Annotated in this window: 35 protein-coding genes and 1 pseudogene; 20 read left to right on the forward strand and 16 right to left on the reverse strand. The window is 60.6% G+C overall.

Annotated elements, in window-relative coordinates:
- The first annotated feature begins 244 nt into the window (after positions 1-244).
- From oscA to QMX88_RS19360, 5 genes are all read left to right on the forward strand, one after another.
- Positions 245-427, forward strand: a complete 183-nt coding sequence (gene oscA / locus QMX88_RS19340; RefSeq protein WP_065990977.1) for a sulfur starvation response protein OscA — start codon at positions 245-247, stop codon at positions 425-427.
- A gap of 81 nt (positions 428-508) precedes the next feature.
- On the forward strand, positions 509-1519 hold the full coding sequence (locus QMX88_RS19345; RefSeq protein ID WP_282371867.1) for a sulfate ABC transporter substrate-binding protein: 1011 nt from the start codon (positions 509-511) through the stop codon (positions 1517-1519).
- A gap of 68 nt (positions 1520-1587) precedes the next feature.
- Entirely contained in the window at positions 1588-2409 is an 822-nt protein-coding gene (gene cysT, locus QMX88_RS19350; protein ID WP_282371868.1) for a sulfate ABC transporter permease subunit CysT, read from the forward strand.
- Positions 2410-2421: 12 nt separating this feature from the next.
- On the forward strand, positions 2422-3294 hold the full coding sequence (gene cysW, locus QMX88_RS19355) for a sulfate ABC transporter permease subunit CysW (protein ID WP_282371869.1): 873 nt from the start codon (positions 2422-2424) through the stop codon (positions 3292-3294).
- A 3-nt stretch (positions 3295-3297) separates the two neighbouring features.
- The gene (locus QMX88_RS19360) at positions 3298-4287 is read left to right on the forward strand and encodes a sulfate/molybdate ABC transporter ATP-binding protein (RefSeq protein WP_172610084.1); all 990 of its coding nucleotides are present in this window, start codon (positions 3298-3300) and stop codon (positions 4285-4287) included.
- Positions 4288-4550: 263 nt separating this feature from the next.
- Here the strand turns inward: QMX88_RS19360 and QMX88_RS19365 are convergent, their stop codons facing one another.
- The gene (locus QMX88_RS19365; RefSeq protein ID WP_282371870.1) at positions 4551-5087 is read right to left on the reverse strand and encodes an Mpo1 family 2-hydroxy fatty acid dioxygenase; all 537 of its coding nucleotides are present in this window, start codon (positions 5085-5087) and stop codon (positions 4551-4553) included.
- 106 nt (positions 5088-5193) lie between these two features.
- On the opposite strand from QMX88_RS19365, the gene QMX88_RS19370 reads away from it, so the two are divergent.
- The gene (locus QMX88_RS19370) at positions 5194-5904 is read left to right on the forward strand and encodes a Crp/Fnr family transcriptional regulator (protein WP_282371871.1); all 711 of its coding nucleotides are present in this window, start codon (positions 5194-5196) and stop codon (positions 5902-5904) included.
- A gap of 12 nt (positions 5905-5916) precedes the next feature.
- Here the strand turns inward: QMX88_RS19370 and QMX88_RS19375 are convergent, their stop codons facing one another.
- Positions 5917-6924, reverse strand: a complete 1008-nt coding sequence (locus QMX88_RS19375; RefSeq protein ID WP_282371872.1) for an AraC family transcriptional regulator — start codon at positions 6922-6924, stop codon at positions 5917-5919.
- A 110-nt stretch (positions 6925-7034) separates the two neighbouring features.
- Between QMX88_RS19375 and QMX88_RS19380 the strand changes: the two genes are divergently transcribed.
- From QMX88_RS19380 to QMX88_RS19430, 11 genes and pseudogenes are all read left to right on the forward strand, one after another.
- Complete coding sequence (locus QMX88_RS19380; protein WP_282371873.1) at positions 7035-8105, forward strand: fatty acid desaturase; 1071 nt, start codon at positions 7035-7037, stop codon at positions 8103-8105.
- 294 nt (positions 8106-8399) lie between these two features.
- A complete protein-coding gene (locus tag QMX88_RS19385; protein ID WP_133775665.1) occupies positions 8400-8981 on the forward strand; it encodes an alpha/beta hydrolase in 582 nt (193 codons plus the stop codon).
- 135 nt (positions 8982-9116) lie between these two features.
- Positions 9117-9932 (forward strand): annotated as a pseudogene (locus QMX88_RS19390) (sigma 54-interacting transcriptional regulator); the annotation flags it as partial.
- Between the two features lie 217 nt (positions 9933-10149).
- Positions 10150-10938, forward strand: coding sequence for a MetQ/NlpA family ABC transporter substrate-binding protein (locus QMX88_RS19395; RefSeq protein WP_192173035.1), 789 nt, complete (start codon positions 10150-10152; stop codon positions 10936-10938).
- Between the two features lie 303 nt (positions 10939-11241).
- Positions 11242-12135 carry a TauD/TfdA dioxygenase family protein gene (locus tag QMX88_RS19400; protein WP_282371874.1) on the forward strand — a complete coding sequence of 298 codons (894 nt, stop codon included), beginning with the start codon at positions 11242-11244 and terminating at the stop codon, positions 12133-12135.
- A gap of 14 nt (positions 12136-12149) precedes the next feature.
- Positions 12150-13031, forward strand: coding sequence for an ABC transporter ATP-binding protein (locus QMX88_RS19405; protein ID WP_442969476.1), 882 nt, complete (start codon positions 12150-12152; stop codon positions 13029-13031).
- Between the two features lie 39 nt (positions 13032-13070).
- Complete coding sequence (locus QMX88_RS19410; RefSeq protein ID WP_282371875.1) at positions 13071-13937, forward strand: ABC transporter permease; 867 nt, start codon at positions 13071-13073, stop codon at positions 13935-13937.
- A gap of 87 nt (positions 13938-14024) precedes the next feature.
- A complete protein-coding gene (locus tag QMX88_RS19415; RefSeq protein ID WP_282371876.1) occupies positions 14025-15059 on the forward strand; it encodes an ABC transporter substrate-binding protein in 1035 nt (344 codons plus the stop codon).
- A gap of 553 nt (positions 15060-15612) precedes the next feature.
- On the forward strand, positions 15613-16752 hold the full coding sequence (locus QMX88_RS19420; RefSeq protein ID WP_282371877.1) for an efflux RND transporter periplasmic adaptor subunit: 1140 nt from the start codon (positions 15613-15615) through the stop codon (positions 16750-16752).
- Positions 16749-17819, forward strand: a complete 1071-nt coding sequence (locus QMX88_RS19425) for an efflux RND transporter periplasmic adaptor subunit (protein WP_282371878.1) — start codon at positions 16749-16751, stop codon at positions 17817-17819. The genes QMX88_RS19420 and QMX88_RS19425 overlap by 4 nt, the downstream gene beginning before the upstream one ends.
- Positions 17816-20956 (forward strand): efflux RND transporter permease subunit, encoded by a 3141-nt coding sequence (locus QMX88_RS19430; protein WP_192173030.1) that lies wholly within the window; start codon positions 17816-17818, stop codon positions 20954-20956. The genes QMX88_RS19425 and QMX88_RS19430 overlap by 4 nt, the downstream gene beginning before the upstream one ends.
- A gap of 71 nt (positions 20957-21027) precedes the next feature.
- Here QMX88_RS19430 and QMX88_RS19435 read toward each other — a convergent pair whose 3' ends face one another.
- Positions 21028-21474, reverse strand: a complete 447-nt coding sequence (locus QMX88_RS19435) for a hypothetical protein (RefSeq protein WP_282371879.1) — start codon at positions 21472-21474, stop codon at positions 21028-21030.
- A gap of 259 nt (positions 21475-21733) precedes the next feature.
- On the opposite strand from QMX88_RS19435, the gene QMX88_RS19440 reads away from it, so the two are divergent.
- Positions 21734-23986 (forward strand): glycoside hydrolase, encoded by a 2253-nt coding sequence (locus QMX88_RS19440; RefSeq protein ID WP_442969477.1) that lies wholly within the window; start codon positions 21734-21736, stop codon positions 23984-23986.
- Between the two features lie 43 nt (positions 23987-24029).
- Here the strand turns inward: QMX88_RS19440 and QMX88_RS19445 are convergent, their stop codons facing one another.
- The 13 genes from QMX88_RS19445 to QMX88_RS19505 form a co-directional block, all read right to left on the reverse strand.
- Positions 24030-24656: a class I SAM-dependent methyltransferase gene (locus tag QMX88_RS19445; RefSeq protein ID WP_192173027.1), complete on the reverse strand. Its 627-nt coding sequence runs from the start codon at positions 24654-24656 to the stop codon at positions 24030-24032.
- Positions 24657-25007: 351 nt separating this feature from the next.
- The gene (locus tag QMX88_RS19450; RefSeq protein WP_122536756.1) at positions 25008-25652 is read right to left on the reverse strand and encodes a methionine ABC transporter permease; all 645 of its coding nucleotides are present in this window, start codon (positions 25650-25652) and stop codon (positions 25008-25010) included.
- On the reverse strand, positions 25642-26772 hold the full coding sequence (locus tag QMX88_RS19455; protein ID WP_282371880.1) for a methionine ABC transporter ATP-binding protein: 1131 nt from the start codon (positions 26770-26772) through the stop codon (positions 25642-25644). Before QMX88_RS19455 ends, QMX88_RS19450 begins: the two co-directional genes overlap by 11 nt.
- A 2-nt stretch (positions 26773-26774) precedes the next feature.
- Positions 26775-27569: a MetQ/NlpA family ABC transporter substrate-binding protein gene (locus tag QMX88_RS19460; protein WP_282371881.1), complete on the reverse strand. Its 795-nt coding sequence runs from the start codon at positions 27567-27569 to the stop codon at positions 26775-26777.
- 75 nt (positions 27570-27644) lie between these two features.
- Positions 27645-29012 carry an LLM class flavin-dependent oxidoreductase gene (locus QMX88_RS19465; RefSeq protein WP_282371882.1) on the reverse strand — a complete coding sequence of 456 codons (1368 nt, stop codon included), beginning with the start codon at positions 29010-29012 and terminating at the stop codon, positions 27645-27647.
- Positions 29012-30217: an SfnB family sulfur acquisition oxidoreductase gene (locus QMX88_RS19470; RefSeq protein WP_282371889.1), complete on the reverse strand. Its 1206-nt coding sequence runs from the start codon at positions 30215-30217 to the stop codon at positions 29012-29014. The genes QMX88_RS19465 and QMX88_RS19470 overlap by 1 nt, the downstream gene beginning before the upstream one ends.
- Before the next feature lie 37 nt (positions 30218-30254).
- Positions 30255-31496, reverse strand: coding sequence for an SfnB family sulfur acquisition oxidoreductase (locus tag QMX88_RS19475; RefSeq protein WP_282371883.1), 1242 nt, complete (start codon positions 31494-31496; stop codon positions 30255-30257).
- Positions 31497-31633: 137 nt separating this feature from the next.
- A complete protein-coding gene (locus QMX88_RS19480) occupies positions 31634-31774 on the reverse strand; it encodes a hypothetical protein (RefSeq protein ID WP_192173021.1) in 141 nt (46 codons plus the stop codon).
- Between the two features lie 210 nt (positions 31775-31984).
- Positions 31985-32719 (reverse strand): hypothetical protein, encoded by a 735-nt coding sequence (locus QMX88_RS19485; protein ID WP_282371884.1) that lies wholly within the window; start codon positions 32717-32719, stop codon positions 31985-31987.
- A gap of 572 nt (positions 32720-33291) precedes the next feature.
- Positions 33292-34035 (reverse strand): L-cystine ABC transporter ATP-binding protein TcyN, encoded by a 744-nt coding sequence (gene tcyN, locus QMX88_RS19490; RefSeq protein ID WP_282371885.1) that lies wholly within the window; start codon positions 34033-34035, stop codon positions 33292-33294.
- A gap of 3 nt (positions 34036-34038) precedes the next feature.
- On the reverse strand, positions 34039-34707 hold the full coding sequence (gene tcyL, locus QMX88_RS19495) for a cystine ABC transporter permease (RefSeq protein WP_133775647.1): 669 nt from the start codon (positions 34705-34707) through the stop codon (positions 34039-34041).
- Positions 34704-35501: a cystine ABC transporter substrate-binding protein gene (tcyJ, locus tag QMX88_RS19500; RefSeq protein ID WP_192173018.1), complete on the reverse strand. Its 798-nt coding sequence runs from the start codon at positions 35499-35501 to the stop codon at positions 34704-34706. The genes tcyL and tcyJ overlap by 4 nt, the downstream gene beginning before the upstream one ends.
- Before the next feature lie 230 nt (positions 35502-35731).
- A complete protein-coding gene (locus QMX88_RS19505; RefSeq protein ID WP_282371886.1) occupies positions 35732-36733 on the reverse strand; it encodes a D-cysteine desulfhydrase in 1002 nt (333 codons plus the stop codon).
- 215 nt (positions 36734-36948) lie between these two features.
- On the opposite strand from QMX88_RS19505, the gene epsC reads away from it, so the two are divergent.
- Both epsC and betT read left to right on the forward strand, forming a co-directional pair.
- Positions 36949-37893: a serine O-acetyltransferase EpsC gene (gene epsC / locus QMX88_RS19510; RefSeq protein WP_197983925.1), complete on the forward strand. Its 945-nt coding sequence runs from the start codon at positions 36949-36951 to the stop codon at positions 37891-37893.
- 460 nt (positions 37894-38353) lie between these two features.
- Positions 38354-40348, forward strand: coding sequence for a choline transporter BetT (gene betT, locus QMX88_RS19515; protein ID WP_192173016.1), 1995 nt, complete (start codon positions 38354-38356; stop codon positions 40346-40348).
- Positions 40349-40476 lie beyond the last annotated feature (128 nt).

The raw sequence follows: 40476 nt of genomic DNA on the forward strand, positions 1-40476 counted from the left end.
CAACAGATCAACTGGCAGCATGGGCCGGTGTTTGTCTCTGCCTGACACAGCCGTGGGGCGCGCGCCACACGTTCAGAACCGCTTTCTCGGTCGTTCCCGGCCAGCCTCAGGCGCAAATGCCTTTTGGTTATATCTGCATTCTTAAATAGTATTTTTAAGAATATCTCTGCCTCTCTACTATCGCGCTCACGCCACAAGCAGCGTTTGCCCCCACGCTGCGGCAAATCTTTCAAGGAGCACGAACATGAGCGCATCTCTACGTAGCGTTGACGGCCAGGACGAAGCAAGCATTTTGCGTGAAATTCAAAGCGCGCTGCGTGACCTGCGTTTTGGCGCGGTTGAAATCACGGTGCACAACGCGCAGGTGGTGCAGATCGAGCGCAAGGAGAAATTCCGTCTGCAAAACCCGAGCAACAAGCAGGGCTAAGGCACGCTCCCGCATAACGAACACCGCATGACCTAAAACTAGAAAAAGCCAACAACACACATTTGTCCAGGAGCCTGATTCATGTCCATTCGTCGTTATGCGCTGGCCGCGCTCGCCAGTGCGGTGTTTGCCGGTTCTGCTGTCGCCAAGGATTTCACCCTGCTGAACGTCTCGTACGACCCGACGCGCGAGCTGTATCAGGACTACAACGCCGAATTCATCAACTTCTGGAAAAAATCCCATCCGGGCGACACCGTGAAGATCAACCAGTCCCACGGTGGCTCGGGCAAGCAGGGCCGCTCGGTGATCGACGGCTCGCCTGCCGACGTGGTGACCCTGGCGCTCGCCGGCGACATCGACGAAATCGCCAAGCTGGGCAAGACCATTCCTGAGAACTGGCAGACCAAGTTGCCGGACGCCAGCACCCCGTACACCTCGACCATCGTGTTCCTGGTGCGCAAGGGCAACCCGAAAGGCATCCATGACTGGGGCGACCTGATCAAGGACGGTGTATCGGTGATCACGCCCAACCCGAAAACCTCGGGCGGCGCGCGCTGGAATTTCCTGGCGGCTTACGGCTATGGCTTGAAATCCAATGGCGGCGACGAAACCAAGGCCAAGGATTACATCGGCAAACTGTTCAAGCACGTTCCGGTGCTGGACACCGGCGCACGCGGTTCGACCATCACTTTCGTCAACAACGGTCAGGGTGACGTGTTGCTGGCGTGGGAAAACGAAGCGTTCCTGGCGCTGAAAGAAGACGGCGGCGCGGACAAGTTCGACATCGTCGTACCTTCGCTGTCGATTCTGGCCGAGCCTCCAGTGGCCGTCGTCGAGAAGAACGCCGAGAAGCACGGCACCACCGAAATCGCCACCGAATACCTCAAGCACCTGTACAGCAAGGAAGGTCAGGAAATCGCGGCGAAAAACTTCTATCGTCCTCGTGACGCGGAAGTGGCCGCCAAGTACGAGAAGCAATTTCCTAAACTCAATCTGCTGACCATCGACAAAGACTTCGGTGGCTGGAAATCGGCTCAGCCCAAGTTCTTCGATGACGGCGGTGTGTTCGATCAGATCTACATCCCCCAGTAACCGCAGCGCCCCACGGAATAAATGGACCCGGACTTGTTCCGGGTAACGTGTGTAAACCAAGGACTTTTATGTCTCGACGCATATCCCCCGTCATACCCGGCTTCGGGCTGACGCTGGGCTACACATTGGTGTACCTCAGTCTGATTGTGCTGATACCGCTTGCGGTCATGTTCATCCACGCCTCCCAACTGAGCGCCGTGCAGTTCTGGAACGTCGTCACGGCGCCCCGTGTGCTTGCAGCACTCAAGCTGAGCTTCGGCACGGCGTTCTTCGCGGCGATCATCAACGGCATCATCGGCACCCTGCTGGCCTGGGTGCTGGTGCGTTACACCTTCCCCGGTCGCCAGATCATCGACGCGATGATCGATCTGCCCTTCGCATTGCCCACCGCCGTTGCCGGTATCGCGCTGACCGCGCTGTACACGCCGACGGGCTTCATCGGCCAGTTTGCGGCCGACCTGGGCATCAAAATCGCCTACACCTCTTTCGGTATCACCCTGGCGTTGACCTTCGTCACCATGCCCTTTGTGGTGCGCACGGTTCAGCCGGTGCTGGCGGACATTCCGCGTGAAGTCGAAGAAGCCGCGGCGTGCCTTGGCGCCAAACCTCTTCAGGTGTTCCGTCACATCCTCGTCCCGGCCTTGTTGCCTGCCTGGCTGACCGGCTTCGCGCTGGCCTTCGCCCGGGGCGTGGGTGAATACGGCTCGGTGATTTTCATCGCCGGCAACATGCCGATGAAGACCGAGATCCTGCCGCTACTGATCATGGTCAAGCTCGACCAGTACGACTACACCGGCGCCACGGCGATTGGCGTGATGATGCTGCTGGTGTCGTTCGTGCTGTTGCTGCTGATCAATCTCTTGCAGCGACGCATCGAAACCCCTAACTGAGGAGGCGCACGTATGTCTGGTTCATCGCTCATTGCTGCGTCCTCCGCCAATGCTGCCCGTCGTGGCAGCGCGGTGTCGCGGCGCATTCTGATCGGCCTTGGCTGGCTGGTCTTCGCGTTCTTCCTGCTACTGCCGCTGGTGGTGGTGATCGGCCAGGGCTTGAGTAACGGCCTCGGCGGATTCTTCGCGGCCATTCTGGAGCCCGATGCGCTGTCGGCCCTCAAACTTACGGTGTTTGCGGTGCTGATTTCGGTGCCGCTCAACGTCGTCTTCGGCGTCGCAGCGGCCTGGTGCGTGAGTAAATACTCGTTCCGCGGCAAGGCGATTCTGGTCACCCTGATCGACCTGCCGTTCTCGGTCTCGCCGGTGATCGCGGGTCTGATTTACGTGCTGATGTTCGGCTCCCGTGGCGTGTTCGGCCCCTGGCTGCAGGAGCACGACATCCAGATCGTCTTCGCCCTGCCGGGCATCGTGTTGGCGACCATCTTCGTGACCGTGCCGTTCGTGGCCCGCGAGCTGATCCCGCTGATGCAGGAGCAGGGCACCCAGGAAGAAGAAGCCGCGCGCCTGCTCGGTGCCAATGGCTGGCAAATGTTCTGGCATGTGACCGTCCCCAACATCAAATGGGGCCTGATCTACGGCGTGGTGCTGTGTACCGCACGGGCCATGGGTGAGTTCGGTGCGGTGTCGGTGGTCTCGGGCCACATTCGCGGCGTGACCAACACCCTGCCGTTGCATGTCGAGATTCTCTACAACGAGTACAACCACGTGGCTGCATTTGCCGTGGCGAGCCTGTTATTGATCCTTGCGCTGTTCATCCTGCTGCTCAAGCAGTGGAGCGAAGCGCGCATTAGCCGTCTGCGCAAAAACGCGGCGGAGGAATAACTCATGTCGATCGAAGTCCGTAACGTCAGCAAGAATTTCAACGCCTTCAAGGCCCTCGACGGCATCAGTCTGGATATCCAGAGTGGCGAGCTCGTGGCGCTGTTGGGCCCGTCCGGCTGTGGCAAGACCACGCTGCTGCGCATCATTGCCGGGCTGGAAACGCCGGACAAAGGCAGCATCGTGTTCCACGGCGAGGATGTCTCCGGCCACGACGTGCGCGATCGCAACGTGGGGTTCGTCTTCCAGCATTACGCGCTGTTTCGCCACATGACGGTGTTCGACAACGTCGCCTTCGGCCTGCGCATGAAGCCGAAGAACCAGCGCCCGAACGAAAGCCAGATCGCGGTCAAAGTGCATGAGCTGCTGAACATGGTGCAGCTGGACTGGCTGTCGGATCGCTATCCGGAGCAATTGTCGGGCGGTCAGCGTCAGCGGATTGCCTTGGCCCGCGCCTTGGCGGTGGAGCCTAAAGTATTGCTGCTTGACGAACCGTTTGGCGCGCTGGACGCCAAGGTACGCAAGGAGCTGCGTCGCTGGCTGGCGCGGCTGCACGAAGACATCAACCTGACTTCTGTATTCGTGACCCACGACCAGGAAGAGGCGATGGAAGTCGCGGACCGCATCGTGGTGATGAACAAGGGCGTGATCGAGCAGATCGGTTCGCCCGGCGATGTTTATGAGAACCCGGCCAGCGATTTCGTGTATCACTTTCTGGGTGACTCGAACCGCCTGCATCTGGGTGAGGACAACCACGTGTTGTTCCGCCCCCACGAGGTGTCGTTGTCACGGCATGAAGTGGAAGGCCACCACGCGGCGGAAGTGCGGGACATTCGTCCGTTGGGCGCCACGACGCGGGTGACGCTGAAGGTCGAAGGCCAACCCGAGCTGATCGAAGCGGAAGTGGTAAAAGACCACGACAGCCTGACAGGGCTGGCGCGGGGAGAAACGCTGTTCTTCAAGCCGAAGGTCTGGCAGAAGAGGGAGAGTATTTAGGGCGCTCTCTGATCAAGAGTATTTAAGCGCTCTCTAATCAAATGGACAGCTCGGCCACCGCGCTGTCTGGGGATAAATACACATCTTGTGGGAGCGAGCTTGCTCGCGAAGAGGCCATTACATCCGCTAGATTTTCAGCGGCTGGAATCCAGCCTTCGTGAGCAAGGTGGAGCGCCACCCCGGTCACTCCCACATTCCTTCATCCGCAGGGAAATCAGCGATGTCCTTCGACGATCGATCTGATTGGTTGTTAAAACACAGTTCTAGACCGCAGCCTTCTTCAAATCCCGCCGGTGCGTCTTGCCCACCCGCGCCTCGATGGCGTGTTGCAACTTCTTTCTCATTCCCAGCAAAAAAGCCGCTTCGGCAACGACAAACAGCGGGCCGATGATCAGGCCTGTGAGGTCGTCGACAAACGCCGGCTTGCGGCCCTCGTAATAATGGCCCACAAACTGAATCGCCCAACCGAGCACGAACAACCCGACGCCGGCGCTGAGCCAGACCATGGTGGTCTGTTGCGCCAGGCTTGCGCCGAGCCACAGGCACAGCGCGAGCAGAACGCCCATCAGCACGCCGAAGAAGGCGTCCAGCCGCAGGTAGAAAAACGTCGCCGCCAGACTCACCAGCAAGGCCGGCGACACCCAAAGCCCGCCGAGGGACCAACTGGTCCAGCCGGGGCGTGACAACAGTACGGCCACGGCGATCACGATCAGGGGAATGCCGACGAAGTGGGTAACGATGTTACGGGTGTCGCGGTGGTAGGCCGCGTACTGGCTGAGGTGATCGACGAGGTTTTTCATTGTTATTCCTCTCTGGATACATGGATCATGCCGCTGATTTTTTTTGGCTGAGGCCGCTGCACGGCTCAGCCTGCAACAAAACGCCGGCTATCAAAAGGAGATTCACATGACGAATGGAACCCAATGGCGCTCATGGTTTATCAACGACCGATGGTTCCGCGATCTGCCTGCGCTGTTGCAGGATAGCTTGCTGATCGGCATGCGGCAGCGCCGGGTGACGCCCGGCAAATCGATCTTCCAGCGCGGCGATCCGGCGCCCGGCCTGTATGCGTTGCTCACCGGTTCGTTACGCATTAATCCTCTCAAGCCGCAGCAAACAGACATCCCCCCGGCAGAAGGCTATCGGCCCTTCTGGTTTGGCGAAGCCTCGCTGTTCGACAGCCTGCCCGCGACCCACGATGTCTTCGCTCAAGGCGCGGTCATTCTCCTGCACATGCCCCATGCGCCACTCAAGCAACTGCTGGCTGAACACCCGGCCTTGTGGCGGCATTTCCGTGATTTGCTGGGGCGCAAGCTCGGGCTCGCCGTCCCCGCCCTTGAAGACATCACCCTGATGCCCACCGAGGAACGCGTGGCGTTTCGGCTGCTGATGCTGGCCGAAGCCTACGGCGAGATGGATCGTTCGGTGCGCAGCGTGCCTCTGTCCGACATGGCCTCCAATCGCTGCCTCGGGCTGAGCGCTGAGGTGGTCGAACGGGTACTTGGGGCGTTCGCCGAACGGCAAATCGTGCGCCGCGATCACGAACTGATCTACGTGCTGGACACCGAATGGCTGCGCGAGACGGCGCTTCATCGCCTGACCGGCGCAGGCGCGTGATGGCGTCACCGGTCAGCGGTTCAGCCCTTCGCGATACTGGCTGGGCGTCATGCCGGTCCAGCGCTTGAACGCGCGGCTGAAACTGCTGGTGTCAGCGAAGCCGAGCAGATAGGCCACTTCACTTAGCGAGCAGCCGGGGTCGCGCATGTGTTGCAGCGCCAGATTCTGCCGGCACTGATTGAGCAGCAGATCGTAGCGGCAACCCTCGTCGGCCAAGTGGCGCTGAAGGCTGCGCAAGCTCAGGTGCAGCGTGTGGGCGATGTGCTCGGCGGACGGCTCGCCTTCGGGCAATTGAGTTTCGATGGCGCCGCGCACCTTGCGCTCCCAGGTCAGTGCGCTGAGTTGCTCGAGGGTGCGGTTGAGCACGGCCTCGTTATGCTCGGCCAACTCGGGATTGGCGTCGTCCAGATGGCTGTCGAAATCCTCACAGGAGAAGAGCAGCAGATTCTCCGCCGCACCAAAGAACAGCGGCGCACGGAAGACGGTATGCCAGGGCTGCGGATCTTCCGGTTGCGGCCGCATCAGGTGAACGGCCAGCGGCGCGTAATGACGGCCCAGGCGGTTGCGGCAGGTGCGCACGTAGATTGCGGCGAAGGCGTCCATCGCCTCATTGGCCGGCATCGGGCTGCCGTCGGGCACGCGGAAACGAAACTCGTAATGCTCGTCCACGCGTTCAAAACTCATGACCAGCGCGTCGCTCACCACCGGGTGATAACGCACGATGCGCTCGAACACCTCACGCAACGACCCGCTGGCAACCAGCGCATAACCGAGCGCATGAAAGGTCGTCGGGCTGACGAACCGTGACACTCGCAAGCCCAGCGCCGGATCGCCGCTGGCCTGCACGGCCAGTTCCCAAAAACGGGTGGTGACCGTCACCGGGTATCGCGCGTTGGGGTCATCCATCAGCTGCGGATCCAGGCCCGCAGCCCGGCTCAGTGCGAGGCTGTCGAGGCCGAGGGCATCGAGTTGCTTGCGCAGGGCGCGGGTCCAGCTGGCGAGGATGCTCGGCTCAGACATACAAGTTGGCGCTTCCGGTCTACAGATTGGCGTTCACGGTCAGGCAGCATCCGGGCTTAAGCGGCAAAGTGGTGCCACGTTTTTTCATCCTGAAACCGGAGAATGGAAGCATGCACGACACTTCTGCAAGTGCTGCCGGACTGAATGCACAACAACGATCAGCGCATATTCGTGCGGTGGTTTCCGCCCATGGTGCCGCGCTGCGAGAGCGCTATCCGCTGCTGCGGCACCAGGATGCCATCGGCGCCGGCATCCTGTGCTTCGCACTCGCCGGCATGATTGGCAGCGCGACGCTCTATATCGGGGGTTACCTGGCCTGGTGGGCGTGCCTGCTGCTGAATGCGTTCTTTGCGTCGCTGACCCATGAGCTTGAACACGACCTGATCCACAGCATGTATTTCCGCAAGCAGCGGGTGCCCCACAACCTGATGCTGGCGCTGGTCTGGATGGCGCGGCCGAGCACGATCAATCCCTGGATTCGTCGGCACTTGCACCTCAATCATCACAAGGTCTCCGGCACCGAGGCAGATATGGAAGAGCGCGCCATTACCAATGGCGAGCCGTGGGGCCTGGCGCGGTTGCTGATGGTCGGCGATAACGTGATGTCGTCGCTGATCCGCATGCTGCGGGCGAAAACCTGGGCGCATAAATTCAGCATTCTCAAGCGCACCCTGCGTGTCTATGCGCCGCTGGCGCTGCTGAATTGGGGCGCGTGGTACGTGTTTCTTGGCTTCCATGCCGCCAACGGCATTGCCGGCCTGATGGGCAGCCCGATTGACTGGTCGGCGAACACACTGGCGGTCATGCACGTCATCGACGTCGCTGTCGTGGTCCTCGTCGGTCCGAACGTGCTGCGTACCTTCTGTCTGCATTTCGTCAGTTCCAACATGCATTACTACGGCGACGTCGAACTGGGCAATGTCATGCAGCAGACCCAAGTGCTCAATCCGTGGTGGATGTGGCCGATGCAGGCGTTCTGCTTCAACTTCGGCAGCACCCATGGCATTCATCACTTCGTGGTGAAGGAGCCGTTCTATATCCGCCAGATGACGGCACCCGTTGCGCACAAAGTGATGGCTGAAATGGGGGTGCGGTTCAATGATTTCGGCACCTTCGGGCGGGCCAACCGCTTTGAACGAACGACTGAAAACGACGCGGTCCTCAAGCCTGCACGCGGTTGATACCTGGCGGCCCATTGCGCCAGTCTCGCCGGCTTGTGGGAAATTTCTCCGGATAAAGATTTCTGTAACAACCGCCCCTTAATCTCTGCTCATCCCCGGCGAGCTGGGGGCAGACAGCGTGATTCTCAGGGTCACCCCTTTAAGGCAGGGGGTGGCCCTCTTTTTTTTGCGCCTTTCCCTGAGGCTGCGGCATATATTTTCGAGCTATTAATAAATAGCTTCTTATTCTTTTTCGAATATATGTCCGATCCCTATACTCGCCCCCATGAACGCAACATGCAGGAGGCGAAGGCCATGCATAACGAATCGATCCGTTACCTGATCGTGCCAGGCTGGCAAGGATCTGCCGACGACCATTGGCAAACCCATTGGCAGAACAGTCTGCCCAATAGCGTGCGTGTGGAGCAGGCCGACTGGCTCAAGCCGCGCCGAGAAGATTGGGTGGGTGAGCTGCAACGCGCTATCGCCTCTGACAGCACCCCGGTGATTCTCATCGCCCACAGCCTGGGTTGCGTGACCGTTGCCCATTGGGCGCAGCTGGCGCCACTGGCGAGTTTGCGTCAGGTGCGCGGGGCCCTGCTGGTGGCGCCCGCTGACGTCGAGCGCCCCAATTGCCCGCCGGCGATCCGCAATTTCGCGCCGATTCCCGAGCACCTGCTGCCGTTCCCGACCCAAGTGGTCAGCTCCGATAACGATTCAGCCGTCAGCGCATTGCGCGCGATGGAAATGGCCCGCAACTGGGGCGCCGAAATCGGCATTCTCAGCGGCGCGGGTCATATCAACGTGAAGTCCGGGCATCAGCGCTGGGAACAGGGTTTCGCTTATCTGTACCGGCTGCAAGGGCGCATCGAGCATTTCAACCGCCGCCGCGCATGACCATCGCAGTTGCAACGGTCGTTGCGCCTGAGACCTCTTTTCTCACGATCACTTTCGCCGCAGTGAACCGACAGGCGCTGCGGCCTTTTTTTTAAAAACGCTTCGGTCAATGGATGGCCGGGGCGGGAGCCTGCCATGAGCCTTTCCGACCTATCGAGCAACCCGCTGTTGACCTTCCCTGATGCTGAAAAAAGCCCGCTGAGCATCCGCGCCAAGGCCTTGGTGTTCATCGATCCACGATCGCGGCAATTGCGCGAAGAGATGGAACTGCTGGCGCCGCTGGACTTGCCCGTGTTGATCCGCGGCGAATCCGGCACGGGCAAGGAATTGCTGGCGCGTCATATTCATCGAGGTAGCGACCGGGCCGGGTTGTTCGTGTCGGTTAACTGCGGCGCCATCAGCTCGACCTACGCCGACGCCGAGCTGTTCGGTTACGCTGCCGGCGCCTACAGCGGGTCCGCCAGCAGTCGGGCAGGCTGGTTCGGCTCGGCCACGGGCGGCACGTTGTACCTGGATGAGATCGCCGACCTGCCGATGGCGATCCAGATCAAGTTGCTGGCAGCGCTGGAAAACCACGAAGTCACCCGCGTCGGCGCCACGCAGCCCAGCCAGGTCGACGTCAGACTGGTCGCCGCGACCAGCATCGATCTGCGCCTGTCAGTCGCCGCTGGCAAATTCCACGAGCGGCTTTATCGCTACCTGAACGAAGGGCGCCTCGACCTGCCGGCGTTGCGCGAACAGCCCGGCAACATCCTGCCGTTGGCCGAGTACTTCCTGGGCATCTACAGCCAGCGCTTCGATTTTGAGATGCCGCTGATCAGCGAAGACGCGCAAAGAGTGCTCGAAGCCCATTACTGGCCGGGCAACACACGAGAGCTGGAGAACGTCATTCACTTCGCGCTGCTGGTCAGCAGCGGCGCGGAGATCCTGCCTGAGCACCTGAATCTGCCGGTCCGGTAATGGCTCTTGAGCTCACTGAGCAGGTAGCCGGGTGGCAAAATGCCCGCTGATAGCGAAAAGGCATAACCATCCGACTAAAAAGTATTGTCTCGGAATAAAAAATCTCGGTACTGTCCGCATCAGCCGCTCCCCTGCCAAGGGTCGATCCCGCGGCAGACCGAAAACAAAGTCGCCCACGAGGCGACCCGATTTCTATTAAGGACATCGCATGAAGAAGACGTTTTTGTTCACCGCACTGGCGGCTGCTCTCTCTCTGGGCATCAGCGCTGCACAAGCTGCCGAGAAGCTCGTCGTGGGCGCCACCGCTGTTCCGCACGCCGAGATCCTCGAGCTGATCAAGCCTGAACTGGCCAAAGAAGGCGTGGACCTGCAAATCAAGGTCTTCACCGACTACGTGCAGCCGAACGTGCAACTGAACGAGAAGCGTCTGGACGCCAACTACTTCCAGACCAAGCCTTACCTGGACGGCTTCAACAAAGGCAAGGGCGCTACCCTGGTGACCGGCGTCGGCGTACACGTCGAACCGTTCGGCGGCTACTCGAAGAAGTGGAAGTCCATTGACCAGTTGCCAGAAGGCGCAACCGTTGCCATTCCGAACGAAGGCAGCAACGCCGGTCGCGCTCTGCTGCTGTTGCAGAAGAACGGCCTGATCACCCTGAAAGACCCGACCAACGCCTTGTCGACGCCGAAAGACATCGCCACCAACCCGAAAAAACTGAAATTCCGCGAACTGGAATCTGCTCTGCTGCCGCGCGCGCTGGATCAGGTCGACCTGGATCTGATCAACACCAACTACGCGCTGGAAGCCAAGCTCAGCCCTAAAAAGGATGCGCTGATTCTGGAAGGCTCCGACTCGCCGTACGTGAACTACCTGGTCACCCGCACCGACAACGCTCACACCGACGCGATCGAGAAGCTGTCCAAGGCGCTGACCAGCCAGCAGGTCAAAGACTTCATCAACAAGAAGTACGACGGCGCAGTTATCCCGGCGTTCTGATGAAGGCTTGAATGCGCGATTGCAGCGCATTCATGTACAAACGCGCTTGCCCGCCGTTGCTCCCGCTCCGCTGACGCATTGTCATCGGGTGCATGGAAGTGACGGTGGGCAAGCGCGTTTTTGCGTTTCGAGCGTAGCGCCTGTGCATGAATCGGCTTTTAGCCGCCTCGCTCATCAGTAATGGCCAACGGCCGTCGCTAGGTCGTTCGGCGCTATGCATATGCTCTAACGATATTTAAACTTCGCTTCTTATAGCTTTAAAGTCCTCCCTCCTCAGCCACACCTTTTGGAGTCGGAGTTCTCATGCCAGCAGCCTCCCACGCTTCGTCCGCGCAAGCGCCCGGTCAGCAGTTCGATGTGCGTCCATTCGCCGAAAAGGTGGGCGCGGAAATCGTCGGTCTGGATCTGTCCCGTCCGCTCAACGACGCCGATTTTGCCCGTGTGCATCAAGCGCATCTCGATTACCACGTGGTTGTTTTCCGCGATCAGCACATCACCCCGCAGCAGCAGATCGATTTCAGCCGCCGTTTTGGCGTCCTGCAGATTCATGTGCTCAAGCAATTCCTGCTCGCCAATCATCCCGAGATTTTGATCGTCTCCAATATCGTCGAAAACGGCCAGCCGGTCGGGCTGGGCGATGCCGGCAAATACTGGCACTCGGACCTGTCATACAAAGAACTGCCGAGCCTTGGCTCGATGCTCTACGCCCAGGAGCTGCCAAGCGAAGGCGGTGACACCCTGTTCGCTGACATGCATTTGGCCTGGGACACGCTGCCCGAGCATCTGCGCAAAGCCGTCGAAGGTCGCCATGCGGTGCACAGCTATACCTCCCGTTACAGCCATGGGCATAACGCTGATAACTGGCGCCCGACCCTGAGCGCTGAACAGTTGGCCCAAGTCGCAGTGGTCAGCCATCCGATCGTGCGCACCCACCCGGAGAACGGGCGCAAGGCGCTGTTTGTCAGCGAAGGCTTCACCACCCACATCGTCGGCCTGCCGGAAGACGAGAGTCAGGCAATTCTCACAGAGCTGTACGCCCACAGCGTTCGCCCGGAAGGCGTTTACCGCCACAAGTGGCAGGAGAACGACATGGTGTTCTGGGACAACCGCTCGCTGATTCATCTAGCCGGCGGCACGCCCGATCACCTGCGCCGTCGCTTGCACCGCACCACCATTCAGGGCGATGCGCCGTTCTGATCCAGGAGAGCTCCATGAATGCTGTTCTGCAAAGCCACACGGCTAGCGATCGCTTGAACGCGCACCAGGCCAATCAGCCCACCGCTGAAGCGCTGCTGCAAGTACAAGGCGTCAGCCTTGAATACCGCACGCCGGAACGCGTGGTGCGGGCCACCCATCAAGTCAGTTTTGAAATCGATCCTGCCGACCGTTTTGTCCTGCTCGGCCCGTCGGGCTGTGGCAAGTCAACGCTGCTCAAGGCCGTGGCCGGGTTCATCCAGCCCAGCGAAGGGCAGATTCGTCTGGCCGGCCAGGAAGTAAAGGAGCCGGGGCCCGACCGCATCGTGGTGTTTCAGGAATTCGACCAGTTGCCGCCCTGGAAGACGGTGATCCAGAACGTCATGTTTCCGCTGCTGGCCTCGCGCACCCTCAAGCGTCGTGAGGCCGAGGAGCGTGCGGGGTATTACCTGGAGAAAGTCGGCCTGAGCGCTTTCGCTGACGCTTACCCGCACACCTTGTCCGGCGGCATGAAGGCGCGCGTGGCAATTGCACGGGCGCTGGCGATGCAGCCAAAGATCCTGTTGATGGACGAGCCCTTCGCCGCGCTCGACGCGTTGACCCGCCGCAAGATGCAGGAAGAGCTGCTGGAGCTGTGGGAAGAAGTGCGCTTCACGCTGCTGTTCGTGACCCACTCCATCGAGGAAGCGCTGGTGGTCGGCAACCGGATTCTGCTGTTGTCGCCCCATCCGGGCCGCGTGCGCGCCGAGATCAACAGCCATCAGTACAACCTGAAGAGCCTTGGCGGCGTCGAGTTCCAGGCGTCTGCCCAGCGGATTCACCGGCTGCTGTTCGACGAGGGCGAAGCGCCTGCGGTCGAGCCGGATCTGCGGTTTCAGGATGTTCGTATTGCCTACTGATCGCGGTTCGCCGAGCTGCCCCCTCAAGAGATTGCACCCATGAGCCTTTCACCCCCTCTGCGGGAAGAATACGAAGTCGTGCTGGAGCCTTTCACTCAGGAAGATCTGGCCCGCGACATTCCCCTCGCGCAACGCATCTGGCAGGTGAGCTGGGTGCGCAAGGCCGTCATCCTCGTCGCCCTGGCGATCATCTGGGAAATCGCCGCGCGCATTCAGGGCAACGACCTGCTGCTGCCGAGCTTTCTGCAAACCGCTTCGGCGTTTATCGACGGCATCGCCAGTGGCGAATTGCTGACCAAGGTCTGGATCTCCCTGACGGTCCTGGTCAAGGGTTACCTGATCGGCATCGTCCTGGCGTTTGGTCTGACCACGCTGGCGGTGTCGACCCAACTGGGTCGCGACCTGCTCGGCACGCTGACGGCGATGTTCAACCCGTTGCCGGCCATCGCGCTGCTGCCGCTGTCGCTGCTGTGGTTTGGCCTCGGTGAAAACAGCCTGATTTTCGTGCTGGTGCATTCGGTGCTCTGGGCGTTGGCATTGAACACGTACGCGGGGTTTCTCGGTGTTTCGGAAACCCAGCGCATGGCCGGGCGCAATTACGGCCTCAAGGGCCTGCGGTTCGTCTGGTACATCCTGATTCCGGCGGGGCTGCCTTCGATTCTCGCGGGCCTGAAAATCGGCTGGGCCTTTGCGTGGCGAACCCTCATTGCCGCAGAACTGGTGTTCGGCGCGTCCTCGGGCAAGGGCGGTCTGGGCTGGTACATCTTCCAGAACCGCAACGAGCTGTACACCGACAAGGTATTCGCGGGTCTGGCGGCGGTGATCATCATTGGTCTGCTGGTGGAAAACCTGCTGTTCAGTAACGTCGAGCGCCTGACCGTGAAGCGGTGGGGCATGCAGCGCTGATCTGCTTTATCAAACGAACGCTCCGCCTTGTGGCCGCTGAATGGGCCATGAGTCCGTCACCCCTTTCGCCTTCATCGTGAGAAATGTATGGAATTTCTGAAAACAGCTGCACCTTTCAAGCGCCCGACACTGACCGCGCTCGCCGCCGCCCTGGGTCTGGCTGGCGCTTTGTTGAGCAGCGGCGCGCACGCTGAAGGCAAGATCAGCATCGCCCAGCAGTTCGGCATCGGTTATCTGATTCTGGACGTCGTTCAGCAGCAGAAGCTGATCGAGAAGCACGGCAAGGAGCAGGGCCTGGACATCAAGGTCGACTGGAACAGCATCTCCGGCGCCACCGCGATGAATGAAGCCCTGCTGGCTGGCGCGCTGGACGTGGTGTCGGCGGGCGTACCGCCGATGCTGACCATCTGGGACCGGACCAAGGGCAAGCAGAACGTCAAGGCCATCGCCTCGCTGGGCTCGATGCCCAACTACCTGCTCAGCAACAACCCCAACGTGAAGACCCTCAACGACTTCACTGAAAAGGACCGCATCGCGGTGCCGGCGGCGGGCGTGGGGTTCCAGTCGCGCACCTTGCAGATCGAAACCGCCAAGCTGTTCGGGAACGACAATTTCAAGAAATTTGACAACATCTCCGTCAGCCTGCCGCACCCGGACGCCACGTCGGCGCTGATTGCCGGCGGGTCGGAGATCAGCGCGCACTTCTCCAGTCCTCCTTTTCAGTACCAGGAGCTGGAAAATCCCAACGTGCATAAAGTGCTGAGTTCTTACGATGTGCTGGGCGGTCAGGCGACGTTCAACGTCCTCTACACCACACAGAAATTCCACGACGAAAATCCGAAGACCTACAAAGCGTTTTACGACGCACTGGCGGAGGCCGAAAAAATCATCAAGGCCGACAAACCTGCGGCGGCGAAGACATACATCGACGTCGAGAAATCGAAACTGCCGTTGCCGCTGGTGGAGAAAATCGTCTCCGACCCGGAAATCGACTTCACCGTCGTGCCCCAGCGCACGTTCATCTACGCCGAAAAGCTCCACGAGCTGGGTGTGCTGAAAAACAAGGCTGACAGCTGGAAGGACTTCTTCTTCGAAGAAGCCCACGGTGGTGCCGGAAGTTGATCCTCAACGTTGGTCGGTCTGTTTAGACCGGCCTGATGTGGGGCGGTGTGTCAGCCACACCGCCTTCGCGACCGTCGTAACCTCCGATTGCTCCTACAGTGGATTTGCGTGCGACCCAGATATTTGGCGCGCCGCGAACCTGTGGCATATCCCGTCGTCCAGACGACGCGCTGTCTGGCATCAAACACACCCCCTGTGGGAGCGAGCTATGCTCGCGAAGGCGGCGATTCAGGCGCTAAAGATGCAGCGGGGTGTCTCGACCCCTTCGCGAGCAAGCTCGCTCCCACAATTTTTGTGTCCACAGGTAGAACTGCGGCGTTGTCATGTTCATGAGAGTGAGCTTGCTCACGAAGGCAGTGTGTCTGCCAACATCGATGTCACAGACCACCCCCCATCGCGAACAGGCGTGCTCTAGCGTAGATTGGCGTGCGCTGTAGATGCCGGCAGAGTTCGGTGCCTCAAGGAACCCTGATGTAAGCTCACAGTCGCATGATCACATCGCATTGGCGTCCGGCGGCGCGGTGTCGCAACGGCATTGGCACAAGGAGCTTGCATGCCCGCCCAACCCTTCTTTTTTCATGGTCGTCTGACCGTTCTTTCCCTCGGTCTGTGCCTGGCCGTGCTTGCTGGCTGCGGGAAGGAAAAGCCCCAGGAACCGGTGCGCGCACGCGTGCAGGCCCAAGAGGTCAAGACGGCCGATTTCGCTGCGGACGTCGCGCTGACCGGCGATGTCCAGGCGCGGGTGCAGACCCAGCTTTCATTCCGGGTGGGCGGCAAGATCATTCAGCGCACGGTCGACGTGGGCGATCGGGTGTCGGCCAAACAAGTGCTGGCCAAACTCGACCCCAAAGACCTGCAGACCAATGTCGATTCCGCCCTCGCTGCCGTTGCCGCCGAGCAGGCGCGCGTGAAACAGACTTCCGCCGCCTTCGTGCGTCAGGAAAAGCTCTTGCCCAAGGGCTACACCAGCCGCAGTGAATACGATTCCGCCCAAGCCCAGCTTCGTGGCAGTCAGAGCGCGCTCAAAGCCGCCCAGGCGCAACTGGCCAACGCCCGCGAGCAACTGGGCTACACCGCATTGATCGCCGATGCGCCGGGCATCATTACCGCGCGGCAGGCCGAAGTGGGGCAGGTCGTACAGCCCACCGCGCCGATCTTCAGCCTGGCCCGCGATGGCGAGCGCGACGCCGTGTTCAACGTTTACGAGTCGCTGTTCGTCAACCCGCCGACCGACCAGCCGGTCGAAGTGACGCTGCTGGACAACCCGAAGGTCAAGGCCGTCGGCAAGGTGCGCGAAGTCACGCCAGCCGTATCGGCGCAAACCGGCACGCTGCAAGTGAAGATCGCCCTCACCTCGCTGCCGCCGGGCATGGATCTGGGTTCGGTGGTCAGTGCCGCGCTGAGCGTGCCGGCCAGGACCAGCGTCGAGCTGCCGTGGTCCGCGCTGACCAAAGGCTTGGGCGATCAGCTCGGCAAGCCGGCGGTGTGGGTGGTCGATGGGGATAACAAGGTCAGCCTGCGCAGCGTCACGGTCGGGCGCTACCTGACCGGCAAAGTGATCATTGTCGACGGTTTGAAGAATGGTGAAAAAGTGGTCGTTGCCGGTAACCAGTTGCTGCACCCGGACATGCAGGTGGAGCTCGCCGACGTGTACCCCGATTCCTCGAAACAGCCGACAGGAGCCCAGCAATGAAGCGCTTGTTGGGGGTTGTGCTGGCGAGCCTGTTGTTGAGCGCATGCAGCAAGGAAGAGCCGCCACCCGAGCCGGTTCGGCCGGTGCTGTTCATTGAGGTAAAACCCCAGGCTCAGGAAAGCCTGGGTCGTTTCGCCGGGAACATCGCCGCGCGCTATGAAAGCACTCTGGGCTTTCGCGTCTCGGGCCGCATCGCCCAGCGCAGCGTCGACGTCGGCGCACAGGTCAAGAAGGGCGACATGCTGGCGGTGCTCGACCCGACGGACCAACAGAACCAAGTGCGCTCAACCCAAGGCGATCTGGCCCGGGTCGAAGCGCAGCTGATCAACGCCCAGGCCAACGCCCGTCGGCAACAAGAGTTGTTTGATCGCGGCGTTGGCGCCCAGGCCGCGCTGGATGTCGCGGTCACCGACCTGAAAACCACGCAGTCTTCCTACGATCAGGCCAAGGCCGCGATGCAACAGGCCAAGGATCAGCTGAGCTACAGCGAGCTGCGCGCCGATCACGATGCCGTCGTCACCGAATGGAAAGTCGAGGCCGGCCAAGTGGTCAGCGCGGGCGAGCAGGTGGTGACACTGGCGCGCCCGGACATCAAAGAGGCGGTCATTGATTTGCCGGCGCAACTGAGTGATCAACTGCCCAGCGACGTCGTGTTCAAAGTCGCCAGCCAGCTGGAGCCAGAGATCAACACCACTGCAACCGTGCGAGAACTCGAGCCCCAGGCCGAAAGCACCACCCGCACCCGTCGCGCACGTTTGACCCTGGCGGATACGCCGGCGGCCTTCCGTCTGGGCACAGCGATCAGCGTCACCCTGAGCTCGGCGATCAAGCCGCGCATCGAATTGCCCGCCACGACCGTTCAGGAAGTCGACGGCAAGACGCAGATCTGGGTCATCGACGTGCAGAACCAGACCGTTTCCCCACGCGTCGTCACGGTCGTCAGCCGCAGTGATGATTCAGTGGTACTGGCCGGGGGGGTCAATAACGGCGATCGAGTTGTGACCGCCGGGGTCAATAGCCTCAAGCCGGGGCAGAAAATCAAAGTCGATAAGGAAAGCCCGCGATGAAAGGGAAGTTCAACCTCTCCGATTGGGCGATCAAGCATCAGTCTTTCGTTTGGTACCTGATGTTCGTCGGCCTGCTGATGGGCGTGTTTTCCTACATGAACCTGGGTCGTGAAGAAGACCCTTCGTTCACCATCAAGACCATGGTCATACAAACCCGCTGGCCGGGCGCGACCGTGGATGAAACCCTGGAGCAGGTCACCGACCGCATCGAGAAAAAGCTCGAAGAGCTCGACTCCCTCGATTACGTGAAGAGCTACACCCGGCCGGGCGAGTCCACTGTTATGGTTTACCTGCGCGACACCACCAGCGCTGAGGCCATTCCTGAAATTTGGTACCAGGTTCGTAAGAAGATCGATGACATTCGCGGGCAGTTCCCCCAAGGTATTCAGGGCCCGGCGTTTAACGATGAGTTCGGCGACGTTTACGGATCGATTTACGCCTTCACCTCCGACGGCCTGACCCTGCGCCAGTTACGCGACTACGTGGAGCAAGTGCGCGTCCAGATTCGCGACGTGCCGGGTCTGGGCAAAGTCGAAATGATCGGCGAGCAGGACGAAGTGCTGTACCTGAACTTCTCCACTCGCAAACTGGCGGCACTGGGCCTTGATCAGCGCCAGGTCGTGCAGAGCCTGCAATCGCAAAACACCGTGACGCCCGCCGGGGTCATCGAGGCCGGTCCGGAGCGCATTTCCGTGCGCACCTCCGGCCAGTTCGCCTCGGAAAAAGACCTCGAAAACGTCAACCTGCGCCTCAACGATCGTTTCTATCGATTGAGCGACATCGCCGAAATCACCCGCGGCTACGTGGATCCGCCCAAGCCGTTGTTCCGCTTCGACGGCAAGCCTGCCATCGGCCTGGCCATCGCCATGAAGAAGGGCGGCAACGTTCAGGAGTTCGGCAAACAGCTGCACGAACGCATGAGCGCCGCGACCGCCGACCTGCCGATTGGCGTCGGCGTGCATGTGGTGTCCGATCAGGCGCAGGTGGTCGAGAAGGCCGTCGGCGGCTTCACCAGCGCGCTGTTTGAAGCGGTGGTGATCGTGCTGATCGTCAGCTTCATCAGCCTTGGCATGCGTGCGGGGCTGGTGGTGGCCTGCTCGATTCCGCTGGTGCTGGCGATGGTCTTCGTGTTCATGGAGTACAGCGGCATCACCATGCAGCGTATTTCCCTGGGCGCCCTGATTATTGCCCTTGGCCTGTTGGTCGATGACGCGATGATTACGGTGGAGATGATGGTGTCGCGCCTTGAAAAAGGCGAAACCAAAGCCCAGGCCGCGACCTACGCCTACACCTCGACGGCCTTCCCGATGCTCACCGGTACGCTGGTGACGGTTGCGGGCTTCGTGCCGATAGGCCTGAACGCCAGCTCGGCGGGGGAATACACCTTCACCCTGTTCGCGGTGATTGCCGTCGCCATGCTGGTGTCGTGGGTCGTTGCCGTGCTGTTCGCCCCGGTGATCGGCGTGCACATCCTTAGCGAAAACGTGAAGAAGCATGACGAAAACGCCAAGCCCGGACGCATCGCCAGAGCCTTCAACGGCTCGATGTTCTGGGCCATGCGTCATCGCTGGCTGACCATCATCATCACGATTTTGCTATTTGCCACGTCGCTGTTCTGCATGCGCTTCGTGCAGAACCAATTCTTCCCCTCATCGGACCGCCCGGAGATTCTGGTCGACCTCAACCTGCCGCAGAACGCATCGATCAACGAGACGCGCCGCGCGGTGGACAAGCTCGAGGCGACCCTCAAGGACGATCCGGACATCGTCAGCTGGAGCACCTACATCGGCGAAGGCGCGGTGCGTTTCTACCTGCCGCTGGATCAGCAGCTGGAAAACCCGTATTACGCACAGTTGGTGATCGTCAGCAAAGGGCTGGAAGAGCGCGGCGCGTTGACCGAGCGCTTGCAAAAACGCTTGCGTGACGACTTCGTCGGCATCGGCACTTATGTGCAGGCGCTGGAAATGGGGCCGCCGGTGGGGCGCCCGATTCAGTACCGGGTCAGCGGCGAGAACATTGATGAAGTGCGCCAGCACGCCATCGAACTCGCCACCCTGCTCGACAAGAATCAACACATCGGCGAGATGATCTACGACTGGAACGAGCCCGGGAAAGTCCTGCGCATCGACATCAATCAGGACAAGGCGCGGCAGTTGGGGCTGTCGTCCGAGGACGTTGCGCAGCTGATGAACAGCGTCGTCACCGGCTCGGCGGTGACCCAGGTGCGCGACGACATCTACCTGATCAATGTCGTCGGGCGCGCGGTGGATGCCGAGCGCGGGTCGCCGGAAACCCTGCAGAACCTGCAGATCGTCACGCCTCAGGGCACGTCGATTCCGCTGCTGGCGTTTGCCAACGTGCGCTACGAGCTGGAACAGCCGCTGGTGTGGCGTCGTGATCGCAAACCGACGATCACGCTCAAGGCGGCCGTGAGCGACGATATGCAGCCGACTGACCTGGTCAAGGAGCTCAAGCCCGAGATCGACAAATTCGCCGCCGGTTTGCCGGTGGGCTACAAGGTCGCCACGGGCGGTACGGTGGAGGAGAGCGGCAAGGCCCAAGGGCCGATCGCCAAGGTCGTGCCGTTGATGATCTTCCTGATGGCGACGTTCCTGATGATCCAGCTGCACAGCGTGCAGAAGATGTTCATCGTCGCCAGTGTCGCGCCGCTGGGATTGATCGGCGTGGTGCTCGCGCTGGTGCCGACCGGAACGCCGATGGGCTTTGTGGCGATCCTCGGGATTCTGGCGCTGATCGGCATCATCATCCGCAACTCGGTGATTCTGGTGACCCAGATTCATGAGTACGAGGTGGCGGGCTATCTGCCGTGGGATGCGGTGGCGGAAGCCACGGAACACCGGCGCCGTCCGATCCTGCTGACCGCTGCGGCGGCGAGCCTGGGCATGATCCCGATCGCCCGCGAAGTGTTCTGGGGGCCAATGGCTTACGCAATGATCGGCGGGATCATCATCGCGACCCTGCTGACCTTGCTTTTCCTGCCGGCGCTGTACGTGGCCTGGTACAAGATCAAGGAGCCGAGTGAGGAGGAGCGGCGCAAACATCAGGAACGCCAGCAGGAAGAGCAACACCGCCGTGATGACGATACGGACGACGGCGCGTCCTCTCCCGCGCATTAATACCTATGGTTCAGGCGGAAGCGGTCGGGTGGCCACTTCCGCTTTTTATCTGCGCACCGGTGAGGGGGTTGTCAGGTCAGCTCGAAATCTTTGAAATGCACCTGCCCTGCCTGAGTTTTCAACTTTTCCGGATCAGAGACGGTGTGTACCTGCACGGTCACCGTAGTGGCAGGGATCGGTTTGCGCTTCATCTCGAGAGTGACTTTCTTCCACTCCTCGGTTGCTACCGAAATGTCACCAAACGCCTCGGCGCTCCCGACCGTACTGATCAGCACCCCATAACTGAATAGTATGGAATCGCCGGGCTTTATGATTTCCCCGGCCCGCACATAAAAAGTAAATTTGCTGGGTTTATAATTGCCCTCCGGGAGGGACTGGGACAGACCGGCTGCCTTTGCCAGCTGCACGTAGTAAACCGCCCCCTCTTTCTTGATCCCCCCAGTGACCTCAGTGGGGGTGATGGTCCAGGGTTCTAATTCGCCCGATGCGAAGTCACTGTTTTTCAATAAATTACTCATCGTCATTCCCTTGCTGATTGGCGATTGGCAGCCTGTGTTCATCAGGCAACTGGATCGTGGTTGGCACTCATGGCGCGGGTCCAGTGTGTGCGCGGGGAAAGGAAGGGGCTACTGTCAGAAATGACAGTCCCGGACCCCCGTCAGTTGAGCGAGCATTTGCGAGGTGGGGCAAGGCCAGTCGTGATTTAGGAACGGTCCGACAGACACTCGTCGGTCCCTGCCTTACTGTGCCCCGCTGAATCGCTTCGCGGGGCTCGACATGTCTTTTTCCTTGGTACGCTTGTGTGTCTGCCTCTTGTTGGGCTGGATGCTCCCATTCGGCAGTTCGGCTGAAACGTTGGAAAACGACTTCTGGCGGGTGGACGTTGATCCGCAGACACTCGCGGTCCGCGTCTCGCCGAGCGGGCAACCTGCCTTGCAAGCGTCAAGCGGGGTCAAGGCGCATCGCGTCAGTGAGCTCAAGACTTCGCAGGACTACCTCGCGTGGCAGTGGGACGAGGGCGCCTGGCATCTCGAAGTCCGGCTGCAGCAACGTGACCTCTTGCTGACCATCAAGGCCCGGAATACGGGAGTGCTGGAGTTCCTGAATCAGCCAGGCGACGCCATGGGCAAGGCGCTGATCTGGCCGATGGCCGAGGGGCATTATGTGCCTCGCGGGAACACTGTCTGGCAGCAGTTTCTTGTGACCCAGGGCGAGATCAATACCACTCAGGACCTCAGTCTCCCGTTATGGGGCATGGACCACGGCGCATTCACCCTGACCTGGCTGTTGACCCATCCATTCAACAACCGCCTTCGTTTGCATCCCCAAGGTGACGCCCTGGGTTTGTCCGCCCGACATGAGTTCACGGCGCTGGATCTCAGCACGCCAATGACCTTTCGCCTGTCGCTGGATGCCGCCGACCCGCTCGCTGGCGCAAGGCGTTACCGGCAGTGGCTCATCGACAATGGCGACTATCAGACGCTGGAAAGCAAGTTCGAGAAAACCCCAGAGGCGCGCAAGCTGCTCGGCGCCGCCCACGTCTATCTGTGGGGCAACGACCTGTTGGCCCTTGATGATATTCAGTCTTGGGGCCGTCTGACTCAGGTCCTTGCGTCCGACGACCCACTGGCCGTGCAGTTGCGCAATGGGCTGGATAAAGAAACCCTGGTTTTGCTGAGTGGCAGCCAGGGACAATTGCAGCGCTGGCAACAAGTCGCCCTGTTGCGCAGTCTCAACAGGGCGTTCAACTCTGTCGCAAGACAAGCATGGCAACGTGATGCCCAGCCCGACGTGTCGCGGTTGACGTCGCGTTACGGTGAGCTTCACGGGGAAGTCGCCCGTCTGTTTGCCGGCGCCCTCGCGGATGACCCGTCGACATGGGGCGGCGTGCTATCCCTGAAGGGTATCGAGAGCCTGCAAGCATCTGGTTTGCCACGACTGTGGCTGGGGCTCGGCGAAGGTTGGGAGGGAGGTCTCTGGCATCCCGAAGCCGTTCGCGCCGCTGTGCAGGCGGGGTATCTGATTGCGCCTTATGACTCCTACGAAACGGCTCTGGCGACCCATGAAAACCCGGACTGGGTGACCGCTCACCTGGGCAGCGACGCACACCGTCAATGCGCCATTGTGCTGAAGGACGGAACGTTCAAAGCCGGTTTTCAACAGTCCGGGCATTACACCGATCCGCATTGTGTCCGGCCTTTAATGGAGGCGCGGGTTACAGCTGTCCAGGCCGCTGCCGGTTTCAATAGCTGGTTTCTGGACGCCTATGCCACGGGGATGCTGTTCGACAGCTATCGGCCCGGCGCGACCATGACCGAGATGCAAAACGCCGCCGCTAATGTCAGTGCTTCGCAGTGGGTGGCTGAAGCCCGAGCGCTGCCCTCAGGTTCCGAGGACGGCAATGCCGTCACCGCCCAAGGCATCCTTTTCGCCCACGGCATGCAGACGCCGGTGATCGGATGGGGCGATCCGGAGCTCAGCCAGCACAAGTCCTCCCGCTGGTACCTGGGCAGTTGGTACCCGCCGGAGCAGCCGGACGTGTTCTTCAAACCGGTACCGATCAAGGAGCCTTATCGCACCATTCACTTCAATCCGACGACCCGCCTGCCGCTCTATCAGGCCGTGTTCCATGGATCGGTCATCACGACTCATCACTGGCTTTTTGACAGCCTGAAACTGGTCAATGTCAGGCAGGAGAACGAGCTCGCCCAGTTGCTCTACAACGTGCCGCCGCTGTATCACCTGAGCAGCGCGACGCTGGGCGAGCGGTTGCCGGTGATGCAGCGTCAGGACCGGTTTTTCAGGCCACTGCATGAGCGCCTTGGTACCCAGGCGATGACGGCGTTCAGTTGGCTGACGCTTGATCGACAAGTTCAGCAGACCACGTTCGCGGACGGAACGAGACTGGTGGCGAACTTCGATGGTGGGACCCGTGAGGTAGGGACGACCCGGTATGCAGGGCATAGCGTGACGGCGGTTGCGCCTGACGGAGCGGTCAGCGTCTATCACGCAACAGGCGAGGGCGGCTGATGCGCCAGGTTTTCCGAGTCTCGCTACGGGAGACCTGCAGCGGTCAGACCTTGCGCCACACGCTCGCCAGCCATGGCTGTTGATCTCTCGGTAATCCCGGCGGTCGGTAGTAATGCTCGACTTCGGTAAACCCGGCCTCGGTCAGTAACGCGCTCCACGACTCCAGATCATGGAACGCGCCATAGCGCTCGCCTTTCCAGCCTTCCTGATTGTCACCTCGGGGATTGGAGCTGAACAGCACGCCGCCGGGCTTGAGTGCGGCGCGCAACTCACGCAGCACCCGAGGCAATTCCTGACGCGGTACGTGGAACAGCGAGGCGTTGGCGAAGATGCCGTCGAAGCGTTCTGCGGGCAGATCAAGTTCCAGGAAGTTCTGGTGCAGCACCTCGCAGCCGCTGTCGGCGCGGGCCATCTCGGCAAAGCGTTCGGAGCCATCCAGGCCAGTGGCGATGTGGCCCATGGCAGTGAAGGTCTGCAGATCACGGCCAGGCCCGCAGCCGAAATCCAGAATCTGAAACGGCGCCGGGCCTGTGATATTGCGCAGCAGCGCATCAATGTTCTGGCTCACATCATGGTCGCGGGTCCCTTCGCGAAAACCCTCGGCGACATCGTTGTAGTTGCCGAGGGTAGTGGCCGTGATCTGGGCGAGGTCGGTTTGATCAAGTTTCATGAGGTGGTTGTCTGGGCGAATAAGGCCGCCAATATACCCCGCTCCCGAATTGCGATCTCCTGGCGGGACTGCATGCCGTTAGTAGGACCGGCTTCAGCCGGGAAGAGGCCCGTGTCAGCGCCATCAATTTTGCAGTGTGGCGCCTGGCGCTTTTCCGGCTAAAGCCAGTCCAGCTGAATGAACGCACGCCGTTAGTAGGACCGGCTTCAGCCGGGAAGGGGCCCGTGTCAGCGCCATCAACTTTGCAGGGTGACGCCTGACGCTTTCCCGGCTAAAGCCAGTCCTACTGAATGAACGCATGCCGATAGTGGGACCGGATTCAGCCAGTCCTGCAGGGAAGGCGCTCTTTGATCAGCGCTTGTTCAGTCGCAATGCCAATCGATCCCCGCCCAACTGAATCACCGCTACCAGGATCACGAGCAACACGATCACGGTGAGCATCACCTGCGTATCAAACCGCTGATAACCGTAGCGATAAGCGATGTCGCCCAGGCCGCCCGCGCCGATGGCACCGGCCATGGCCGACGAATTGATCATTGTCACAATGGTGATGGTAAATCCGCCGACGATGCCCGGCAGCGCTTCGGGCAACAGCACGTGCCAGACGATGTGCCACCGGCGGCAGCCCATCGCTTGTGCCGCTTCGATCAGGCCGTGGTCCACCTCGCGCAGGCTGACTTCCGCAATACGCGCGAAGAATGGCGTCGACGCGATGGTCAGCGGCACCACCGCCGCCCACACGCCGTAGGTCGTGCCGACGATCAGCCGCGTGAACGGAATCAGCGCGACCATCAGAATCAGGAACGGCACCGAACGAAAAATATTCACGAACGCGCCCAGCACCCGGTTCACATTGGGCGCCTCAAAAATGCCTCCCTTGCCGCTGGTGACCAGAATCACCGCCAGTGGAATGCCCAGAATCAACGCAATCAGCGACGACACGCCCACCATCAGAAAGGTGTCGATGACGCCCTGCCACAGACGATCAAGCCACATAACCCAATACCTCCGCGTGCTGCGCGTGTTTGCGGGCACGATTGAGCAATTCGTCCGCCGACAGCGGCGAATGACTTACCGCCAGCAGCAGGTGACCCAGCGCACGCCCCTGAATGCGTTCGACGCCGCCATGCAGCAGGCTCACCCGCCCGCCAAATGCATTGAACAGTGCCGACAAATCAGGCTCCTTGCCGTCGCTGCCGGTGAATTGCAGGTCCAGCACAACGCTGACGTGTTGTTCGGATGGCTGCGGCTGCAAGCGCGCCTGCAAATCCTCCGGCAGCGCATGTTGCAGCGGCGCCAGCAGCGTCTTGCTCACTTCATGCTGCGGGTTGCCGAACACCTGCCAGACCGGGCCCTGCTCGACGACCTCACCTTTTTCCAGCACCACCACCCGGTCACAGATCTCCCGGATCACCGCCATCTCGTGGGTGATCAAAATGATCGTCAGGCCCAGGCGCTGATTGATCTCGCGCAGCAGGCCGAGAATCGATTGCGTGGTTTCCGGGTCGAGGGCCGAGGTCGCCTCGTCGCACAGCAGAATCGCTGGATCATGCACCAGCGCCCGGGCAATGCCGACGCGCTGCTTTTGCCCGCCCGACAATTGCGCGGGATAGGCGGTGTGCTTGCCTTCCAGCCCCACCAATGCCAGCAGCTCGGCGACTTTGCGCTGACGCTGCGCCTTCGGCACGCCCGCCACCTTCAGCGGCAGCTCGACGTTCTGCCACACGGTCTTGGCCGACATCAGATTGAAATGCTGAAAGATCATGCCGATGCGTCGGCGCAGCGCCACCAGCGTGTCTTCGTTGAAGTCGCCGATGTCCACCTGATCGATCAGCACGCGTCCGCTGCTGGGTTTTTCCAGACGATTGATGGTGCGAATCAGCGACGATTTGCCTGCGCCGCTGCGGCCGATGATGCCGAAAACCTCACCGCGCTGGATATCCAGATCGATGCCCGTAAGCGCCGGCACCGGCCCTTGCGGACCTTCATAGACCTTGCCCAGATTGATGAAGCGCACATGGGCCCGTTGCTTCTCAGGATGCAGTTCTGCTTGCTCGGCGGCATGGGGAGCCGCAGCACCCTCAAGCGTCAAAGCGCGTTGCGCGGATGCCGTCATGATCAGTTCTTCCAGCCAACCTGATACAGCGAGCCATTGACCTTATCCAGCGAGGCTCGCACGACCGGCGAGTGTTGGTAGATGTCGATGAACTTGGCCAGACGCGGGTCATCCTTGTGGTCGGGCTTTATGACGAACTGAATCACGTACTCCGGGTGATCGAGGCCGTCGAACAGAATCGCCGAGCCAGCATCGAAGGTCTTCGACAGACGAATGTAGGCCGGGTAGCCCTGCACCAGATCGGCATCGTCATAGGCGCGCACCAGCTGCACGGCTTCGACCTGGATCAGCTTGATCTTCTTCGGGTTGGCGGTGATGTCGTCTTCGGTGGCCTTGTAACCCACGCCCGGTTTCAACGTGATCAAGCCGGCCTTGGCCAACAGTTGCAGGCCGCGTCCGCTATTGATCGGGTCATTGGCGATTGCGACGGTGGCGCCGGTTGGCAGCTCATCGAAGCTTTTGTACTTCTTCGAGTACAGCCCGACATTGTTGATGATGCCCGGCGCGTACGGCACCAGATCAAAACCCGACGCCGCTTTGGCGTTTTCCAGAAACGGGATGTGCTGGAAGTAGTTCACGTCAATGTCGCCAGCGTTGAGGCTGACGTTGGGCGCGATCCAGTCGGTGAATTCCACCAGCTCGACCTTCAGGCCTTGTTTATCGGCTTCGGCGACGGCCGCTTCCAGCGGGATGGCGAACGCCGCCGTGGTGCCGACTTTGAGCGGTTGATCGGCAGCGTGGGTGACGCCGGCAAACAGGCCCAGGGACAGCGCGAGGGTGAGGAGGGTTTTGATCATTGAGGGGTAATCCGTGTCAGTGGTCTGGTTTGAATTTGGGGTGCTTGTAAGGCCGTCTCGCGAGCAAGCTCACTCCTACAGATTGCTACGTGTTCTATAAGCCGCCCCCGCATGCCGTTCCGGCAGTCGAGCGTTGCCGTCCTCAAACAGCTTCTCGCGCAAAGTGCCGTGCTCGTATGCGGTCTTGTATGAGCCGCGCCGTTGCAGCTCGGGGATCACCAGATCGATGAAATCCTCGTAGCTCTCCGGGGTGACGATGCGGGTCAGGTTGAAGCCGTCCAGGCCGGTTTCGGCGATCCACGATTCCAGCTCGTCGGCCACCTGCTCGGGCGAGCCGATCAGCGTGATGTAACGGCCGCCGAGGGCGTGTTGATCGAGCAGCTTTTGGCGGGTCCAGTCGTTGTTCTTGAGAATCTTCGTGGCCGACTGAATGGCGTTGCCTTTCACGTGCTGGATCGGCTCGTCGAGCTCGTAGTCGGCAAAGTCGATGCCGGTGGACGCAGCAAAATGCGCGAGCCCTGCCTCGGCGCTGGCGTAGTTCAGGTACTCCGCGTGCTTGGCCCGCGCCGCTTCTTCGGTGGGGCCGACGATGACGTTGAGGCCCATGAACACTTTGATGTCATCGGGGTTGCGCCCGGCGGCCACGGCACTGGCGCGGACCTTGTCGACCTGCTCGCGGGTCGCGGGTTTGTTCTGCGCGCTGATGAACACGCACTCGGCGTTGCTGCCGGCAAACTGCAAACCGCGCTCGGAACTGCCCGCCTGAAACAGCACCGGCGTGCGCTGCGGCGACGGCTCGCACAGGTGATAACCTTCCACCTGATAGAACTCGCCGCTGTGCCGCACGTAATGGACTTTTTCCGGCTGGGCGTAGATGCGCGCCTGACGGTCCTCGATGACTGCGTCGTCCTCCCAACTGCCTTCCCACAGCTTGTACAAAACCTCCAGGTATTCATCGGCCTGGTCGTAGCGGCGGTCGTGTTCGATTTGCTCGGTCAAGCCCATCGCGCGCGCGGCGCTGTCCAGATACCCGGTGACGATGTTCCAGCCCACGCGGCCGCGGGTCAGGTGATCCAGCGTCGACATGCGCCGGGCGAACAGATACGGCGCCTCGTAAGTGAGGTTGGCGGTCAGGCCGAAGCCGAGGTTTTTGGTGACCGCGGCCATGGCCGATACCAGCAACAGCGGATCATTCACCGGCAACTGGATCGATTCCTTCAGGGTTACGTCCACCGACTTCTGGTAGACGTCATAGACCCCGACGATGTCCGCGATGAACAACCCGTCGAACAGCCCGCGCTCCAGCAACTGCGCCAGTTCGGTCCAGTATTCGAGGGTCTTGTACTGGGTGGACGTGTCCCGTGGGTGTGTCCAGAAACCGTGGTTGATGTGGCCGATGCAGTTCATGTTGAACGCGTTGAGCAGGATCTTTTTCTTGCTCATCAGATCGTCCCCCGGCGTGGCGGGTTGACGTCATTGAGGTAGTAGTTGCCGATGGCGTGATACTTCCAGCGCACCGGGTCGTGCAACGTGTGGACCCGCGCGTTGCGCCAGTGCCGGTCAAGGCCGTGCTCCGCCAGCGTGGCCTGGGAACCGGCGAGTTCGAACAAGGTGCTGCCGGCTTCCAATGAGATGTCGGTGCTGATCGCCCGCGCCTCCGCGACCGCAATCGATGCCTGGGCCAGATTCTCTGGCGTGGTCTCGGCCTGGGCTCGATCCAGGAATTCCCCCGAACGTTCGAGCAGGGCTTCGGCGGCGTGCAGGCGAATGCCGAGCTTGCCAAAGCTGTGCAGCGTCAGCGGGTCATCGACGGCTTTTTCGATGCCAGAGTCGATCCAGGGCCGCGTGCGGGTGCGCACGAAATGCAGCGCGTCTTCAAAGGCCGCGCGGGCGATGCCGGTGTCGATGGCCGCATGGAGGATTTGTGCGAGAGGGCCGACGGTGGTCGGGCGCTCGAAGGCGGTCTGAAACGGCACCACGTCGTCGGCGTCAACGTACACGTTATCGAACACCACCGAGCCGCTGCCCGTGGTGCGCTGGCCGAAGCCGCTCCAGTCATCGATCACGCTCAGCCCCGTTGCGTTGGCTGGCACGAATGCCAGCTGCTGCACGCCGTTTTCATCGACCACCGAGGTCGGTATGCGTTGGGCGTAAAGCGCGCCGGTGGCGTAGAACTTGCGGCCGTTGATGCGCCAGCCGTTGCCGTCGCGGCTCAGTCGGGTGGTGCGGTCGTGGGCGGTTTTGGTACCCAGTTCAGCCAGCGCGTTACCGAAGCGCTGACCGGCGAGGACCTCGGCGTACAGACGCGCCTGCTGCGCCGGGCTGCCATTCACGCGCAGCACTTCCAGCGCGTAAAAGTGGTTCTGTGGAATTTGCCCCAGAGAGGCGTCGGCGGCAGAGATGATCCGAATGACCTCGGCCAGGGTGACATTGGACACGCCAGCGCCGCCAAAGGCCTTTGGCACGCTGATGCCCCACAGTCCCGAGCGGGAAAACGCTTCCAGTTCCTGATGGGGCAGGCGCCGTTCACGATCACGGGTGGCGCTCTGTTGTTTGAAATCTTCCGCCAGCGTGCGGGCGATACGCAGCGCCTCGGCGTCGTCACGAATGATCGCGGTCACGGCGGTCGCCTGCGTGTCACGCGGCAAGGTTTGAAGGCTCATAGGTGTGCTTCCAGTGGTCTGGTTATATCCAGGAGTGACGGGCGGGCAGGGCGCCGTTCAGGTGCCAGGCGCCGACGGCGTGGACCTTCCAGCGCACCGGGTCGTGGAGGGTGTGAACCCGCGCGTTGCGCCAGTGACGATCGAGATTGAATTCGGCCAGCGTCGCGCGACTGCCCGACAGCTCGAACAGCTTTTCGCTGGCCTGCAGGGCGATTTGCGTGGTCAGCACCTTGGCTTCGGCGACCACGATGGACGCCCGCGCCGCTGATTGTTCGTCGATGGGTTCGGCGGCGATGTCATCCAGCGCACGGCCGGCCTTGCGCAGCAGCGCTTCGGCGGCGTGCAGCTCGAGTTTCAGCTTGCCGATGTCAGCGATCACATACGGATCGTCACCGGCGCGCTCGACATTGGCGTCGATCCACGGCCGCGAACGCTCGCGCACAAAACGAATGCTTTCGTCGATGGCTTCCCGGGCAATGCCCGCATCGATGGCGGCCTGAATCAGTTGCGAGACCGCGCCCTGAATGTTCGGAGACAGGCCCAGCTTCCAGTTATCAACAACCAGTTCGCCACTCACGCGCACGTTTTCCAGCAGCACGCTGCCGCTGGCGGTGGTGCGCTGACCGAAGCCGGACCAGTCGTCGATGATGTGCAGCCCCGGCGTCCCGCGTGGCACGAACACCAGCACTTGTTTGCCGTCGTCATTGATGGCCTTGACCGCCACCCAGTGGGCGAACAGCGCGCCGGTCGAGTAGAACTTGCGGCCATTGAGCAAAAACTGATCACCGTCCGCAGTTATTCGCGTTCTGACGTCGAGGGTGTTTTTGGTCCCGCGTTCGGGGCCGCCGTTGCCGATACGTGCGCCGCCGAGCACGCTGGCGAACAGGGTTTCTTTCTGCGCCTCGGTAGCGCTGCCGATCAGCGAGTTGAGAATCCCGAAGTGGTTTTGCGGAATCTGGCCCACGGCAGGGTCAGCCGCCGAGAGGATGGCGAAGACCTCGGCCACGGTTACGAATGACACCTGCGGCCCGCCGTATGCGCGCGGTACCGTGATGCTGCCCAGGCCGCTGCGGCTGAACAACTCGATTTCCGACCAGGGCAGTTGCCGCTCGCGGTCTCGCGTGGCGGCATTCGGGCGCACGATCGCGGCCAGTTCATGGGCCGCGGCAAGGGCATCGGCGTCGTTGCGCAGTACGTTGGCAGGGAGCAGGGGAGGAGCCACGTCCAGGGTGTGCTGGACAGAAAGGGCGTTCAGATCAGTCATGGTGGTGACCTTCACGAGCGCGAGCACTGGGGTCGTTGTGCTTGACCATTCGAACCTCGAATCAATACCGCGATAGCGGCGGGAAAATTGACGATGGTCCGGTGGTCCGGTGCATATACCCTAAGCGTGTATAAACATTAAATAAACTCACATTTAGGAATAAGCATAGAAGGCGAAATGGCCGCTGCTGTCGCCAGCGCCGTGGCTTGCGTGTAGGTCAGGCATGAACCGAAGGCCAGCGCCAGAATCATGTACTTGACCAAATGTCTGAAGGGCATGGCGAACACCTTGTGGGGGGGTTCACCGCAGGCTAGCAGCCCGTTCCCGCGTATCCAGGGGGAAGCTGTAGGACGCTGATGGAGATGATGTGGGAGGTTTCTTCTCTGTGCCTGATCCGTAGCGCCGTTCACGGTTGCAGCACGCTGGGCGGCAGACGTATCGCGGCACGCCGAGGGTGCGCCGCGACAGCGTCTTGAGCGGGGTCGATATCAAGCTCCGACCTCATCGGTCATGTCGGTCGATACCTTGATCAATCGCGCCGGCGCCCAACGCGAGTTATTGCCGACCCGGTCAATCACGCAATAGCTCGCCTCCAGGTGCGGGTCATCGCCCGCCTCGCGCACCAATTCTGCTGGTACTTCAACCACGATGGGCAGGCCGACCTCTTCTTGGGTGAGCGCTGGCAGATCCAGACGCATGTCGCCCCAGCGAAGAGTGATTTCATCGTAGGCATCCATGTTGGGATAAGCGTCGAGGGTGAGCTGTACGCCCTCATCGAAGTGGCGCGCAGTCAAACCGTCCTGCATGACCGACTCGGCGAACGTCACCGGTGCCAGTCCCTGATTCTCATCGCCCTCGCCGCTGACCAATTGACCGCCGGGAATCTCCAGTTTGACCCATAGCTTGGCGCCGGGAGATTTAATGGGTTCGCTGCCAATTTTGGTAACGCGATAGTAGGTTTTCACTTTTCCACTTCGAAGAAAACTTTCGGGTACATGTAGGACGGATGTGTGCCCGATGTCGGACTCCGATAAAAGTTTTGAGGCGGCATAACAGCCTCCCCAAAACAATTCGATCAAATCACCGCAGTCCATCTCTGGCCAGGGGTCGATGTGCACTCGCAGATCGGCCGCCGCCAGGGCGCCAATCCCATGCTTGTTCGACTGCGGAAGATACGGCGCCATCAACTTGAAAGACTGAGTCATTACAGGGATACGGATCATCTTTTAATACTCTTCGAATGCGTGCCTGGATCAAGGCAAGTCAGGTGATTAATTCATTGCAACTGCAGCGTGAAAACGACTGGCACTAGTACACGCCGGGATGCATAGACATGGCAAACATTACAAACGGTGGTAATTAGTGGGTTGCTGTTCTGGAAAAAGAATAAACCGAGAGCGATTTCAGCTAATTGTGTTGCGGTGTTTGTGTCAACAGTCATTAAGTTTTTAAAGTGTGTGTAACGCAAATGCAGAAGTTTCCTACAGTTGGGCGTTGCTTATGGGGAGGGGGGTGCGACTGTGGTCCTACCTGAGCCGCCGGGCGCGCCGTATTCCGCAGTCAGCAGGCTAATGAAAAGTGTCAGCGACAGTTATTTGTGGGCGAGGAAATGGTCAATCAACGTTGCGGGGAAGTAGAGACAGTGAGCGCTGTTCGTATTGAAAAAGCAGATAGATTGATGACGGCTAGCCGGCGTCGAAATAGTAGGACTTTTAGTGGGTCAACGCTTTTCTAAATATGAACGACAAAGAAAACGGCGCCTATTGGCGCCGTTTTAAACACATAACGTGTCGGACTAATTCCTGCTGCGCTCAAGAAACTGCCTTGTGCGTTCTTCTTTAGGGTTGGCGAACAGCTCTTTCGCTTCGCCCTGTTCAACGATGACGCCCTTGTCGATGAAGATCACCCGGTTGGCGACGTCCCGCGCGAAGCTCATCTCGTGGGTCACGATCACCATCGTGCGTTTCTCCAGGGCGAGGGCGTGAATGGTATTCAGCACCTCGCCCACCAGCTCGGGATCGAGCGCCGACGTCGGTTCATCGAACAGAATGACCTCCGGCTCCATGGCCAGCGCCCGGGCAATCGCCACACGCTGCTGTTGCCCGCCGGACAGGCGACGCGGATATGCGTTCTCTTTACCCGCGAGGCCGACCTTCGCCAATAGCGCGCGGCCCAGCTCGATGGCCTGGTCGCGCGGCATCTTCTTGACCACAGTGGGGCCTTCGATGACGTTTTCCAGCGCCGTGCGGTGGGGGAACAGATTGAAGTTCTGAAAGACGAACCCGACATGCTGGCGCAGTTGCCGGATAAGACCCTGCTGCTGGCTCAACGGGCGGCTCAAATCGATTTTGATGTCGCCCACGACAATGCTGCCGCTCGTAGGCACTTCCAGCAGATTCAGGCAGCGCAGCAGCGTCGTTTTACCCGAACCGCTAGGGCCGATGATCGCTACCACTTCGCCCGGCTCGACCGTCAGGTCAATGCCCTTGAGCACTTCGTTGCCCTTGAATTGCTTGGTCAGTTTTTCAACCGTGATCATGCCTCAGGACTCCACATCGTGGCGGTTGGCCCGTGCTTCCAGGCGATTTTGAAAATGCGCCAGGATGCTGCACAGCACCCAATAGATCACCGCAACGGTGAAATACATGGTGAAAATTTCCAGCGTCCGCGAAGAGATCAGCTGCGCCTGGCGGAACACTTCCGGCACCTGAATGGTGGCGGCCATCGCCGTGTCCTTGACCAGTGAAATAAAGCTGTTGCCCAAGGGCGGCAACGCGGTGCGTGCAGCTTGCGGCAGGATGGCGCGGCGCATGGTCTGGGCGCGCGTCATACCAATGCTCGCAGCGGCTTCCCACTGCCCTCGGTCCACCGAACCGATCGCGGCCCGAAGGATTTCGCAGGCATACGCGGCCATGTTCAGCGACAGGCCGATCAGTGCTGCGGTGATCGCATCCAGTTCAATGCCCAGGTCCGGCAAGCCGTAATAGATCATGAACAGCTGGACGAGCAGCGGCGTGCCACGGAAGAACGAGACGTAAACCCTGGCGACGGCGCTGATGACCCAGATCTTCGACAAACGCATCAGTGCCAGGCCGAAGCCCAGCACCAATCCGAAAAACATCGACCCCAGGCTCAAGCCCACCGTGTAATACGCGCCCTTGAGCAGGAAGGGCGCGGAGTCCAGCGCGAGCTGAAGGCTCTCTGGAATCATTTGGTCACGTCAGCCTTGAAGTACTTGTCCGACAGCTTGGCGAGGGTGCCGTCGGCGCGCAGCTTGTCGATGGCCTTGTTGATCGCGTCCAGCAGTTCAGGCTCGCCCTTGCGCAGTGCGATACCGGATTCCTGACGGGAGAACGGTTCGCCGGAAACGGCCAGCTTGTCCTTGGTCTTGGCGACCAGTTCCAGCGCAGCGAGACGGTCAACGAGGATGGCGTCGATACGGCCGACACGCAGGTCCTGGTATTTGGTCGGATCATCGTCGTAGGTTTTGACGATGGCATCAGGCACGTTGGCTTTCAGCCATTCTTCGTAGTTGGTGCCCAGGCCGACACCCACTTTCTTGCCTTTCAGGTCTGCGGCCGTTTTGATCACGCCGACGTCTTTGGTCTGCACCAGCGCTTGAATGCCCGACACGGTGTAGGGTTCGGAGAAGTCGTACTTCTTTTTACGCTCGTCGGAGATGGTCACCTGATTGACCACGACATCCAGACGCTTGGACTCCAGTGCGGCCAGAATGCCGGCCCACGGTGTGGCCTGCAGCTTGACCTTGACGCCCAGTTCCTTGGCCAGTGCTTCGGAGAACTCCACTTCGAAACCGGTCAGCTTGCCGTCTTCACCCACGAAGCTGAAGGGTGGATAAGTGCCTTCCAGGCCGACATTGAGGGTTCCATTCTTTTTGATGGTTGCCAGTTGATCGCCAGCGACAGCCTGGCTAACCAGACCCGTGCCCAGCACCAGGCTAAAGGCCGACAACAGAAAGGTGCGGCGGATTGCAGACATGTTCATGAAAGTCCCCTGTTTTAATTGGAATGTCAGGCAAGTATCAGACCCGACGAAGCTACGTTGGCATCACGCGTTTATCCAGCTTTTTCAGTCGCCTGCAAGGCTCTGCACGCCGGCTGGCGGCGATCATAAGACTCGAACCCAACGATGAAAAATAATAAAAAGCGGATCGCTTATCAGTTTCTGGAATATGGCGTTCACGCGACGGCTTGCGTGGCAGCGGGACGAAGGCCCTATCCCGCCGAAAAGACGTCTTGATACGCAAACAAAGCTGGCGCGCCACCGGTGTGGAGAAAGACGATCGGGCCATCTTCGAAGCGCTGCCTGCCAATGCCGTCGAGCAGTCCAGCCATGGCTTTGCCGGTGTACACCGGATCCAGCAGCAGCCCTTCATGGCTGGCCACCAGCCGGATTGCCGCCAACGTCCCGGCATTCGGCTCGCCGTATCGTGGGCCGAAGTATTCATCCCACAGCTGCACCTTGAATGCGGCGGGCAACGATTCTTCCAGCAGTTCGACGGTTTGCTCGGCCAGGCGCTGAACCTTGGGCGCTTGGGTTTCTTCCGGGCGCGACACGGTCACGCCTATCACCGGAAGCTCAGGCAGTTCTTCCGCCAGCGCCAACGCCAGGCCGCTGTGGGTGCCGGCACTGCCCGACGCGAGCACGACGGCCGCGAATGACAGGCCGCTTTGCTTGATCTGCTCGGCCAGTTCAAAACCGGCCTGCACATAACCCAGCGCGCCGAGGGCATTCGAACCGCCGATTGGCACCAGATAGGGCCTCTTGCCGCTGAGGCGAAGTCGGCTGGCCAGGGCTTGTAACTGGTCGTCGGCGTTGTCGAGGTTCTCGACCAATTCGACCTTGGTATCGAACAAATCCAGCAGCAGGCGATTGCCGTTGCCCAGGTAATTGCTGTCGTCGGTTGCAATCGGGTTTTCCAGCAGCGCCACACAACCCAGGCCGAGGCGGGCGGCGAGGGCAGCCGTCTGACGCACATGGTTGGACTGAATGGCGCCCGCGGTGATCAGCGTGTCACAGCCCTGAGCCAGGGCATCGGCCGCGAGGTATTCCAGCTTGCGCAGCTTGTTGCCGCCCATGGCCAGCGGGGTGATGTCGTCGCGTTTCACGTAAATGTCGCGCCCGGCCCAGTTCGAAAGGCGTTCGAGCTTTTCAAAGGGCGTCGGACCGCCGAGCAATTCCAGACGATTAAAACGGGCGAGCTGTTGTTTGATCATGGTGGCGTCGACAGGTCTGCAATTGAGTCGCAGGACTATAGGCAGACGTTTCCCACAGGGCAACCGCCCGGCGTCCTCCATCCCCTGCACAGAAGCCCCACGAAAATAGTTATTTTTTTGCCGCGAAGGGATGTCGTAGAGTGATTCCACTTCGGCCGTTACAGCCTGACTCGCCGTTGAATTGAGGAGAAATCTGCGTGAGCACTATTCCCGACCTGTCCCCGGAATCCTGCGCCGAGGGCGTGACCGGCCACTGGCAACTGCAGCGGATTGTGGGCGAATTGCGCGCCGCGCGTGATGACTGGCGTACCAGCAACGGCCGAATCAGCGGCGAGAAGGGCGGCCGCGAGCTGCCTTCCCGCGAGGCCATGCGCGACATTCTCGATGCGCTCTGCGGCGCGCTGTTTCCAATGCGGCTGGGGCCGGTGGACCTGCGCGAAGAGAGCGAGGACTTCTACGTCGGCTACACCCTCGACGTGGCGTTGAACTCGCTGCTCGATCAGGCGCGGCTCGAACTGCGCTACGCCGCCCGGCAGAAAGGCCAGGATGCCAGCTGCGCGGATGTGCATGCGGAACGGCTGATTCAGGATTTCGCCAGCGCACTGCCGACGATTCGCCGCGTCCTCGACACCGACGTGCTGGCGGCGTACCACGGTGACCCCGCCGCGCGCAGTGTCGATGAGGTGTTGCTGTGCTACCCGGGCATTCTGGCGGTGATTCACCATCGTCTGGCCCATCACCTGTATCACAACGGCTTGCCCCTGCTGGCGCGCATCAGCGCCGAGCTTGCCCATTCTGCCACCGGCATCGACATTCACCCTGGCGCGCAGATCGGCCCGAGCTTCTTTATTGATCACGGGACTGGCGTGGTCATCGGCGAGACCGCGATCATCGGCGAGCGCGTGCGCATCTATCAGGCCGTTACCCTCGGTGCCAAACGCTTCCCCTCCGATGAAGACGGCCAATTGCTCAAGGGCCATGCCCGTCACCCGATCGTCGAAGATGATGTAGTGATCTATGCCGGCGCCACGATTCTGGGGCGCATCACCATCGGCAAGGGCTCGACCATCGGCGGCAACGTGTGGCTCACGCGCGGCGTCCCGGCGGGCAGTAACGTCAATCAGGCGAGCCTGCAGCACGAGGATGGCTGTCCGAAGTAGCGTCGGTCGCGGCACTGACTCCTACGGAATTCACTGTGGAGGGCATCTCCCGTTGCTCAGACGATGCGGTCAGGCAGCAAACGCAAACCTTGTGGGAGTGAGCTTGCTCACGAAGATGGCATCCCAGCCGCTGGAAATGTAGCGGATATACCGACCTCTTCGTGAGCAAGCTCACTCCCACAATTGATTTGTCTGCAAACGCCACCTAAGGCCTCCATAATTTTCCAGCGCATTGAAAACCCTTCCGAACCCACGGAACGAAAGGCTTTCGTCGTCCGTCCTACCCTCGCCTGATTAAGCGTCACGCCACCGTGCATTAGTCTCCGGCCGTCTATTCGTGCTTTAATTGAACGTTCAATCAAGTTAAACCGGTGGTTCGCTGCCCGCTGATCTCAGGAGGCCTACCTTTGCCGCATCTACGTTGCATGATCGATCCCCTCGCCCGCGCGGCGGTATTCATATGAATAATTCAAGCGCTTCGAACAGCTCGCCTGTTCGCATGAACGGCCCTGTTTTCTACTTCGCTGCCAGCTTCATCCTCATCTTCGGACTGGTCGTGATCGGCTTCCCGGAAGCCTCAGGGGCCTGGTTGCTCGCCGCGCAGAACTGGGCCGCCAACACTGTTGGCTGGTACTACATGCTGGCCATGACCCTGTATCTGCTGTTCGTTGTGGTCACTGCGCTGTCCGGCTACGGCAAGATCAAGCTCGGCGCGGACCACGACGAACCCGAATTCAGCTACCTGTCCTGGGCCGGCATGCTGTTCGCCGCCGGGATCAGCATCACGCTGTTCTTCTTCTGCGTGTCCGAGCCGCTGACCCACATGCTGCAGCCGCCCCAGGGTGAGGGCGGGACCACCCAATCGGCACGCCAGGCCATGCAATTGCTGTTTTTGCACTGGGGCCTGCACGGGTGGGGCGTTTTCGCCTTCGTCGGCATGGCGCTGGCCTACTTCGCCTATCGCCACAACCTGCCGCTGGCGTTGCGTTCAGCGCTGTATCCACTGATCGGCAAGCGCATCAACGGCCCGATCGGTTACGCAGTCGACGGCTTCGGCATCATCGCCACCATCTTCGGCCTCGGTGCTGACATGGGGTTTGGTGTACTGCACCTGAATTCAGGGCTCGACTACCTGTTCAACGTGCCGCACACCCAATGGATTCAGGTCGGTTTAATCACTCTGATGATGGGCGCGGCAATCCTCGTAGCCATTGCGGGCGTCGACAAAGGCGTGCGGGTCATGTCCGACATCAACATGCTGCTGGCCTGCGCGCTGCTGCTGTTCGTGTTGTTTGCCGGACCCACTCAGCACCTGCTCAATACGCTGGTGCAGAACATCGGCGATTACCTCGGCGCGTTGCCGGTCAAGAGCTTCGACGTCTATGCGTACGATGGCCCGAGCGACTGGCTGGGTGGCTGGACCGTGTTCTATTGGGCGTGGTGGATTGCCTGGTCGCCGTTCGTGGGTCTGTTCATCGCGCGTATCTCCCGTGGTCGCACCATTCGTGAATTCGTTTGCGGCGTGCTGCTGATCCCGCTGGGCTTCACCCTCGCGTGGATGTCGATTTTCGGTAACAGCGCCATCGACCTGGTGCTGAACCACGGCATGGCTGCGTTGGGCCAATCGGCTATCGACGATCCGTCGATGACCCTTTACCTGATGCTGCAGACGTACCCATGGAGCCGGACGGTCATTGCCGTGACGGTGTTCATCAGCTTCGTGTTCTTCGTGACTTCGGCCGACTCCGGCACCGTGGTGCTGTCGACGCTTTCTGCCAAAGGCGGCAGCCCGGACGAAGATGGCCCGAAATGGCTGCGTGTGTTCTGGGGCGTGATGACGGCGCTGATCACCAGCGGCTTGCTGTTCTCGGGCAGCATCGATGCGCTGAAGTCGGCGGTGGTACTGACTTCGTTGCCGTTCTCGCTGATTCTGCTGCTGATGATGTGGGGGCTGCACAAGGCGTTCTACATGGAGTCCCAGCGCCAGATCGCTCAGCTGTATTCACTGGCACCGGTCTCCGGATCCCGGCGTGGCGGCTGGCGTCAGCGTCTGACTCAGGCCGTGGCGTTCCCGTCCCGTGATGAGGTTTACCGCTTCCTCGACCAGACCGTACGCCCGGCGATTGAAGAAGTGACGGCAGTGTTCGTCGAGAAGGGCCTGACCGTCGTGACTCAGCCGGATCCGGCCAACGACACGGTGGGCCTGGAAATCGGCCACGGTGAAGAGCGTCCGTTTGTGTACCAGGTGACCATGCGTGGCTATTTCACACCGTCCTTCGCACGCGGCGGCATGGGCTCCAAACAGCTGAACAACCGCCGTTATTACCGCGCCGAAGTGCACTTGAGCGAGGGCAGTCAGGACTACGACCTGGTGGGCTACACCAAGGAACAGGTCATCAACGACATCCTCGACCAGTACGAGCGCCACCTGCAGTTCCTGCACCTGGTGCGTTAAGGCGCTTTCTTTTGTAGAAAAACACGTGCCCGCAAGGGCGTCGTGTCAGTCGCCCAACCGGGGACGGACACGACGCCCTTGCGGGCACGCTTGCTTTTACACCTTCGATTTCTACCTAAGCCAAGCCA

The sequence above is a fragment of the Pseudomonas sp. PS02290 genome (genome assembly GCF_029960075.1).
Classification (GTDB): Bacteria; Pseudomonadota; Gammaproteobacteria; order Pseudomonadales; family Pseudomonadaceae; genus Aquipseudomonas.

Coding starts and splice junctions, on each gene's coding strand:
- QMX88_RS19405 (WP_442969476.1), top strand. CDS start 12,150: ATGAATGCTGTTCTGCAAAGCCACACGGCTAGCGATCGCTTGAACGCG.
- QMX88_RS19345 (WP_282371867.1), top strand. CDS start 509: ATGTCCATTCGTCGTTATGCGCTGGCCGCGCTCGCCAGTGCGGTGTTT.
- QMX88_RS19445 (WP_192173027.1), bottom strand. CDS start 24,656: ATGAAACTTGATCAAACCGACCTCGCCCAGATCACGGCCACTACCCTC.
- QMX88_RS19485 (WP_282371884.1), bottom strand. CDS start 32,719: ATGATCCGTATCCCTGTAATGACTCAGTCTTTCAAGTTGATGGCGCCG.
- QMX88_RS19420 (WP_282371877.1), top strand. CDS start 15,613: ATGCCCGCCCAACCCTTCTTTTTTCATGGTCGTCTGACCGTTCTTTCC.
- cysW (WP_282371869.1), top strand. CDS start 2,422: ATGTCTGGTTCATCGCTCATTGCTGCGTCCTCCGCCAATGCTGCCCGT.
- QMX88_RS19410 (WP_282371875.1), top strand. CDS start 13,071: ATGAGCCTTTCACCCCCTCTGCGGGAAGAATACGAAGTCGTGCTGGAG.
- QMX88_RS19465 (WP_282371882.1), bottom strand. CDS start 29,012: ATGAGCAAGAAAAAGATCCTGCTCAACGCGTTCAACATGAACTGCATC.
- tcyN (WP_282371885.1), bottom strand. CDS start 34,035: ATGATCACGGTTGAAAAACTGACCAAGCAATTCAAGGGCAACGAAGTG.
- betT (WP_192173016.1), top strand. CDS start 38,354: ATGAATAATTCAAGCGCTTCGAACAGCTCGCCTGTTCGCATGAACGGC.
- QMX88_RS19380 (WP_282371873.1), top strand. CDS start 7,035: ATGCACGACACTTCTGCAAGTGCTGCCGGACTGAATGCACAACAACGA.
- QMX88_RS19370 (WP_282371871.1), top strand. CDS start 5,194: ATGACGAATGGAACCCAATGGCGCTCATGGTTTATCAACGACCGATGG.
- QMX88_RS19450 (WP_122536756.1), bottom strand. CDS start 25,652: ATGTGGCTTGATCGTCTGTGGCAGGGCGTCATCGACACCTTTCTGATG.
- QMX88_RS19360 (WP_172610084.1), top strand. CDS start 3,298: ATGTCGATCGAAGTCCGTAACGTCAGCAAGAATTTCAACGCCTTCAAG.
- QMX88_RS19365 (WP_282371870.1), bottom strand. CDS start 5,087: ATGAAAAACCTCGTCGATCACCTCAGCCAGTACGCGGCCTACCACCGC.
- QMX88_RS19385 (WP_133775665.1), top strand. CDS start 8,400: ATGCATAACGAATCGATCCGTTACCTGATCGTGCCAGGCTGGCAAGGA.
- QMX88_RS19460 (WP_282371881.1), bottom strand. CDS start 27,569: ATGATCAAAACCCTCCTCACCCTCGCGCTGTCCCTGGGCCTGTTTGCC.
- QMX88_RS19395 (WP_192173035.1), top strand. CDS start 10,150: ATGAAGAAGACGTTTTTGTTCACCGCACTGGCGGCTGCTCTCTCTCTG.
- oscA (WP_065990977.1), top strand. CDS start 245: ATGAGCGCATCTCTACGTAGCGTTGACGGCCAGGACGAAGCAAGCATT.
- QMX88_RS19475 (WP_282371883.1), bottom strand. CDS start 31,496: ATGACTGATCTGAACGCCCTTTCTGTCCAGCACACCCTGGACGTGGCT.
- QMX88_RS19415 (WP_282371876.1), top strand. CDS start 14,025: ATGGAATTTCTGAAAACAGCTGCACCTTTCAAGCGCCCGACACTGACC.
- QMX88_RS19440 (WP_442969477.1), top strand. CDS start 21,734: ATGTCTTTTTCCTTGGTACGCTTGTGTGTCTGCCTCTTGTTGGGCTGG.
- QMX88_RS19435 (WP_282371879.1), bottom strand. CDS start 21,474: ATGAGTAATTTATTGAAAAACAGTGACTTCGCATCGGGCGAATTAGAA.
- QMX88_RS19400 (WP_282371874.1), top strand. CDS start 11,242: ATGCCAGCAGCCTCCCACGCTTCGTCCGCGCAAGCGCCCGGTCAGCAG.
- cysT (WP_282371868.1), top strand. CDS start 1,588: ATGTCTCGACGCATATCCCCCGTCATACCCGGCTTCGGGCTGACGCTG.
- tcyL (WP_133775647.1), bottom strand. CDS start 34,707: ATGATTCCAGAGAGCCTTCAGCTCGCGCTGGACTCCGCGCCCTTCCTG.
- QMX88_RS19425 (WP_282371878.1), top strand. CDS start 16,749: ATGAAGCGCTTGTTGGGGGTTGTGCTGGCGAGCCTGTTGTTGAGCGCA.
- QMX88_RS19505 (WP_282371886.1), bottom strand. CDS start 36,733: ATGATCAAACAACAGCTCGCCCGTTTTAATCGTCTGGAATTGCTCGGC.
- tcyJ (WP_192173018.1), bottom strand. CDS start 35,501: ATGAACATGTCTGCAATCCGCCGCACCTTTCTGTTGTCGGCCTTTAGC.
- QMX88_RS19480 (WP_192173021.1), bottom strand. CDS start 31,774: ATGCCCTTCAGACATTTGGTCAAGTACATGATTCTGGCGCTGGCCTTC.
- QMX88_RS19455 (WP_282371880.1), bottom strand. CDS start 26,772: ATGACGGCATCCGCGCAACGCGCTTTGACGCTTGAGGGTGCTGCGGCT.
- QMX88_RS19375 (WP_282371872.1), bottom strand. CDS start 6,924: ATGTCTGAGCCGAGCATCCTCGCCAGCTGGACCCGCGCCCTGCGCAAG.
- QMX88_RS19430 (WP_192173030.1), top strand. CDS start 17,816: ATGAAAGGGAAGTTCAACCTCTCCGATTGGGCGATCAAGCATCAGTCT.